Below are 48,421 nucleotides of genomic sequence, written 5' to 3' on the forward strand. Positions count from 1 at the left end.
CAGGATCAGGAAAGCGCGACACGAGGTTGCGCTCGATGAATTGGATCACGTCAATGGCCGCCAAGTATTTATCCAGAACACAGGACCGCAAACGACGACCCTGGTCATACATTGCATCTTCGCAACCGGTGTTGCCGTGACGTTCTGGCTCGATCTCGGTGGCGTGACAGCGCTATCGGATGGGCGATTTCCGGCGCGACAAAGCGCTTCGCTGCCGACCGCAATCTGGATCGGACGCGTCCTGAGCGGCATCGTCGTCGTGCTGTTGTTCGCCGACGCGGTTGCCCAGTTGGTGTCGCTGCCGATGCTGCGCGCCGATGTGGAGGCGATCGGCTTCCCGTTCGCGTTGTCGCCGGTGGTGGGGGCGATCACGATGACCTGCGTCGTCCTCTACGCCAATTCGAGGACCGCATTGCTCGGCGCGATCATGCTGACCGGGTTTCTCGGTGGCGCGATCTGCCTGCACCTGCGGCTCGGCGAGATCGGTTCGCCGCCTCAGATCATCTCGATGATGCTCGGCGTCATGACCTGGGGCGGGCTGTACCTGCGCGAGCCAAGACTGCGCACGCTGCTTCCCCTTCGCGCCTGAACCGCCGCGCGCCCTTTTTTCAACTCGACAACGCCGCCCCTTCGGGTGTCGGCGAAGGACCCGACATGACCATTTCGATGCGCACGCTCCCCGCCCCGTTCGCCCGCGCGGCGACGCTCGACACGACCCGCTTCTACATGGGGGGCCTGATGAGCTTCCTGACCACCGGCACCGAGACCGACGGCGGCCTCGCGCTGATGGAATATCAGGGCAAGCCCGGTAACGAGCCGCCGCCGCATATCCATCTCTGGGAAAACGAGATCGTCTACGTGCTCGACGGCATCATGGAGATGTATTGCGGCGATGCGGTGATGCTCCTCCACCCCGGCGAGATGGCGTTCATCCCGCGCGGCCAGCCGCACGCCTTCTACATTTGCTCGACGCAATTTCGCGCGTTGGCGATCGTCCAGTCGATCGGCGAGCAACCTGTCGGTCTTGATGCGTATTTCATGCAGATGAGCAGCCCCGCTACCAGCATGACGCTGCCGACGGACCCGGTCACCTACCAGATGGAGGATCCGGCGCATGCGGTCGCGGTGGCGGCAGCACACGGCATGCAGATCCTGTCGCCCGACGAAGCGGCGATCGCGCTGCCGCGCTACCCCGGCTTCGGCAATGCCGATCGCGCGCCCCTCGATGCCGCAACGCTGCCCGATGCGGTAGCGCGCCCGGTGCGCAACCAGTCGCTGGCGGTGTTCGGCGCGGTCGCGGGTCTATGGCCGCTCACAGCTATCGACAGAGCATCGTGACGATACGTCTGGATGAGGACGCTACCGCCCGAAAACTCTACGAAGGGCTGACCGATGGCGGTGGCGAACGGTCGCGAACCGCGATCGAACGGGTCCTGCGCGACACTGGTCTGACGATCGACGATCCCCGCCTGCGCGAACTCGACGCGCTGATGCAGGGCTATGCGCAGGCGGTCGACATTCCGTTCGAGGCGATCGCCCCCGCGCTCGCCGGCGCCAACCGGACGTTGCTCAGCCGAGCGCTGACCGGCGACCTGGTGATCCCCGATTTCACCGCCTTCTGCACCGAACTGACGCGGATGTTCGAGGACGTCCGCGACAACCGCGATGGCGAGGTGGCGTCGTACATCCCACAACTCGCACGCGCCGATGCCGATGGCTTCGCGGTGGCGGTGTGCACGATCGACGGACAACGCTTCGCGATCGGAGACACCGCGACGCGCTACTGCGTGCAGTCGACCTGCAAGCCGGTCAACTATGCGATCGCACTCGATCGGCTCGGCGTCGATACGGTCCACCGCCATGTCGGCCGCGAGCCATCCGGGCATTCGTTCAATGCGATCACGCTGAACGCCAGCGGCCTGCCGCATAATCCGATGATCAACGCCGGCGCGATCATGTGCGCGTCGCTCATCGCGCCCGAACTGTCCGCCGCGGACCGGTTCGATACGGTGATGCAGACCTGGAGCGCCCTTGCGGGGGAAAGTTCGGTCGGGTTCGACAACGCGGTCTTCCTGTCGGAGCGCGACACCGCCGACCGCAATTTTGCGCTCGCCTATTTCATGCGCGAGAACGGCGCGTTCCCCGAGGGCACCGATCTCAAGGCGACGCTCGATCTGTATTTCCAGTGCTGTTCGATCACCGTCGATGCGCCGGGCATGGCCACGATCGCCGCGACGTTCGCGAACGGCGGCGTCTGTCCGCTCAGCAACGAACGCGTCTTCACCAGCGACACGACCAAGAACTGCCTGTCGCTGATGGCGTCGTGCGGCCTGTACGACTTCTCCGGCGAGTTCGCGTTCACCGTCGGTTTGCCGGCGAAATCGGGCGTATCGGGTGCGTTGTTCATCACCATACCTGGCGTTTGCGGGATCGCGGTCTGGAGTCCGCGGCTCGATGCGCTGGGCAATTCGGTGCGCGGCATCGAGTTCGCGCGGCGGCTAGCCAAGCGGTTCGCATTCGACGGCCTTGCCGACGCAGGCGAGCAGACCAACCCGCGTCGCCGCACAGCCGAGGCTGCAGTCGATCAGGCAACCTATTTCTGCGCCGCAGCGGCCAAGGGCGACCTGACCGAATTGCGTCGCCTGGTCGCGCGCTCGATCGACGTGAACCTCGCCGATTACGACGGGCGGACGGCGCTTCATCTGGCGGCCAGCGAAGGTCGCGCGGACGTGCTCCGCTACCTCCTGCCGCTCGGCGCGGCGACGGACGTCGTCGATCGGTGGGGCAACACGCCGCTCGACGGCGCGGTCCGCAACGGCGATGCCGCCAGCGTCGCGATCCTGCAGCCACGCACGCCGGACGCCGTGGACCTGCACCCCGGTGGTATTTTCCCACGGGCGCCGATCGAAGCCCTGGCCTATTGATCGTCGACCTGCAGCCAATCTCTGAAAACGTGGGCACGATTGATATCGAACGCCCGCCCCCATGGTCTCCCGCGAAGTCGGGAGCCCTGTCTGCATCCCCGCTTTCTCGCGGAACCATGCTACGCCTCGGCGCGAGATCCGGCCGCCCCTCAAGTGTACGGCCCCATTCGCGCGGCACTTCATATCGGCCTACCAAATCTCATGAGCCATCTAGTCATAGCGACGCTGGGCATTCTGTCGGTGTCGCGATCGAGCGCAGCGCTCCCGCTACCGCCCTCCCGCAAGACGCGCGCGCTGCTCGCCTATCTCGTCCTCGCCACCCGTCCACAGCGACGCGAGCATCTGATCGATCTGTTCTGGGGTGACGGGCCCGACGATCCGCGCGGCGCGCTACGCTGGTCGCTCAGCAAAATTCGCGACCTGATCGACAAGGACCGCGCCAGGGTCGTCGCGGACCGGGAGACCGTGGCGGTCGACACGGGCGGCGTCGCGATTGATATCCACGCAGCGCGATGCGTCGGTCCTGACACGACGGTCGACGAGATCGTCGCCTGTCTCACCGCGTTGCGCCGGCCGCTGCTCGCCGGGATCGACCTGCCCGACAATGCGGTTTTTCAGGCCTGGCTGGTAGCCGAACGCGAGGCCGCAGCGCGGTTGCGACGGACGTTGTTGCAACAGCTCGTCGGAATGATGCCGCTCTCGCTCGAGGACAGGCTGCCCTGGTGTCGGGAATGGTGCGAGGCCGATCCATTCAATGCGGAGGCGGCGGCGCGTCTGCAAACGACGTTGCAGCATATGGGGCGGCTGGCCGATGCGCGGATCGCCGACAGCGATTTCGCCTCCAGATTGCGCGACGCAGGGCTGACGCGGCCCTTGGTCATGCCGTTGGATCCCGCACCCGAGCACCCTCAACCCGTTGCACCGCAGACGACGACAGCAGCCGATGCGCGGACCGATCATATCGTGCTGCAACGGCAAAGCCTGAGCTTCGCCACGGTCGGCGACGGGGTCAGGATCGCCTACGCCTCGGTTGGCGAAGGCCCGCCGCTCGTCAAGGTCCCTAACTGGCTCAACCATCTTGAGCTCGACTGGGACGCGCCGGTCTGGGCACCGCTGTTCCACGACCTCGCGCGCGACCACCGCTTCATTCGCTACGACGGGCGCGGCAACGGCATGTCCGATCGCGACGTCGCCGACATCAGCTTCGACGGCTTCGTGCGCGATCTCGAGGCGGTCGTCGATGCGGCCGGGCTCGATCGCTTTCCGCTACTCGGCATCTCGCAGGGCTCCGCGATCGCGATCGAATATGCCGCCCGGCACCCCGAGCGCGTCAGCCACCTGATCCTGTGGGGCGCTTTCGCGAGCGGTTGGCGCGTGACCGGCACGCCCGACGTCCGCAAGGAACGCGAGGCGATCCTGACGCTTGTCCGTCAGGGCTGGGATCGCTCGGATCCCGCGTACCGCAAGCTCGTGACGTGGAAGTTCATGCCAGGCGCGTCCGCCGTGGAACTCGACTGGTTCGACGATTTCCAGCGCGAGACGGTCGGCGCGCAGAATGCAGTGCGCTTCGCCAATGTGTTCGCGGATATCGACGTGCGCCACCGGCTCGCGGGCGTGACCGCGCCGACTTTGGTGATGCATGGCCGTGGCGACCGCAATATCCCCCTGGCGGTCGGCAGTGCGCTGGCCGCGGCGATTCCCGGTGCCGAGTTCGTGACGCTCGACACCGACAATCACATGCTACTCGGCCGGGAGCCGGCGTCCGCGGCCTTCGTCGCGCATGTCCGCCAGTTCCTTGCCGAAGAACGCGGGGGCATCGATCGCTGACCGCATCTCGGGCGACCGCGCGGCAATCAACAGCGTCGCCGCACGCTCGCCGATGACCACGCACGGTGCCATCGTGTTGCCGGTCGTCACGCGCGGCATGATCGACGCATCCGCGACGCGCAAATTGGCGATGCCATAGACGCGCAGTTCGGCGTCCACGACCGACATCGCATCGCGGCCCATCTTGGCCGTGCCCGACTGATGCCAGACGGTCGATGCGGTATCACGCACGAAAGCTGTCAACGCGGATCGTCTCAGATTGCCCGGCATCGCCTCGCGCTTGACGAACGGGCGCAACGCCGCGCCGTTACCGATATCGCGACACAGTTCGACGCTGCGGACCAGCGCCTCGAGATCGTCGGGATCGGACAACGCGTTCGCCTCGATCCGGACCGGCGACGCGGGCGATGCACCGGTGAGCGTGACACTCCCGCGGCTCTTCGGCCGGACGAGTCCCGGCAGAAGCGACCATGCCGAGGCCGGCGGCGCGTACCGTTCCAACGCATCTTGCGCGACGATCGGCGCCTCGGCCACGAACGTTTGGATATCCGGCGTCGCCAGTTGCGGATCGCTTTTCCAGAAGAAGGTCGCCTCGCCCAGATTGTTGCGCGGGACGATCGGCTCCGGGCTTTCCCAGACGCAGCCCGCGACCATCACGTGATCCTGGAAGTTGCGCCCGACGCCCGGCAAATGCTCGGCTAGCGCGATGCCGTGGCTTTTCAGTTGTGCCACGTCGCCGATACCCGATTGCATCAAGACCTTCGGCGTGTTGATTGCACCGAGCGACAGGATCGTCTCGCAGCGCGCGCGGATCTGCCGCCACCGGCCGTCGACCACGATCTCGACGCCCTTTGCTTCACGACGTTCGATCAGGACACGAGTCACCGTGGCATGCGTCAGCACGGTGAGGTTCGGTCGCGCCATCGCGGGGTACACGTACCGCCGGAACACCGACGATCGCAGCCCGCCGCTGATCGCGAGATTGCAGATCGCGGCACCGCCCGGCCCCTCCATCATCACGCCGTTGGGATCGGCGAACGTCGCGATACCCGCATCGGCAGCGCCGCGAAGCAACGCCCCGGCGAGCGGATGCGGATCCTGCGCGGGCTCGACGTGGAACAGCCCGCCCCGCCCGCGGCGCACCGGATCGGGTGCCCCGCGCCAGTCCTCGATCCGACGATAGATGCCGAGCACGGACTCGTAATTCCAGGCATCATTGCCGGCTTCGTGCGCGAAATAGTCCCAGTCGGTCTGGTGTCCGCGCGACCAGACCATCACGTTGATCGACGATCCGCCGCCCAGTCCCTTGCCCATCGACAACGGCATCGCACGGCCGTTCAGATGCGCGCTCGGTTCCGCGACGAACCCCCAGTCGCGCTCGCTGCCAAGGTTGGTCGGCCAGAGCAACGGCTCGGACACGCTCGGCCCGACGTCATTACCGCCTGCCTCGATCAGCAGCACGGTGACGTCGGGATCGTCTGCCAGCCGCCGCGCCACGACGGACCCCGACGATCCCGCCCCACAGACGATATAGTCATACTCGCCGAGATCGTCGGCACGACGCCCGAGCTGGTTTGCTGCGACACGAACTGCAAACGCGGCATCGGTCTCGCCGTCACGCTTCATGGGAGCAACTCCGCGAAGGGGAGTTTTCGGCAACAGGGGCATGGCCCAAGAGGTAATTCATCGCATTTGCATCCTCGATCGAGGCGCCCAGATATTGGGTACCGCCACGGTCTGTTTGCGCGCGACACCGTGTAGCCGCCGGGGATGGCGGCGTAGAAACAGGTGCCGCAGGCGTGGTTTTCTCGCGTGGTCCCGTCAGATCTTCGCAAGGCTCCCGTCATTGCTTTTCGTGGCAGCGAGCCCGGGCCACAGTTACGGTGGCAGTGGCAGTTTCCACGCGCAGGCCAACGCACGCTTCAACGACGGGCTCGCACAGACAGGCATCAGTCGCAGCGGACCGGCGAGAAAGATGATGGTCTTTCTCCCAACGGCCCCTCTCGGCCATCACGTGTCTTCAGGAAGCCCGATAATGACCAATCTTCGCGGACGCTTGGCAACCGCCGTTGTCGACGACGCGGCCACCGGCGAATTCAAATGCCGCCGCGATATATTCACCGACCCGACCATCTTCGACCTTGAGATGAAGCATATCTTCGAGGGCAACTGGGTCTTCCTGGCGCATGAGAGCCAAATCGCCGAGAACGACGATTATTACACGACCCATATCGGTCGGCAGCCGATCATCATCACGCGTGACAGGACAGGCGTGCTCAACGCCGTCATCAACGCCTGCGCGCACCGCGGCGCGATGCTGTGCCGACGCAAGCACGGCAACAAGGGCAGCTTCACCTGTCAGTTCCACGGCTGGACATTCAGCAACAGGGGCAAGCTGCTCAAAGTTAAGGACGGCAAGACCGGCGACTATCCGGCCGCGTTCGATACTGAAGGCTCGCACGATCTGACCAAGGTCGCACGGTTCGGGAACTACCGCGGCTTCCTGTTCGGGAGCCTCAATCGCGATGTGCTGCCACTCGAGGAGCATCTCGGAACGACACGGGTGATCATCGACCAGATCGTCGACCAGGCCACCGACGGCCTGGAGGTACTGCGAGGGAATTCGTCGTATTTGTACGATGGCAATTGGAAGCTGCAGATCGAGAACGGCGCCGATGGCTATCACGTCAGCGCAGTCCACTGGAACTACGCGGCGACCATGGGCCGCCGCGACTACGAGGCCGGCGGCGTGCGCACGGTCGATGCGAACGGCTGGTCGAAGAGTGTCGGTGGCGTCTACGGCTTCGATCACGGCCATATTCTGCTGTGGACGAACGCACTCAACCCCGAGGTGCGCCCTATGTACGGCCACCGCGACGAGATGGAGGCGCGTCTGGGCAAGGACCGCACCGATCGGATCCTCGGCCAGACCCGCAATCTGTGCGTCTATCCCAACGTCTATCTGATGGACCAGTTCTCCACCCAGATCCGCGTCGTGACACCAGTCATAGGCAACGCCGTTTTCCATACGACCGGCAAGCGCGTTCGCAGCTTGCCGATAACACTGGGGAAGCTCGCATGAGTGCTCGCTGGGGCATCTCGTTTCTCTATACTTTAGAGAAGAGCCGAAGCACCGCAATGTCGGCTATTGCCACCCGTCTTCTCAAAAGCCGCCAGTCCGCTTTCTTCTCCATTCCGGCCATTCAAAGCCGGGCCGGTGTGGCCAGCAGTTAAGCCAGACACCCGCCCCGCTCGAGCTGCAAATTCAGGTTTATGCTACGTATGCAATCACCCGCTTGAGGCCGACAGCGAGCGCAAGGGGGAAAGTCTTCCTTTGCTTTGCTCTGCACAGCGCGCAGGCCGGACTTCCGCTTGTACTGCCAGGGTGTGCCAAATAACGCCCGTTCAGTCGTAAAATCGACCCTAGTCGCACAACCCAATTTCACAACTTCCGGCAGGGTATACCCGGGTTGACGATGAACGTGACCTCTCGCCTTTTCGGGTCGGTGACCGAAAACCTCCGGACTTGGTTTCCGCATAATCGGACAAGGCGACAGGGTTTGTCGCATGTGGCCCGCTTTAATTGAGGCAACGCCGGTCGCCGGATCTGACGGCTGACGACAGTCATGTGTTTTACGACAAGGGCCGGGGCAGTCGGCGCTCAAAGTGGCTGGACTTACTTCGCCCATACCCAGCCGCCAAAGGCGCCCTTGCGCTGACCGATTGCGGACGCTTGTCATGCTTGGCGGTGTCGTTAGCCATGACGATAGCTCCCTACAGTAACAGACCCATCTTGTATTACGTATCATGTGCGGTCCTTTTTCGTTTTCGCAGCTTGGAGTGCGCAGTGCCGTTCCCCGAACCGAGACGTCAGGCTTCCGCGTCCGCAAACGCTTGGCGCAAGACGGGTATCGCGGTGTTTGCGGTCGGCCAGCCTGAGTAGAAAGCGAGGTGCATCACGGTTTCCACCAGTTCCTCCTTCGTCACGCCGTTGGCGAGCGCGCGGGTGACATGGCCGGGCAACTCGTTGTGGCGATAGCCCGCGACGAGAGCGGCGACTGTGACCAGGCTTCGGTCGCGTTTCGACAGGCCGGGCCGTTCCCACACGTCACCGAACAGGACCTGGTCGGACAGGTCGGCGAAGTCGGGTGCGATATCGCCATATGCCTTCTGCGCGGCGGTCTGTTCGCCAGCCATTATGCCGGGCTCCCCTGATAGTCGGCGTCCGAGACCTTCTCGAGCCAGTCGACAGCCTTGCCGTTCTGCATTTCCGCGATCGCGATATGGCTCATCGCGTTATCGGGCGCGGCGCCGTGCCAGTGTTTCTCGCCCGGTGCGAAGTAGACGATGTCGCCCGCCCGGATATCCTCGACAGGTCCGCCCTCGCGCTGGACGCGACCGACACCGAAGGTGACGATGATCGTCTGACCCAGCGGGTGGGTATGCCATGCAGTCCGCGCGCCAGGTTCGAACGTCACGGTCGCACCGCTCAGTGCGCCGCTGCCCTTGAACGGCGCATCGGTACGTACGGTGCCAGTAAAGTAATCGACCGGACCTTTGCCAGAAGGCTGCGATCCGTTGCGGGTGATGTCCATGGTTCACTCTCCGTTTGATATTGCCAATATGGTTGCGCACCACCCATCCGATTAGATGCTGGATGTCGCATGGACCTATCGTTAGGGTTCATGAATGAACCGCGATGACCTGGTCGATCTCAACGCTTTCATGGCCGTTGCAGCGGAACGCAGTTTCACACGCGCAGCCGCCAAGCTCGGCACGTCGCAGTCTGCGCTGAGCCATACGGTCCGCCGTCTCGAAACCAGGCTGGGTGTACGCCTGCTCACCCGGACAACGCGGAGCGTCGCGCCGACCACGGCCGGGGAACGACTGCTGGCAACACTGACGCCGGCATTGGCGATGATCGATACCGAGATCGCGTCACTCAGCGACCTGCGCGACAAGCCACGCGGCTTGATCAGGCTGACGACGTCCGAGCATGCCGCTGAGACCGTATTGTTGCCAGCACTGGCGCCGTTCCTGGCGGAGTTCCCCGATATCCAGGTCGAACTCAGCATCGATTCAGGCCTGACCGATATCGTTACGGATCAGTTCGACGCTGGTGTGCGGCTCGGCGAAGCGCTCGCCAAGGACACGATCGCGGTGCGGATCAGCCCCGATCTGAGAATGGCGGTGGTCGGTTCGCCCGAATATTTCGACCATCATCCCGCGTGTCAGACCCCGCAAAATCTCGCGCAGCACAATTGCATCAATCTGCGGCTTCGGTCCGCAGGTGGCCTCTACGCCTGGGAATTGGAGAAGGGTGACCGCGAGATCCGTGTCCGCGTTGACGGCCAGATGTCGTGCAACAACACGGCTACCATCATTCGGGCGGCGGTGCGCGGCGTAGGTCTCGGCTTCGTTATGGAGAGTTCAGTCGTCGAGCATATTGCGAATGGTAAGCTGGTTCGTATGCTGGAAGATTGGTGTCCGCCCTTCGCTGGATATCACCTCTATTACCCCAGTCGCCGACAGCCATCGGCCGCGTTCGCGCTTCTCGTCGAGGCCTTACGACATCGGCAATGAGCGAGACGAACGTTGCGCAAGGGCGCTAGAACGCACCGCAAACGATCACGCCGAGGGCTCATGCGGTGGGGGCGACTAGCGGCGAGACTAAGGCGATAGCTACGCCCATTCCTAGGACCCGATCCAAGCGTGTCGCATCGGTACCAACGATTGCTTCGATCCCGTTTTCGACGACCTGTACGACGTCTTCAGGCGATGCGATTGCGATCTGCCGAGTGAACCGCGAGCGCACTGTGCCAGCCGATCGAGTGATACCAACGTAACATCATCGCGATCGATGTTGAGGCCGATGGCATAGCCCCCTTCCTGATTTATCCGGAGGCGGGTCGCCGGTTGGCCTCGACCGCCCAAGCGTCGACCGGCATCGATCCCCTGCTCGTTCTCGAACAATCGCCCTACGATGTTAGCAATCGTCGGCGCGGTCAAATTCGTCATCACCGCAATTTCGTTCGCGTGATGTCAGGATTGCGCCGAATGATCTGCGTCACGACGCGCTAATTATAGTCACCTCCACGTTCCAGGTTCGTGCCCGACAGGCTTGGCGCAAGCCTGACAGATCGGTTGCCTGCAGTAACGCTGCCGCTAGTCGCCTTTCCAGAAGCGTTGAAAGTCGAGGGCTTATCCATTCGCGGCGAGGCTCATCGACCTTAATGCGGAAGGAGCCAATGCGGGGGCAAAGGTTTTGAGAAACGTTTCGTGCGGTTTGGCAAGTGCAACGGCGTCACGTATCGAACCCTTCATCCGTTCGAACGCTGCCTCAAGATCTAACAGGGAGAAATGATCCGCCAGCGGATCGTGCGCAGCGGCATCGATGCCAAATCCGGCGTACATGGATAGCCAACTTGGGTCCTGAAACGATTCCCATTCATAGCGCACGAGGTGTCCTCGAGCCTTGAACAATGTCAGCTTGCGCGCCAGCTGCTCGGGCAGCGCGGTGCCTCGACAGCGATCCCACATCGGCTGGCCCTGCCGCCCATTTGCAAAATAATGTAGGACCAGGAAGTCGCGGATACGCGCATATTCGAGGCCAGTAGTCCGATTATACTCATCCGCCAGCGCCGGATCGAAACTCCTATCAGGCAGCAGGGCGAGCAACTTCTCCAGGCCGGTCTGGATGAGGGTGATGCTCGTCGATTCCAGCGGTTCCATAAATCCCGCGGCGAGCCCGAGTGCGACACAGTTCCCTTGCCAGAACGCGGTCCGACGACCGGTACGGAAACGAATCATGTTTGGCTCGGCTAGTGCTTCGCCTTCAAGCCTACCTTTCAACGTCGCAACGGCCTCGTCATCCGAGATGTGGCGGCTCGCATAGACATAGCCGTTGCCAACCCGGTGCTGCAGCGGGATCCTCCACTGCCATCCAGCAGTCAGGGCGGTGCTGCGCGTATACGGGGTAAGCGGTCCTGCTCGTTCGCACGGCATCGCGACCGCGCGATCGCACGGGAGGAGGTTCGTCCAATCCTCGTACGGTACGCCCAGCGCGTCGCCGAGCAATAGCGACCGAAAGCCCGAGCAATCGATGAAGAGGTCGCCAGCGACCGTCTTGCCGCACTGTGTACCGACACTGGAGATAAAACCTGTGGCCTTATCGACGAGAACATCGGTGATCGTGGCGTCGACATGTTCCACGCCCCATTCGCCGGCCTTTTTTGCCAGGAACTTGGCAAACAGGCCTGCGTCGAAATGGACTGCCCAGTCGAAGAATAGGAGGTCATGCACCGGACTGTCGGTTGGTCGCATGAAGAGGTTACGTTCGGCAAGCGCGGTTGCAAGACAGAAGTCGGATAGCGGCGTAGGTTGTCCAGCTGCATTCAGCTTGCGCCAGTAATGGTGGAACGCCACCCCCCGCGATCGCATCCCGTACAAGCCGAAGGGATGGAAGAATCGCTCGCCCTCGCGCTTCCAGTCGACGAACTCGATGCCAAGCTTCACCGTGCCCTGCGCAGCCGCCATGACCTGCTGCTCGGTGACGCCGATCTCTCGAAAGAAATCGCGGATACCGGGAACGGTCGCCTCCCCGACCCCCACCGTGCGGATGTCGCTGGACTCAACGACGGTGATCGTCACGGACTGACGATCGAGCCGGCGCGCGAGGAGCGTCGCCGCCATCCACCCCGCAGTGCCCCCGCCGACGATCACGATCGAGCGCAGAGGCCCCGAGCTGCGCGTTGCTTCTGCTCCATCCGTCACGCTTAATTCCTCATGCCGTGCGCTGTTACGCAAACGCCCGCCACCCCGCAGACGGAATGGCGGGCGCTTACAGTCTCACCCGCAGATCAGAACTTGAAACGCGCGCCCGCCATGAACCGGCGTTCATAGATGTTGTTGTACGCTTTCTCGTCCGGGAAGGTGAGATAGTATTTTTCATACTCGCCGGTCAGGTTCGACCCTTGCGCGTACAGCGTCAGGTTTGGCGTGAAGTCGTAGCTGATCGATGCATCGACGTAGTTCGTCGGCTGCTGATACAGTTCGAGGCCTCGGATGCCGCCGAAATCCTGCTGGACCGCACGCTTCGAACGGTAATTCCAGGCGACGCGAGCTTGGAAGTGATTGTCCTGGTAGAAGCCGGCCAGATTGGTCTGAATCTTCGAATTGTCCTGGAACGGGATCGAGTCTCCCTTCAAATCGACAGCGCCTGAATCGGACGGCGAGTAAGTAATATTCGCATCTATGCCGAAGTTGGAGAGCAGCGTCGGAATGAAGCCGAAATCGTTGAACGACAGCTTGGCACCCGCTTCGACACCCTTGAGCGTACCGCCGTCGCCCTGAACCGGGGTGCTGATCGACACGGTCCGGTTGCGAACCACGCCGTCATTGTCCGGCAAGTCGGTGCGCACGATGTTGCCAGACTGGATGAAGCTGGCGACGTCGATGTAGAAGGCACCCAAGCTCAGCAGGCTGCTGCGCCCGATATAGTATTCGAGCGAGCCTTCGACGTTCGTAGCACGCCAGGGATCCAGCTGCGGATTGCCGTTGGAGCTGCCGCCAGTGACGCGGAACACAGGCGATCCTGGATTGCTCGTGTCGATCGCATAGTTCGGATTGAGTCCACCACCCCACTGGTTGAGATCCAGCAGTGTCATCGTCTTGGAATACGCCAGGCGCAGCTTCAGGTTGTCGGCGAAATTGAACGCCAAGTTGAATGCCGGCAAAAAGTCGGTGAAGCTCCGCTTGGTCTCGACCGTGCCGTTGACCGTATTTGCAACGCCGTAGGGGCGCGGCGAACCGGTCACGAACTGGGTGATGTCGAGTTTGGTGTTGATGACCTTTAGGCCCGCATTGCCGGATACGGGAATGCCGAACACGTCACCCTTGACGTTGAGTTGTGCGTAGCCCGAGATCTGCTTCACGCCGACGTTGAACGAGGCGCCCGGGTTCTGAATCTCGACGTTGCCTGGGTAGAAGCTGTTCTGGAACGCGAGCGCGTTGTCCATGACCTTTGGGTCGAGCACGTAGATCGGCGGCAAGCCGGCACCCGGCAGGTTGAACTGCTTGACCTGCCCGTTGAAGATCGGATCGCTCGCCTTGCGGACAACGCCAGAGGTGTAAGGCCTGAAATTTGCCGTCCCGAACGTGCCTGTACCCGCATAGCAGGACGCATCATTAAGCGGTACGTCGAACGCCTTCCACTTGACCAGGCACCCACCAGGCTGCGACGCCTGCCCCGCATATAGCGGCGCGGCGCGATCGAATTCGAAGTCGTCGACCGACCGCTCGCTGTACCGGCCACCGGCGCTCAGGCTTACATTTTCATTGGCTTCGTACGAAACGTCACCGCGAATGATCTTCAGGTCACCTTTGCGGCGATAGTTACCCTCCGAAGAGGTGGTCTTCATCGTGTAGCTGTCGATGTTGCCGAGCGCCGTCGTCAGCTGCGACGGCAAGGTGAAAACGGGCTGATTACCCGTGAAATCGACCGTCGCTGGCAACGATGCCGATCCGGCGATCGTGTTGACCGCATACCCGCCCGGATTGAACGCGACGTCGCCCGTCGGATAATGACCGATCCCGCCCGGCTGCCACTGCGCGCCGTTCGATGGGCTGAACTGCAGATAGCTCTGGTCGTAGTTCGAATAGGCCTTGCCGTAGACGCCGCGCAGGCTTGCCTTGAACCGGCCGCCATTGTCGTACTTCAGCTCGGCATTGTAGTTCTGCGACTGAGACTTGAACTTGTCATTCTGCGCATACGAGTCGAAATTGCCGAGGTCGTAATTATAGACCTGCGTCGTATTCAGATCATAGTCGCGCGTCACGCCGCCATTGCTAAGCGACACGGTCGAGCCGGTGTTGCGCGACTGGCCTGGCACGAATTCACCGGCCTGCCAGTTGACGTTCTGCATCTGGATGCCAGCGGTGCGATCATTCTCATTCTGGTGCGTGAAGAATGCATCGGCATTCAGCGTCAGGGCGTCGCTGATCTCCCACTGCGCCGAGGCATTGATGCCGATCCGCTCGCGCTGGTTGACCTTGTCCCAGGCGGTGAAACCCTGCGGTACGATGAACGCATCGTTGGCATCGCCGTCGCCGTTCACGTCGCGGCCGGTGCCGACGATCGTACCCTTGGGACGATTTGCCGGTGAGAAGCCGTTGCTAAGGTTGACATCGCCAGTAGGGTTGGCTGCGGTATTGAACTGCTCGTTATGCAGCGCGGCCCCGTAGCCTTCCTGGATCCCGTTGTGGGAGTTCGAAAGATGCAGGTTCGAATAGGCGCCCGATACCAGGAAACCGAACTTCTCCCCCCGGAATCCGAACAAGCCGTTCAGGTTCGGATCGAACTCCTTGGTCTTGTCGCCATAGGCACCCTCGACAGCGGCAGCGACGGTGAAGCCCTTCTTGAGGTCGAACGGACGGCGCGTGCGCAGGTTTACGGTGCCGGTGATACCCGCGTTGAGCAGGTCTGCCGTGCTCGACTTGATGACGTCCGCGCCCGCAAATAGCTGCGACGGGATATCGTTGAAGTTCGGCTGGATGGTCGTGATCGACTGTGCGCCAAGATAGGCCTCGCCGTTGAGCAACGTCGTTACCTGGGGCAGGCCACGAATGTTGATTGCAGCGCCCTCACCGGCATCACGGCGGATCTGCACGCCGGGGATACGCTGGAGCGAGTCCGAGATCGTCACATCGGGCAGTTTGCCGATGTCTTCGGCCGAGATGGAGTCGGTGACCGACGCGGCATCGCGCTTGAGGTTGACCGCGCGCTGCTGCGATCCACGAATGCCGGTGACGACGATGTCCTGCGTTTCAGCAGCCGCGTCGCTCGCGGGCGTGGTCGGGTTCTGAGCTTCGCTCGTCTGATCGGCAGCAGCCGCTGACGGAGATGCGGCCTGATCGGTAGGTGCGTTCTGCAACACCCCCTGGGTCGTTGAAGTTTGCTGGGCGAGTGCGGCACCGCTACTCACCAATGCGGTCACGGAGACCGCGACCATCAACATATTCTTGGAACGTGCACGCAACATTTCGACCGTCTCCCTCAGCACCCGAAATCGCCAGCAACTAGCGAAGGTTTTAGCATACTAAGATCGAGCCGATCGGCGTCTAATCGCCCCACCCTCTCCTGTCTGCCACTCGCAACTTACCGTTGTCTCGACACCCGTGTTCTAGTCGTCCCACGACTGCGGTCAATAACAAAATCAATTTGCGTTTATAACGATCACTGGCATGCTCGGTAGATGATGGCCGAGCAATGGTCACGCCAGCAAAGAGAGGAAGATCGTCTTGCAAAACAGTATCGCTGCTCCGTCTATCAAGGCGCATCCAGCATTTGTACCGGCTTTAGGTATCGATTTTGGTGGCACCAAGATCGAAGCCGTGTTGCTAGGCGCAGACGGTGAGACGCTGTGGCAGCAGCGGGTTCCCAATCCCGGCACGTATGATACCGCGGTAGCCGCAATCCACGAGTTCGTCGTAGCAGCCGACATTGCGGGGGGCACGGCATGTACTGTTGGCATCGGTGCGCCGGGATCGCCGTCACCGCGTACCGGCGTGATGCGAAACAGCAACTCTCTTTACCTGAACGGTCGATCGTTCGCTAAAGACCTCACTTCTGTTCTCGGTCGGCCGGTACGGCTGGTCAACGACGCGAACTGCCTCGCGCTGTCCGAGGCCACAGATGGCGCCGCAACCGGTGCGTGCAGCGTGTTCGCGCTCGTGATCGGTACAGGCGTCGGTGGCGGCATCGTACTCTCGGGGGCGTGTCTCGACGGCGCCCACGGCATCGCCGGCGAAATCGGACACTTACCCTTACCCTGGCCGCGCAGCGACGAACTGTCTCCGCCGCCATGCTGGTGCGGCCTGACGGGGTGTATCGAAAGCTGGGTTTCCGGCACGGGTTTCGCCCGCGCCGCCAGAATAGAACATGGTCTGTCACTCAGCGCGCCCCAGATCGTAGCAGCCGCCCGCGCCGGGGATCCCGCCGCCCAAGCTGCACTGGATGCGTATATCGACCGGCTGGGGCGGGTGCTAGCCATGGTCGCCAACCTGCTGGATCCCGAGGTAGTCGTGTTGGGCGGAGGCATGTCGAACGTTGCCGAAATCTATGCAGAACTTCCCACCATCGTCCGTCGCTATGCCTTCTCAGACCTATGGGAAGGTCGCATCGTACCCGCGCGCTGGGGCGATGCGTCCGGCGTGCGTGGCGCTGCACGACTGTGGACTGGTGACGCCTGACCACCCAAGGTCTGGCAGGACAACCATAAGAACCAACCGGCCGGTAGAATATGGAGCCGGGAACTCAGAAGAGGTCTATCCATACGATCGTTGCCACTAACAGCCGCGCTACTGCTCGGTGCCGCATTCTCTTCCTCGCTAGCCGCACAAGCCGTGGTGCCGACGATGCCGCCGGCGATCGCGAATGCCGGACGCTACAACGTTGCCATCTTGGAAGGCGGGACCGGGATGGAGCGTGATCTGACAGGCGCCGAGGCAGCGGTCCGTTCCAACGCTCCCTGGACGCTGTCCGCTTGGGCTCGCCCAAGCGAAGCCGGCGCGGACGGTTTGCTGCTGGCCATCGGTAAACCGCTTGCGGGGAACGGCGACACCAAGACGTTCATGACCGCGCTCGAAACCATGTTCGGGCCCGGTACCAGCTTCGCCGATTTTTGAGCGCAAGTCGCAGATGATGAACCTCGAGACGCTCAAGGCGATGTACGAAGGCTTTCTCGGTCATTTGTGGACCAAGAATTCGGGTCGACTGCTGTGGATGACGCATCCTGTATGGCCGTCGAACACGTGGCGAATGCTGAACACGCTGCAGAGCGTCGCGCTGACTGGCTCCGTCGTAGCGCAGGCGGTTGACGGCGCGGACAACGTCGTGACGGTGACACTGGCCAATCGAACCGCAGTTCCGGCGCTGAACGCCAAGCTGACGCTGGTCGATGCACAGGGCAAACGCGTCCTGCCCGCATTCTACAGCGACAATTACGTCGCGCTCCTGCCCGGCGAGGAAAAACGCATCGACATCCGCTATCCCAAAGCGACGGGGCAGACGGCGCCCTCGCTGACAAAGCGCTTTAGCTGGGTTTGCGCGCAGTGGGCATTGGCGGCGGACTTAGAGCGTCGGCGATCTGCGCCGTAAACCGGGCATTGCGCATTTCGGACGGCGGCGCGAGCACGCCCAGCGCATGAGACGGCAGATGATTGCCAGCGTCCGGCGCCGCGTTTTCGAACACATAATGGTCGAACCAGCGCCGCCATGCCATGCGCTGGGCCGGCGCGAGATCACGGATTGCGAGGACGGCGTGGCTCAGCGCGCCCATCGGCGAAAGCGCATGCGGCTCGGCCCACCAATAGTTCACCAGCACATTGAACGCGGCAGTTGCCTTCACGCTATGCCACCAGATCGGCGGAATAAAGAGCGCATCCCCGGGATCGAGGTCGGCCATGAGCCCGTGACCCATGGCGTCTGCGAATCTGGGATAGCGTTCGAGGTCGGGGTTCTCGAGATCCACCATGCTGACTGGTGGCCCCGCGATCGTGAAGTGGAACGGGCCGACATAGAGGTTGCCTACCTGTTCGGGTGGAAACAGCGTGAAACGCCTCCGGCCTGCCACGACAACCGCGACGTTGCTCGCCTCGTCGAAATGCGTCGCGACATGCGTGCGATTCCCGACCCAGATCCGCGGCTTGGCACCCGGTAATTCGAACGACAGGGGATTGTCTGCGATCCAGGCAGACAGGTGATCGTCCGCCGCGGCAGCGCCGGCATAAAGCGCGACCGGCTCCGCCTCCCCGCGAAGCGACAGCAGCTTGTCGAGCAGTCCACTGAGCGAGCCGAACCGCTTCTGGAAATTGCAGGCCTGCATCGATGCATCGTAAAAGAACCGACCATCGATCTCCGGCGGACCGATCAGCACCTCGGCCGGACGTCCGCGGTCCATCGCCTTCATGTAATCGACCAGTGCCTCGTCGGACCGGAGCCCTGCTGCAACGGCCGGCCACCGTTTCGCCTGACCGCGCAGTAGGATAGGGCGGTCCCGCGTCGCGATCTCATCGGCGAACCGCGCCGCATCGACCGGGCCGGTTTCATCGACCTTGGCTTGAATTGTCATACCGGCTCTCCTCGCCGCCTTCTAGCGTCGGTTATCTTGAAGCTGAAGGCCGATCGCTGCGTAAATGCGCATTCCATGATTGCCGCATCACGGACGAGCGGCATCGGTTCCAGGTAGACGCGAATGTTGGCAAAATGCCGACTGGTCACGCACTTCCTTGATGATACCCTACAGACAGCCTGTCGCGATAGTCGGCGCCGCAGGTCGGAGACAAGGCCGGTTATGAAGCTGCTGCTATACACCGCCCTTCTCGCTGCCATCGCGACATAGCCAGTGGCGGCACGGCTTAAGCTGCAGCGTCTCTTAGCGACCATAATGTGCTGCAGCGTTATCGGCCGCTGCTCGTCTGGGGTTGGGCGCGTAGGGACGCGAACGTTGCCGTGTCGTTGCATGGCCAACACGTAATGGCAGTCGCCGACCGCCTCGGCCTCTGGGAAGCGCGGTTAAAGCCGCAGCGCAGGCGGACCCTATGTTCTTTGTCGTTGATGCAGGCGCAGCAAAGGGTAAGGTCTAGGCATTGAATGTAATGCTCGGCTACGTTTACTTCGCATCGGGCCAGTCTAGCATGGAGTTCCCGCTGAAGGGTTTTGACGGCGCACCTCTAGGATCAGGCCCCATTGATGTGAAATGTGCGATCTGATCCAGGCTCTGCTAAAAGACCGGCGATGAACGAACTGTATTGCCTGACCTACGTACAGATGGCGCGGCTTGAGCCGCATCTTCCCGCTAGCTAAGGCAATCTGCGGGTTGATGATCGACGGGTTTTGAGCTGCATCGTCTTCGTAAACTGCAACGGGCTGCGTTGATGCGATGCGCCCAAGAAGTACGGACCGCACAAGACGCTCTACAACCGGTGGAAGCAGTGCCGCGAGCGGGAGTATTTGTGCGCATGATGGAAGGACCGGCCGCCCCGAGCGGGACGTCCAAGATGATCATGATCGACGCGGCCTATCTCAAGGCACACCACACGAAATCGAGCCTGCGCGTTAAGGGGATCCCGCGCGGCTCATCGGTCGCACCAAAAGCGGCATGAACACGAAGCTCCACGCCGTTACCGACGCGAACGCTCGCCCGCTGAGCTTCTTCATGACCGCTGGCCAGGTCAGCGATCACACCGGCGCTGCAGCGCTGCTCGACGATTTGCCCGAGGTGCCGTGGATGCTTGCTGACCGTGGTTACGACTCGGAATGGTACAGGGCCGCTTTTCAGGCAAAGGGCACAATACCCTGCGTTCCGGGACGAAAACCCCGGAACGTGCCCATCACATAAAACAAGCGCCGCTACCGAAGTCGCAGCCGCATCGAGATCATGTTTGGCCACCTCATGGACTACCGCCGCGTTGCTACCCGCTACGAGCGATGCCCGACGGCATTCTTGTCCGCCATCGCGCTCGCCGCGAGCCGTAATCTTCTGACTGTTATCAGCCAATCATGAGGCTAGAAACGGGTAGTTGGTCGACACTGCTCCAAGACCGGCAAGCAGGGCACCCAAAGCCAGCAGACGATCATCGCGCTGTCGCCCGGGCGCATCACGGCGATCATGGATCAGCAGCGCGGTCACCCCGATCATAGCGGGCAGGTGCGCCGGTCCTGCAAGATACGGAAGCAGCATCGCGGCCCAGCACGCGCCGATGCAGGCAAACGCGAATGCCGCCCCCTCCACTAGGCCGCCGGCCACCGGCGCGCGGTGGCAGTGACGGAGACACCGTGCCTTGACCGCGCTGCCTTGCCAAGCGACTGCGATGCCCGACGCGATCAGCGCGCCCGCAGGAGGCTGGGCCAGCGCAAGCACGATCGACGCCAGAGCTACCGCCGCGATCGCGGGCATCCAGAGCGCTACATACGCGATGACGAAACCCGCCACCGCGCCACGACCGCCGATCGCAGCGAGCGGACGCAGCAGCAGTGGCAGCATCATCGCGCCCAGCATGATTGCCCAGGACAGCAGCCACTGTGTCGGCGGCGTCAGCCGCATCATCCCATCCACCCTGCTGGGCACGCTGGCCCAGGCGTGTCCTGTGGGCCCGCACAGCGCTGGCAGAATCGGCATTCGCCCGGCTAGCAGCAACATCCCCCAGGCGACCAGGCTGATGCCGAGCAGCAACCAGTTCCTGGGCAAAGCGATCCGCGCGATCAATTCCACGGCGGCATCGGACGGTTCCGGGTCTCAGCCAGTCCTACCCCGACGGACGGTTTGGGTTTGTCTCGCGTGGCGCGTTGCACGTTCTCGCCGACCTGCTCGCCCGACAGCAGACGGGCCAATTCCCGCGTCTCGTCATGCCCATTAGAGAGGGTGCCGCCGGTCAGCCGGTCGCGGTCACGCGCAAAGCACCTGTGACCGCCCGCCACATCGATCCGATCATAGGCCTGCGAGCATTTTCCAAACGACCAGTGCGTCGTCGCCCGGAAGCCGTCGAGCAGCACGGCTCCGGCGAACGACAGCGCGCCTTCGCATACTGAACGGGCGTGGCGGGCGTTCGCGGATCGCGCGATCGGCAAGTCGAGACATGTCCGGTTTTCGCCCCGCGAAGGACGCCTGGGCGCATAGGGGGCGCCGCTTGGCGTCCACACCGCGTCGTACTGCCGGCTCACGACATCAGTGCAGCTTCGCTTCACGCCAGACTCAAAGAAATTGTTGAAGCGGTGGAGGCGGGGCCCCGCTGGGACGAGGTCGACGGGATGGCGGCCCAGTCGAACATGTCGATACGCCCGACGAAATCGAGCATGTCGACCTTGCCAAGGGCCGGCGACGGGACCGCCGTCATCGCATCACCTGCTGTGAGGGTACGGCCGTACGGCGTTGCCAGAACGGCGTGGTCCACGGCGCGGCGGCGTAGTGCGCGCGAACTGCGGGAAGATAGCCGGTGCGCGCGCCCGCGACGATCGTGGCGTAGCGCAGTCGTGCTCGGTCCCCATGCCCGTCCAGCACGTCCGACGCGGCGTAGGCGGCCAGAATACCGGAGCGCAGCGCATGGACGATACCGCGCGACGACAGCGGGTCGGCTGCGAACAGCGTATCGCCCGCCGCGACCCAACGGTCGCCGATGGCGGGATCGATCGTCACGGTCCCGGCGGGAGCGACCAGCGCGGTGGTCTCGTGCGCGCTGCACGGCAACAACGGCGCGATGAGGCGGGTGCCCCTAAGCGCGCGATACCAGGCATCGGGATCGCGCAAGCCACTATCGGGGTCGGCCAAGCAGGCGACCACACGGGTATCACCCGGCAAGTCGACGCTGTACCACCAGCCCTCGGGCCGCGCCTCGATCGTCATGCGGTTGTCGCCCGGCGCGGCGTCGAAGAAGCGCAGATAGGCGGCGAGCTGGTCGTGCACTGTCAGCCGCGCGCCGAACGTGCGCGCGAGCCGCCAGCTGCGTCCGGTCGCCCAGATCACCATGCGCGCCTCGACGTCGCCGTCGCAGGTTACGAGTCGCCAACCGTTCCCGATCCGCATCGCCGATCGGACCGCGCAGCCGCGGTGCACCGCCGCACCGGCCGCCGCCGCCGTTTCGCTCAGCAGCGCGTCGAATCGCTGGCGGTCGAGCTGCCAGCCGGCGCCCTGTGCGGAGAAGACGCTGTGCCGTTCGTCGGGCGCCTCGTCGTCCCATGCTGACACGATCCCGCGGTTGGGGAGAAAGTCGGCGGCCAGGAACGCGGGCCAAGCCCCGATCTGGCGCAGCAGGCTCTGCGCCACCGCGGGCAGCATCTCGCCGGGCTTCGCCCGGTCTTGTCGCGCGCCGTCGAGCAGCACCACACGCAGGGATGGCGCATGCGTGCGCAGTGTCGCGGCCGCGGCGGCGCCGGCCGGGCCGCCGCCCACGACCGCGATGTCAGCTTGCGCGAACGGCATAGAACGACGCCACGACGCCCGCTGGGTGCAGACCACCGCCGCCGCCGGAATGCGGGACCGTGCGCGTCACCGACCCGACGATCGCCGGCACCTCCAACCGGTCGGTGCTGTTCGGCCACGTCGGCACCAGCCAGCCGATGTAGTCGTAGATCCACTGCTCACCGTCGACCACGCCCTTGCCCTGGAAGCGGACCTGCATCGGCGATCCATAGCCAAAACCGCCGCGCAGATCGAGCGACCAGCCCGGGCCGCCGATCGTGCCGGACAGTTCGGTCGCGGAGGCTTCGGCAAGCTGAACCGTGCCTTCGCCGAACAGCAGGTCGTTCGCTGCCTTGCCAAGATCGGGATCGTTGTTGAAGCTGCGATAACTCCAGTTGCCGACGAACGGATTGGTCGCGGTCATTCGCCTGTATCCTCCACGCAGATGTATTTGAAACTGGGTGACGGCGCATCGATGTACTCGCCGACATTGCGGACCACGAAGCCGAGCCTGCGCCATTCGGTGACCATCTTGAGGTCGCCGGCATAAGTCTGCGGGATACCGCGCGCCCAGGTACGCAGTTGCGGGTTTCCGCCGCCCGCGACAGGGTAGAATACCTGCATGGGACGGTGCGCCGGCCACCATAGCGTATCCCAGACGCGCTGCTCCTTCGCCATCAGCGTATCGCCGACGGTGTCGGGTTCGAGGACGTTCCATTCTTCGTAGGTGACGTTGATCGTCTGCGTCGAGCATTCGTTGAAATCGGCCTGCCACGGCAGCCCGGAGAGCTTGGTCAGGTCGCCGGGTTGCAGACCGGTCTTGTAGTTGCTCTTCAATGACAGATCGTCCGCGATGTAGGCGATGTAGCCATACTCACCGATCCCCGCGCCCCACCGGTTGGCGTTCTCCTGCGCTGCAGTCAGCGAGAAGTTGTACCAGGCCGGATCGGCCTTGATGCGGTACGGCGAGTGCCAGATCGCCGGATTGCGGATGATCCACGTCACTTCGCCACCGGGGCAGAACGCGCCGCCCAGAAGGTTGCTCAGCACGCCGCGATCGAGCCCGCGGCCGCCGGGCAAATTCCAGTCCTTGTACGGCTGCCACGGATCGATCGGAGCCGCGAAACCGGCCTCGGCTTCGTCGATGAACATGCCGTCGGCCCATTGCCGAAGCAGGAACAACTGCGTGTCGGTCAGACGCAGGAATTTGCTCACCGTGCCGTTGGTGATAGGGTTGTCGCCGGCGAGCAGCGGCATCAGCGGCAGATGATAGGTGCGCGTCGCCGGGTTCGCTTCGAGCTGGAACAGGTTCTCCTCACCCGGCTTGCGGAGCAGATCGAACAGATACTGGCGACCGGATCGGCCGGGATCGGACATCGCGTCCGCCGCCGCCTTGTCGAGCGCGCGGTCGAAGAGCTGCCCCGACCGATAGTCGAATGCGATCCGCTCTATCGACGCGGCGATCGGCTCGTCGGGATCGGGGGCGCGGCCGGGAAATTCTGGTTCCTGCCGCGATGTCGGCCGCGCCAGCATCAGGGTGGGCGGCGGGGCAGTGGCAGCGGCGATGCGATCGATCACCGTGGCCACCGCGGAATCGAACGCGTCCTTCGCCTCGGCATAGGCAGGATCGGGCCACGTCTCCTGATCGGAGGCCAGTGCGCGCCAGCGCACCGCGAACGCGGATGGCGTCTCGCCCGGATCCGGCGGACAGACGGCGGCGGCGAAGACGGTGGCGGCGGCCTTCAGCGCCGCGCCGGTCTCGCCCACCAGATCCTCGTCCGCCGCCCCCGGCACGCGCGTCGCGTCGAGCAGCATCAGGCTCGGCTCGACCGCGGCTTCGATCAGCCGGCCGCCGACCTGATCGGCCATTGCCTGCGCCTGCTTGCGCGCGAGCAGACGAGGGGCGGTTTTGGGCGGGAGACACAGACGATCGGGATCGAACGATCCCCGCGTAGACTGGCTGTGCGGGAAGTTCGATTGCTGCAGGATGTTGCTGAAGTAGGAGAATTCGTCCGCACGGAACAGGATCGGCCAGACGTCGCGCCAGAACCACGGCCGATAGGCCGGATTCCACTGCACTGGGCCGGCCTTCCAGTGGAGCAGCGCAGCCGTATCCGTGGGATCGACCCTTTCCCTGGCGCCGAACGTGCCGGCGGTCCCGTACATGTCGGTGCGATGGGCGAAGTCGCGGATCGCCATGTCCTCGACCACGTCGTCGAGCGTGATCATGTCGAGCACTTCCGGAGCGTAGCGTGGATAGCCGACCAGCACCCAGGCGGGATATTCGACGTCGATATAACGCATTGCTTCGACGCGCTCTTCCATCATCACCAGCCTCGCCATCACCGGGCCGTCGGAGATGTCGTCGAACCAGCCGTCACTGTTCGCGTAGCTGTCGATCCGCGGATGCCCGAAGCCGCTCAGGAATGATCCGCTGTTACCATGTCCGCCGAGCACCAGCAGGCGCCCGTGGTCGTCGGTCATCATCTCGCCGAGCGTATCGATGTCGTTGGGCGACATGCCCGTGGGCGGAAAATTGACCGCATAGGCCGGATTGCCGTCGCGCGAGAACTGCGCGCGGCGCTTGGCCGTGGCGTCGACCGCCTGCGGTCCGGCATCGATGATGAGCTTCTGTCGGGCGACGGGATCGGTGATCGCGGCATTGCGCAGCGGCGCGTCCTTGGGGTAGCCGACTTCGCCGCGCAGTCCATCGAAGGTGAACCACGCCGCCTTCTTGTTGGCGAGCTGCACGCGCCATTGGATGTCGACCAGCTTGCCGCGATTGCCGCCGCCGTTGATCGGATCGCCGACCTTCAGCGGCCGGCCGTCGGGATGGTCCTCGTCGTAAGCGAAGATCTGAAAACGCGCTGCCTGGCGCTTGATCCGCCCCTTCTCGTCCTTGAAATGCCTGATCGGCGCATCGCCTTCCACCGCGTTGCCGTCGTTGTCGCACGCGATGGGACGCTGCGCGGGCTTCTCGGGAGAGATGCAGAAATCGTCCGGACTGTCGCCGAGGCGCGCGATGCCGACAGCTGGGTGGATGCGGTACACCGATGGCTCGGTCATGTTTTTATCCCCCGGGCGGCCAGGCCGCCGATCAATCGAGAAAGTTGAGCGAGACGCCGTCGAGGCGAAGCAATTCGCGGTCTTCTTCGTACGACGCGCCGATCACCACCATGCTGACGGTCAGGCCGACGGCGCCGCCGGCGATCAGCCGCCGCGCCGCCCGCGTCACGTCGATCCGATGGTTGCGCGGCGTGTTCATGCTGCGCCCGCGCAGGTCGAACTTGCGCGCATCCGCCGGTGGCAGTTCGCAGTGTCCGGGCCCGCCATAGCATTCGCCATGCCCGAACACCGCCGCATAGCCCGCATAGCCCTCGACCTCGAGCGGCGTACTGGCATCGGCATCGGGCGTGTTGAGGAACACGCGGATGAAGCACGATCGCGGCAACTGCGGCACGCGGTGCAATCGCACCTCGACCGAGCGGAAGCGCTTGGCGGCATCGGGCACGGCGATCGGCGCGGAGACGAAGCGGCCGATCGGATTGGTCAGCCCGACCGGCACGATGCTGCCGCCACGCACGTATTCGTAGCCGAAGCGATGCATGTCGAGCGTATCGCGCACGGCATAGCTCCACGGCGTCAGCGCGGAGTCGAGATCGGCGGGAACGCCGTCGGGATGCGCCTGCTGCCACCGCCACCACAGCCGATCGATGTTGGCATGGATCGGCCAGAAGATGGGATCGTAGGACGCGGTGAGGTTGGAGAACATGTCGCCGTACTTCGGCTCCGAATACAGATCGTCGCGCTTGTGGAAACGCCGCCCGGCCACCGCCACCGCCTTGTTCCGGTCCTCGGGCGCCGTGGCCACGTAGGCGGGGTTCATGCCGCCGGACCATATGTGCATCGTGTTGTGCGGGTTCTGGTCAATGAAGCCGAAACTGTCGTCGTACAGGCTGCCCCCGCCGAAATCGCGGAACGTGCGCAGGCTCATGATCTCGTCGATGTCGGCCTGCGTAGGATAGTGATAGTGGATTTTGCTGTTGATCGTGCCGCTGCCGAACTGGCTCGAATAGCGCAGCGGATACCAGAGGGCGTTGGCCTCCAGCAGCGCGTCGATCAGTCGCTTGCGATGGTCGCCGGTGGCATACTCCTTGCCGCACGCATCGGTCACCGCCGCGTAGATCTGGCTGGGATTTGCCCATAGCTTGCCGACGAGCGCGTTGGCTCCCGCCGGAAATCCGTGATCGCGCAGCGAACGCACCGACGCTTCGGTCAGGGTCCCCTTGAACGCGTCGGGCAGGATCGCTCCGTTGGCCGGATCATCGGGCTTGTAGCATTCGGCGGGAAAATCCCACCAGGGCACCGTCACTTCGGGGCAGAAGTCCTGCAACGCCTGCTCGAACTCATAGAGGTAGACGCGGTGCCAAGGCAGGAAGCGCTCCCAGCCATGCTGGCAGTGATTCTGGTGGACCAGCGCGAGGTTGTTGTAGCTGCGTTTGTCCCCGACCCATTTGTTGAGCTTGTAGAGTTCGCGAAAGGCGCAGCGCAGCCGCTCCTTCTGCGCATCGCTTAACGCATCGACGTCCATGCGCTGGCGCAGTTCGCCCTTCGCATGGCGCCACGCTGCGGGATCGGTCGCCAGCCCGAACGTCGGGCCGGCCAGCCCGCCGACCTCGACTCGCGTTTCGGCGACGATGTCGATCTCGCCGGCAAGCGCGCTCGATGCGATCACGCCGCCGGGACAGCCCTCATCGATCCACGCCGCGATGCGATCGATATCCTCGTCGGCGACCACAGTGCCGCCCCATGGCAGGCGCGGGAACTGCGTGCCGTCGAACGGCGTTTCCCCGCGCAGCCCGCGTATTAGGTTCGATCCCGCGCCGCGTTCGCCCGCGTAGCTCTTCCCGCAGCAGCTCGTCGTGACCGCAGGTATCAGCGGCAGGTCGAACAGCTTCGACGCGCGGAAGGCGTCGAGCGACAGGCCCGCGAGATTTCCCCCCGCCGCATCCAAGATCGCCTTCACGTCCGCATGAATGAACGGCGCGTCGGCCCGCGCGGCCGCCGTTTCGGCCTCACCGATGACCATCGTGGCCGCCCATGTTCATGCCCATCGCCTGGTTCTGCGTGACATCACCCACCTGGTCCGGCAGCACCACCGCGACGTTCTGCATCATGCCTTGGTCCTCATGGTCGAGGATATGGCAGTGGAGCACGAATTCGCCGATGTAGCGTTCGTACCGGGTACGTATCCGGATCGTGTACAATCCGGAAAAATCGGCCGGTGCGTTCGTATTGGGCAGCAGGCTCTTGATCCACAACGTGTCCTTCCACACGCCTTTCAGCCCGCGATACTGCGGATCGATCGGCGCACCGCCGGCGTCGTCGATGGCGTCGGGCGCGCTTACGTCCTTGCCGTTGGGATCGATGATCGAGACGATCTGGAACGGATTGACGTGGATGTGGAACGGGTGGCTGACGAAGTGCGACTGCAGCGTCCATTCCTGGGCCTTGCCCAGCGGTAGCCTACGGTCCAGCCGGGCTGGATCATAGGGTCGCGCGTCGGCGGTCTTCAGCGTGTTGCCGACCTCGAACTTCGCCGGGCCGCCGGTCGTGTCGATGAAGAAGGTAAGTTCCTGCGTGCCGTTGCCCGCGACTTCGGCATCGGTAACGTCGGGATGCGGCACGAAGCTGGAGAAGGCCACCCCCGCCTTCAGATCGGCAACGACCTTGGGCTGGATGTCCGCAGGCATGTGTGTCTCGGCGAGCGCGATCAGACGGTCTTGCACGTAGGTCTTGACGTTCCCGACGGCGGTGCCCGAGGCCACGTCGACCAGTCCGAGCAGTCGCGGCCCGATGTTCAGCCCGTTTACCGCACCCGCCTCGGGTGCATTCGCATCGATGACGCAATATTTGCCGGCGTCCGGGAACACGACCAGCGCGTCGAAGCGGTAACCCGGCTGGAACGTCGCCAGCGTGGTCTGCTGCGCCGACGACATCGTCAACCCGTCCGCTGCGACCAGGGTGTAGGGCATCGGGGTGGTGCCGCAGGTCTGCTTGATGAACGCTGCGTCGGTGCCCGCCCGGACTAGCGTTCTGGCCCCCGTCTTCAGCCGCCCGTTGCGCACCTTGAAGAACTGTAGGCTGATCGTATCGCGAACCCCGGCGTGGATCATCCGCCATCGCTCGATCCTGCCCTGCGTGGCGACGATCGTCGGCTGGTTCGGGTCGAAGACCTCACCGTTGATCGAGGTATAGCGCCCCGATGCTGGCCAAGTGCCAGGTCCGAACTGGTCATAGCCCTCGATCCCGCCGATATCGCCCGGACTGCAAATGTAACGGCCGTTGACGTCCTGCTTGATCGAGCCGAGCTTGCCCATTCCGGTAGGCGCGGTCCGGCAGGCGTACTGGATCTGCTGCATCACCAGCACCCGTTCCGGCACGTCGCCAACCGGGATCAGCGTGTCGAGATCGCCCTGCGCCGTCGCGGTGGGCAGCCTGCTGCCGCGGACGATCAGCGCACCGGCCATCCCGCTCGATACCTGCAACGCGGTCGAACCATGACGGTGCGTGTGGTACCAGAACGTTCCGGATGGGTGATCCGACGGAATGTTGTACTCATAGGTGAACTTCGTCTGCGGATTGATCGACAACAGCACGTTGTCGCCATTGCCCGACGGGTTCACCCACAGGCCATGCGTGTGCAGATTGGTGCCGTTGAAGCAGTGCGGCTTGTCGTGCGGCACATCCTTCGCCTCACAACCAGCATCGCCAGGCTGCGGGCCGGCGGGAAGCTGATTGTCGAGCGTGACGCGGATCGTGTCGCCGGGGATCGCCTCGAACGTGGGCGAGACATAGGGCCGGGCCGGATCGACGGCGCGGCCGTTGTAGCTTCGCAGATGGACCTTGTCGTAGCCGCCGGTAGAGGGATTGTAGATCTGGCTGTCGGTATACTGGATCTTGAGATCGAAGACCTTGTCGCCACGCTCCGGCAGATGTTTGGGTGCGGTCTTCTGGGTGGTCTGGGCTGTGTCCTGCAATCCGGACGGCGTGGCCGTCAGCATCTGAGGCGCGTCCGGCGCGTTCTGGTCCGCAAGCACCGGTGGATTGACGACTTGCGCGGCAAGCGGCGACGCCAACGTCATGCCAAGTCCGGTGCATAAGATCGCCGTTGCCCTGTGCAACGGATCGCGGATCCTGTTCTGGTCCATATGCTATCCCCCCGAACAAAGACTGGCACAGAAAAACTGCGTCCGCCAAAGCTTCATGTAGAATTCACGTATCACTTGTTTGTATAATTCATTGTAAATTCTAGACCATTATGAACCATAATCAGTAATCATATTGGCCAGGCGAGGTTGTTATACATTGATAACCTAATATATGCCGATGATTTCGCTGGCTTTTTGTCGTGATCGCGTTCTATTTGAACGATTTTAATATTCGCTATATTATTAATTCGACCACGGCAAAGAGTTTTCAGTGAGTTGCCCGAGGGTGTTTACGGACCGTGTCGCTCTGGTCAAATTATCGACTCGGCCTTAACGCGGCATCCGTTCGCTCCTGACCTAGACGCACACCTCGCCGGTAATGAAGCGCTCGCCCTTGCACGACCCCGAGTTACTTTTGCAGTATACATGGCTCAGGATCGACGAACTTCTGGCAGAAAGAGCGGATTGATAGTCTGGAGTTGGGCTCATTTTGCACACTGATTGGCATCTTGTCTGAGTGGCAAAACCTGACAGTGAAACGGCGGTCTATCCTATTGAGGTTTATGACCTCTTGCGAACTTGCCTGATTTCGTTAGCGAGACCGGTGAGCCATGTCGGACAGGCGATTATGCATGGGGAGAGCAGTTCGCGCCCGATGGCGTGGTACCCGCCAACATATGGCATGGCCCCTTTCCATGAAGCCTTTCCCTATACCACTCCGGTAAGGGTATTCGGAGCGAACGGCTTCGGCCTCCACAACATGACTGGGAATTTTTGGGAGCCTATCTCGGATGCTTTCGAACCAGCGAGACCGATTAGGCAATGGTGTACGACAGCGAGCGGTCCGGCAAATGCATTGCCGCGCGCGACGACCAAGGGCGGAGCGCACCTGTGCGCAGAAAGCTATTGTCCGCGGCATCGCCCTTTCGCTCGTCAAGCGACGACCGGGGCCACATCTCACATCGGCTTTCGGCTTGAGTCATACCTTTGAGCGACCTTCATAAGGTCAAGTGAAATGCAAAATGGGGACATCGACCCAGTAGCGGACATTCGCGCCCCTGCCACTGCCCCCCCCAACGACGGCCGCTCATTCATCTCCGCGCCATGACCGCTTTCAATGACTGATTTTGCGACATGAACGTCGCAATCCTTGGAGAACGAGGGTCAGGCCCCGTTGATGTGAGAGGCGCGATCTGATTGAGGCTCCGCAAGGACACCCGGGATGAGCGACCTGTATTGGCTGACCGATGAGCAGATGGCGCGCTTGCAGCCGTGTTTTCCGAAGAGACACGGCAAGCCTCGGGTCGATGATCGGCAGTGTTGAGCGGCATCGTTTTCGTCAATCGCAATGAGCTACGGTCGCGGGACGCGCCCAGCGCTTATGGACCGCACAAGACGCTGTGCAACCGGTGGAAGCGATGGAGTGAAGGGGGTGTGTTGCTGCGCATGATGAAGGGCTTGGCTGCTGCGGACGCCTAGCCCAAGACCATCACGATCGATGCGACCTACCTGACGGTGCACCGCACGGCGCCGAGCCTGCGGGCAAAAAAGGCGATTTCGGGCGCCTGATTGGCCGTACAGAAGGCACCATGAATACCAAGCTGCACACAGTCACCGATGCGAACGGGTGACCGCCCAGCTCCTTCATAGCCACCGGGCAGGTCAGCGACTATACTGGTGCGGCCGCGCTGCTGGACGACCTGCCAAAGGCACAATGGCTGCTCGGCGATCGTGGCCATGACGCCGATTGGTTTAGGGGTGCTCTGCAAGCCACGGGCATCCAACCATGCATCCTAGGCCGGGAATCGCGGCTCGAACCCGTCAGATACGACGAGTGCCGCTACAGGCGCCGCAGCCGCATCGAGATCATGTTCGGGCGTCTAAAGGACTGGTGCCGCGTCGCCACCCGCTACGACCGTCAACGAACCGCCATTTTCTCTGCCGTCGCCCGCGCTGCCACCGCCATCTTCTGGCTATGACCAATGAGTCCTGACCCTAAGCGTCGATCGCGCGATCTGAGCAGCGGCCGGCCGTGTCTGGGGATGGTCGATCCCCAAATGGCACGGCTGGTGTAACGGCGCGGGCTCGCCAGTCAGCCCGCGCCGATAAAGACCTAAGTGGCTGCCGTCTCGATCGCTGTCGTCAGTCCCTCAGGATTGATCAGCGCGGGCAGATTTCCGGTATCGACCCTGAGCGTAAGCCGAACGCGACCAGCGGCGATCATCGCATCCTGGAATGCCTGATCCCGCAACGTCTTGATGTACACGCGATCTCCCTTGTCGAACTGGCTTGCGTTAGGTGGCGGGCGTACCGAGCGGTACAAGTGGCTAGTCGGCCGAACTGGCGGCAACCAAAGCCTGCTGTTCGACAGTGCCGTCCTGCGCGAACAGCGCTGTACCGGCTGCGTCGAGCCTCATCACGCCGGCCGCGGAATCGACGTGCAGGTGGGGCACCACCAGGCTGCCAGCGTCGGTCTTGGCCATATCCAGCAGCGATACGCCATCACGGGGAAGGAATGCGGCAACGTAGACGAGGGTCTTGATGCGTTCGGGAATTGTTTCGGCGACGTTGGAGATGGTGATGCCTCCAAAGCTGTGGCCGACGAGCACGACCGGGTTCCGCTCCGCGCCGATCGCCGTGATGACGGTATCCCGGTAGAGCGCCACCGGTCACAGGCGCATTTTTGAGCTTCCGAAAAGCGTCCCGACGCTCTTCCAAAGATTTTCGTCTGAAGATCGAGCATAAGATAGGCACCTTTTGGTTTCTATGACACTTTCTAGTAAGCTCTTGTCATCAATTTCAGCACCCCAATATCCCATTTGGCAACAGAAGGTATTGTGACATGAATATGAAGATTATCGGCGTGGCGCGCGGATTACCTGTAAACCTTCATTAGCTCTGCCCTGAGTTTAGGACGAGTATCGATAGGATCGATCTATTACGGATAGATCAGAACGATCCTAGTTTTTAGCGCCGTTTCCACTGTATGCGGCGCCCGAATTTAAGATTATCATTGCTGACATACCAGCATTACAATGACTTAGAACGGCTTGATTGTTTTCGCTCTCGCCGATGCAGTCTCGTGTAAGCGAGCTTCCCCTCGCCGATGCTAGTGTCGCCGGGGCGAGAGACTTGATTACCGATGGATTACGGATGTGGAGCCAACTTTGACATGAGCCCGTGACAGATGCGCATCCACCGCCACGTACCTCTTGAGACTGAATACGATGCGCGAGCAGTCGCACGGTACGAAAGGAAATTTTCGCCTGAAGTGAAGCCGGGTTTGTCGAAGCAACTCGTAGAGCGTCCGCATATTTGTGGGAATAAAGTTAACGCAGCCAACTGAATGATAGGGCCTCAGCCATGGGTTCTCGTAACTACGGACCCTACGCTTCGCCGAAGCTCTGCTCTACAATTACGACCATTGGAGCGCCCTGCCTCTCAAGAATTGCTTGCAGACTCCCTCGACCGCAATTTCTCGCTTATGCCGTCGTACAATTTCGCATACCTCTGTATCGACAATTATTATGCATTTGAAACTTCGCATGCCACCGGATTTCGGATATTGGATTAGATTATGCCCAAGTAATAAACCGCAACCTGAGCTTTAAGTTTGGCTCAGTTTGCCTTCGAAGGATGCAAGCATACATGGAGTTCGTTGAGAAATCCGTTTCGTTAATTGACGCGAACGTTAGCGATGACGAAGCAGTACGCTTATTTAACGCATCGCTTCCACTCGGCCTCAAGTTGATGAACGCTAGATTCCTTTCTGCCTCAAGTGAGCACGGCAATCTGACGATAAGCTATGATCTCGACAAGGAGTTCAATAACGTGGCAGGCTTCATTTGCGGAGGCTATCTGGCAAATGCTCTTGACCAAGCGATGTCTTACGCCATGTCGTTTGTCACCGGAGGCGATGCCGCGCCCACCTTGGAGATGAAGGTCAGCTTCATTGCCGCTGCTCGGCCGGGTCGATTGATCGCAACGGGCAGCGTTGTGAAAGCCGGGAAGACCGTTGGTTTCGCCGAGGGATCTCTCCGCGATGAGCGTGGGAAGCTGATTGCAAACGCATCGGCCACAGTTCAGCGTATCACTTTGGAGCAGCTTACTAGGGCCGGGACTCATTGAACCATTTGTAGATGTTCGCGAGCTATTCGCTGCTGCCCAACTTCGGCCGTGCGTTCATATCGCTGCAAACGCAGCAGGAGAGGCGGACCTTCGCTCCCAGTAGGCCATTCTCTCAGCAAGGGCGGGGTTGAGAGCACCCCTTGATCGCTTTCCCGGCTGGCCTCATTCTGCTGTCCGATGGATGTAGCGGGCCTTGACCTGAACTTGTTGAAGGCGTTCGATGCCCTGTACGCGGAGCGCCACGTCACACGTGCTGGACAGCGCATGCGTCTGAGCCAGTCTCCCATGAGCGGTGCGCTTACCCGACTGCGCGAGGTGTTCGACGACGAATGGTTCGTACGGTCGCCGACGGGAATGCAGCCGACACCGCGGGCCGACGATCTCGCAGGCCCGATTTCGTCTTCGCTCCACCTCATGCGATCGGTCCTGCAAGGCGATGCTTCGATCCGGCGTCGGCCGATCACATCGGCGCGATCGCGATGACCGACTACGCTGCGTTCGTCCTTCTGCCCCCCCCCCCTGTTGGCACGACTAGCAATTGAGGCGTCTCGTTTCGAGGTGCAGATCCGTAGCATTTTCGGCAAGGACGAAGTCGCCGACCTCCTCGACAGTGGCGAGGCAAGCCTTGCACTTAGCGTTCCCGTCGACACTTCGGCACGCATCATGACACGCCCGCTGCTTCGGGAAGTTTTCGCCTGCATCGCGCGGCCGGGCATCCAGCCTTTGAAAAAATACCGACGTCGAGGCGTTCGCGGCGCCCCCCCCCCCATCTCCCGGTATCGCCAGAGGGGGATCGCACAGGCTGGTGGACCGTAAGCTCGCCGCGCTTGGGTTGACACGCCGCGTAGTGCTGAGCCTGCCGCAGTTTCTGGTCGCCCCGTTCGTCGTCGCCGATACCGATCTGATCGCGACGCTCGCCGCGCGGGTCGCCCAGCGGTTCGCTGCGGCGAATTTGGCCATCGTCGTCCATGAGCCGCCGATCACGATGTCCGACTTTTCGCTGGCGATGATGTAGCATCGCCGGGTGGATGATCACCCGGCGACAGTATGGCTGCGCGACTGTATTGCCGGGATCACCGCGTCGACCTGACGTCATCGGCCAAACCGATGACGCCGTATCATTTCTCGCGATTTCACGCAGGCCCGCCGTTCGGCTGTACGTCTTGGCACAGAGGTAATGAGGTGCTGACATGCGTGTATTGGTAACGGGTGCTATGGGATTGATCGGCGGAGCGGTCGCACGTCTATTGGCGGCGGCGGGGCATGACGTGGTCGGGCTTGCGCGGTCGAACGCGAGCGCGGCCAAGCTGACCTACATGGGCTATCAAGCGACCTAAGGTGATCTGGAGGATGCAGATAGCATCGCCAACGCGGTCCAAAGCGTCGACGCTGTCGTTCACGCCGCATTCCGCTCTGCGTGAAGCTGACGGCATCGGGGCGCCTCAATGCCGAGCCGAGCCGAAGTCGGAGGCGCCGCCCCGTCTAGAGGCCAAGCGGCACCTGCTAATCGGGTCCGTTCGGCGGGACAATGCCGCGTGGCGTGGCTTGGCTACCCGCGGCGCGTCACAGCGCGGACCCGCCGACTCCCAAGCCATGGAAACCGAAGCACGTAAGCGCTCGCTCCGTATGATTATTTTACTAGCTTATCAGCCTGGTACCGCCGCGACGATACCTCGCGGGAAGACTCACAAGTGGACGTTCACGCCTCTATCCTCGCCTCCCAACTTCGGACGCGGGTTCATCTGGGCGATATGACCGGTTCGGTTTCGATACCCGGCTATCTGCTCGTGAATGTTGTGACGTAGAGTGACACAGACTTTGGCGGGATATCGGCTTCAAACCGATCAATGCAGCACTGGCCTAACGATCGGCCCTGGCTCGGATGACGTGGAAGCCCAGCAGTCCTATCGGGACAACGAGACCGACAATACTTGAAAATACAAGTGTCGTAGTGCCTTCGGGAACGCTTGAGGCAAACATCCCCCCCTAGAACGCCAGCCCCGCGATAAGCCATAAAAGAGCAATTCGCTTCATTGCGCACGCAACTTAGATGGCCTCAATGCTTCAGCCAATCGTCGGGAACAAGTCCGCTTACGGCAAGTACGACCTGTCCTACGGCTTCCGGCCAGCCACACTTGCAGACTGAGGTGCTGACCTTCTAGCTCACAACTGACCAGTTTCGCGGTTGATGTTCAGACCGGTACGATTGTGGCCATCGCGACCGCGAGGAGATAGCGCGCCCCCTTATCCGATCCAATGTCCGAACGACCACGGCGCTTTCGCAGAGTCGTTAAACCGCGTATAATCTGGTTACGCCCTGACACAGGGAGGATAATTCCTGTGAGCTATGCCAGTACGACCGATGTAATTATTGGCTGAACGTAGCTACCCTGCCCCTTTGTACGGCGGGAAGACGCGAACTCGTCAGTCGCCGCGTCGTCTGTATTGCGGGGCCTTGCCTCGAATTGGAGTGAAGCTATGCGCGTCCCGCCTGTTTTCGTTCTTCTCCTCGGCATATGTTCAAATCCGGCGGTTGCCGGCGCGCAGACTGCGCCCGTTCCTGCCCGATCGTCCACTGCGTATCATGTCTACGTGACCAACGAGGGTTCGGGCGATATCAGCGTCCTCGATCCCGTCACGTTGACCGAAGTGCGGCGGATTTCGATCGGCAAGCGGCCCCGCGGGCTCGTGGCAAGTCCGGATGGGCGGAAATTGTATGTCGCGGTCAGCGGATCGCCAGCCGCCGGGCCAGGGGTCGACGAGTCTAAACTGCCCGCGCCCGATCGCGGCGCCGACGGTATTGCGGTCATCGATCTCGCTACGTCGAAGGTCGAGCGGACGCTGCGCGGTATCTCCGATCCGGAGCAGATCGCGATCAGCCCCGACGGTACACGGTTGTATGTCGCGAGCGAGGATACCGGGCGGCTGATCACGATCGGTACCGACGGCACGATTCTCCAGTCGATCGCGGTCGGCGGCGAGCCCGAGGGACTTGCCGTGTCGCCGGACGGCGCGATCGTGCTGGCGACGTCGGAGGAGGATCACACGGTGACCGTGCTTACCAAGCGTCCGCTGGTCGTCTCGAAGCGGATCGTGGTGGGCGAACGCCCGCGTAACGCGACCTTCGTTGGCCCGCGGCGTGCGGTCGTGCCGGGCGAGTTCGACGCAACGCTGAGCGTGGTCGACGTGGTTGCAGGCACGCGGGTCAAGACGATCACGCTGGCCAAGAGCGATCGTCCAATGGGTGTCGTGCGGCTCGACGATCATCAGGTACTGGTGACGACCGGGCGAGGCGGACGGGTCGTGCGGGTCGATATCGATGCGGCGGCGACCAAGGCGGTCACAGGCTCGGTTGCGGTCGGCCCCCGCCCCTGGGGGCTGGCGCTTTCAGACGATCGGTTGCGTGCATTTACCGCTAACGGACCGTCGGACGATGTGACCGTCGTGGATCCGGTGACGATGACGGTGCTCGGCCGGGTCAAGGTCGGGACGGGTCCCTGGGGTGTGATCGCCGTGCCCCGCGCGCGGTGACGCACTTCTGCTTCACCCCTGCCAGCGGGAGATGACACCTAAAGTGACCCAGCGGGAGGACACGGAACGCAGATCGTGGCTTGCCATTCCTCCGTCTGGCAAGCGCCAGCCTCCCCCCTCGGCGGGGGAGGATCGGGTTGGGGAGCTACGGTGCCAGGCGTCGCTTCAGTAGATCGATGAACAGCCGCACCCTTGATGGAAGATGATGGCGGTCGGCATAAACCGCCCAGACCGGTTCCTCGGGCGGCTCGTATTGCTCGAGCAACGGCACCAACGCACCCGATACGATGTGTTGGCGAACGTAGAATTCGGGTAACTGGCACAGCCCGAAGCCGGCGATCGCAGCCTGAGCGATCGCGAAACCGCTGTTGCAGCGCATCCGGCCGCGCGGGCGAATATCGACGGGCTTACCGTCTCGCGTGAAATGCCAGACTTCGTTCGACCCGATCAAGCACTCGTGGGTCGCGAGTTGCGACAGATCGAGCGGCCGCCCCGCGCGCATCAGATAACTCGGCGAACCGCAGACCCGCAGCGTGCGCGAATTGACGCGGACGCCGACAAGGCTCGAATCCGACAACCGCCCCGTCCGGATCGCGATATCATACCCCTCGGAGACCAGGTCGACGACGCGATTGCTGAGATCGACCGTCGCATCGACGGTAGGGTGCGCCTGGAGGAACTCGCGGACCAGCGGCGCGATGTACCGCTCGCCCAGCGCGATCGAGCAGGTGATCCGCAACACGCCGGTCGGCACGCCGCGCTCGTCGACGATCGCCAGCGCGGCGTCGCGGTCCTCGATCAGCGCCCGACACCGGAGCGCGAACGCGTCGCCAATATCCGTCGCCTTGATCGTCCGCGTGGTTCGGTGGAACAGCCGGACCTTCAACCGATCCTCTAGTGCCGCGACCGCCCGACTGACGTGCGAGGGTGACACCCCCAGCGCTACCGCGGCCGCCGTGAAGCCACCGCGATCATACACCGCGACGAACTCGTCGATCCCGTCCCAGCCCGACATAGACTATATCTCACCAGCAATAATGAAATGCCATCCTGCCTATTATCGCAGTTCACGCAACGGTCTATTGTGTCTTCAACAAGAGGTCCTGACCATGAAGACACGTGCCGCGGTAGCGTTCGAGGCGAAACGTCCGCTCGAAATCGTCGAACTCGATCTGGAAGGTCCGCAGCCCGGCGAAGTGCTTGTCGAAATCATGGCGACCGGGATCTGCCACACCGATGCATACACGCTCGACGGCTTCGACAGCGAAGGGCTATTCCCCTCGGTGCTCGGGCATGAGGGTGCGGGCATCGTCCGCGAAATCGGCGCGGGGGTTACCAGCGTCGCGGTCGGTGATCACGTCATCCCGCTGTACACGCCGGAATGCCGCACCTGCCCGTCCTGTCTCAACCCCAAGACCAACCTGTGCACGAGGATCCGCGCGACGCAGGGCAAGGGGCTGATGCCCGACGGCACGACCCGGTTCAGCTACAAGGGCCAACCGATCTTCCATTACATGGGCTGTTCGACCTTTTCGAACTTCACGGTGCTGCCGGAGATCGCGGTGGCGAAGATCCGTCCCGACGCGCCGTTCCAGACGTCGTGCTACATCGGCTGCGGCGTGACCACCGGAGTCGGTGCGGTCGTCTACACGGCGAAGGTAGAGCCGGGATCGACGGTGATCGTCTTCGGGCTTGGCGGCATTGGCCTGAACGTCGTGCAGGGCGCCAAGATGGTCGGCGCCAGCCGGATCGTCGGCGTCGACCTCAACGACGACAAGGAAGCCTGGGGCCGACAGTTCGGCATGACCGACTTCGTCAATCCCCGGAAGGTCGAGGGTGATTTCGTCCAGCATCTGATCGCGCTGACGGGCGGCGGCGCAGACTATACGTTCGACTGCACCGGCAACACCGACGTGATGCGCCAGGCACTGGAGGCATGCCATCGCGGTTGGGGCGTGTCGGTCGTGATCGGCGTCGCTGAATCGGGTAAGGAAATCTCGACGCGGCCGTTCCAACTCGTCACGGGCCGAACCTGGAAGGGGTCGGCGTTCGGCGGGGCGCGGGGGCGCACCGACGTGCCGACGATCGTCGACTGGTACATGGCTGGCCAGATTCAGATCGACCCGATGATCACCCATATTCTCAAGCTCGAAGAGATCAACAAGGGGTTCGATCTGATGCATGCGGGCCAGTCGATCCGTAGCGTGGTCGTCTACTGAAACGCGATCTACCGAAACGCGATCTCCCGAACGGACGTCTACCACCGTCAACCAAAGGAACTGAAGCATGTCGATATTCTCGCACGTCGCTCTCGGCACCAACGATCTCGCCAAGGCGCAGAAATTCTACGACGCGGTCCTCGCGCCATTCGGGATCACGCAGAAGGGTCCTTATGGTGACAACGGTACGCTGTACGGCAAGGACTCGCCTGAGTTCATCATTACCAAACCGGGCAATGGCGAACCCGCCACCCATGCGAATGGCGGCACGATCGCGTTTCTCGCGCCCGATCGCGCCTCGGTTCGCGCCTTCTATGAGGCCGCGCTGGAAAATGGCGGGACGCAGGAATTCGCCCCCGGCCCCCGCAGCTTCACGCCGACCGCCTACGCGGCCTATGTCCGCGATCCCGACGGCAACAAGCTGACCGCCTACAGCTTCAAGGACGAATAGAGTATATGAGCCTCGAGACGATATCGACGGTGCGATCGCATGGCGGCACGCAGGGCGTATACCAGCATGCATCGTCAGAAACGGGCACGCCTATGACGTTCAGCGTGTTCGTACCGGATCACTTGCCGGGCACGCGGTTGCCCGTGCTGTGGTATCTCTCGGGGCTCACCTGCACGCAGGCAAACGTCACTGAAAAAGGTGAATTTCGCCAGGCGTGCAGCGAACGCGGAATCGTCCTGGTCGCGCCGGACACATCGCCGCGCGGCGACGGCGTACCTGACGACGCCGAGGGCGCGTATGATTTCGGGCTCGGCGCCGGCTTTTACGTCGACGCGACCGAAGCGCCGTTTGCGGCGAATTACCGCATGTTCAGCTATGTTGCGGACGAACTGCCTGCGCTGATCGCCGCCGAGTTTCCGGTCGATCCGCAGCGCCAGTCGATCACCGGCCATTCGATGGGTGGCCATGGTGCGCTGATTCTAGCGCTGTCGCGGCCCGATCAGTTCAAGTCCGTTTCCGCTTTCTCACCGATCGTTGCCCCCAGCGAAGTGCCGTGGGGCCAGAAGGCGTTGACCGGGTACCTTGGTACGGACTGCGATACGTGGCGTAGATACGATGCCGTTGCACTTGTCGAAGACGGTGCGCGGGTGCCGGCGATCCTCATCGATCAGGGCACGGCGGATCAGTTTCTGGCGGAGCAATTGCAGCCGGAGCGATTGGTCGCGGCGTGCGACGCGGCAGGTATCCCTGTCGAACTACGGATGCAGGCCGGCTATGATCACAGCTATTACTTTATCTCGACGTTCCTCGCCGACCACGTTCGCTGGCACGCCGATCGATTAATGTGAACTAGGTCGGAGCCAGTGGTCCAAGGCCTAGAACGTCGCGCGCAGGCCAGCCATCCAGCGCCTCGGCGCGCCCGGTCCCAGGCTGCGCGGGTCGCTGGCGCCGGGCGCTTCCACCAGGTCCACCTCGGTGGTTTCGCCGAACGCACCAAACGTCGCGATATCCTTGTCGAACAGGTTCGAGATCGAGGCGAACAATGTGAGCGGCCCGCTGAGTGCAACGCTGCCGCGGACTGCAAAGACGGCGAATGCGCGGGTAGACGGTTGGACATTGCCCTCATCGCCGACCAGGACCTGCCCGCTCTGCGCCTGCATGTCCCCGCCGAGCGAAAACCCGCGGCCGGTATAATCGATCGTGATCACACCGCGATGCTGCGGTATCCCGGGAAGCCGATCGCCCGGACGTACCGCGATCTGTCCGTCGCCATCGGCGGACGGATTATCGGGACTGGCGAGTATCAGCGGCGTGCGGAAGGTCGCATCGGTCAGCGCGTATCCGGCATGGAACAGCCAATCCCCGCGACGGGCGGAAAGGTCGACCTCCACCCCCTGCCGCCGCGTCGCGCCGACATTCTGGAAATAGGCGCGGCCGCGGATCGCGGAGGCGATGAACTGGATGTCGTCGTGGTTGTTCGCGCGGTATCCCGAAAGGCTCCATTGCAGACGCCAACCGGAAAGTCCGGTGTTCCCAGACAGCCCCGCCTCCCAGGTCTTGGCAACGACCTGTCGAAGCGGTGGATCGGCAACGAAGAAATTGGTGAGGCTGCACGGCGCAGTTTCATCTGCGCAGGAGAGTTCGGCGGGTGTCGGGTTGCGGTTCGTCTCGGCATAGCCCGCGCGCACCGAAACCGCGTCCGTTACCGCATAATCGAACTCAATGCCGGGGTTTAGCCGGCTGAAGCGGTGCCGCCCGTCGAGCACGGTACCGATCCGGTCATCGAGCAGGATCCGCGCGTCGTTCCACCGCAACCCAATTTCGGCCTTCAGCCCGCGCAGCAGCGGTAGCGTATCGGCAAGGAACACCCCGGAGTAGCGGGTCCGCGCCTTGAGAGAGACCGGTGCGATCGCGCCATCGGGTTGAGTGACGATCGTTCCCAGCCCGTCGACGCTGCGTTCGTCGGTCAGTTGCCCGAGTTCCGTGCTCGATCGAAACTCGGTCCTGCTACGATCGTGGCTGACGCCGATCGTCAGCACGTTCTCGCCCGCAGGCACCGCGCGGCGATCGGTCATCTGCACCAATAGCCCCGCGGTGTTGGTCCGCGTGCTGCTGCGGTTCAGCACGCCGTAACTGCCGTTTTCGAGGGTTTCGGCGACCGCGTTTCCGTCCGCGCCGATCAACCGGGTGGCGTCGCCGCTGGCGGTCTCAAGGCAAAGTAGCCCGGCATCATCGTCGTCGTCGCAGCCCTCGATATCGGCAGCATCGCCGTTCAGCGTCGCCTGCCGCAGCCGCTGGAAATACACGCTCGCCTCGATCCGTGTGGTATCGCCGAGGGCAGCCCATGGGTGTGCGCTGACTCGGGCGTAGCGGTTGCGTGTGTTGTCAGGATGCGTGAACACCGCGCGGCGGCTCACCGCCAGCAATTCGACGGGGGACGTGCCGTTACCCGTCAGGTTCGTGTCCGCGCCGATCGCCTTTATATGCAGGCCTGCACGCGCTGCATCCCAGCCGATATCCGCAAAGCCGTTATACAGCGTCGACGGCGAGAAGAGCCGCCAGCCACCGTCGTGATTTTCGGACACCGCGATATAGGCACTGGCATGCTCGCCTGCCCAGCCGGCTTCGACATTGGCTTCCGCGCGTCCGTAGCGCCCGCCGGCGCCGCTCACCCTCAGCCCCGGCGCGGTACGCCCGGTCTTCGTGGCGAAGATGACTGCGCCGCCGAGCGCGTTGAGGCCGTAGACCGGGTTGGCGGATTTGATCGTCACCGTCTCGATCGCCGCCGCAGGCAGGAGATCGAAGTCGACCGTGTCACCGAACGATTGGTTGAAGCGCGCGCCGTCGAGATACGTCGCCAACCCTTGCGCGGTGCCCTGCAACGGCGACGCGGTGAAGCCGCGATATACCAGATTGGGCTGCCACGGGTTGTTCTGCGCATCCGATAGCGACAAGCCAGGCAAGTTGCGGGCAAGGCTCGCGAGCACGTCGGGCGTGCCGATGCGATTGATGTCCGACGCGGTCAGGATAGCCGCCTCGTCCTCATCGATCTCGCCGCCGGGCGCCGTCACGACGATCGCCGGGAGAGTTGCCGGCGCCATATCGGAAGCATCTGCCGGTACAGGTTGCGACGCCAGCATGTTTTGGGCCGACGCTTCCCTTACCGCGAGTGATCCACCCGACAGGATCGAAGCCGCTGTAAAGACCTTGGTAATGGCGATACGCATCCGGCCTTCAACTCCAATGCTGGATCGAACGAATAATTTGAATGTACCGATTTACTGAGCTGGTTCGATCGTATCGGACAAATCCCGGAATATCGAGGAAAAGGATTGATGCAGAATTGCAAAACTGAATTAATTGAAGATCGGGTATAAAACCCGGTTTTGTGCTGATTTGCTCTATGTTGGTGTTCCGCGCTGTCCTAAGCATAGCCGGTCAGGTCGAAAGACTCAGCCTCCCCAGGGCAGTTCGATCGTACCATGGCACAATCAAGCCACCCCAATAATGGGGGGCCTGCCGGAATGGGCACCGCGCTCCGATCGGTCGGCATGCGTCCGCAACGAGACGCTGGCATCATGTGGAGTGGATGACCGATGACCAGGCGATTTCTCCTAGCGGCCACGATCGCAAGCGGCGGCACCCTGTTCGCCGGCGGCGCCACGGTGTCCGGCCAGACTATGCCAACGCCGGTTCCCGCCGCCGAAGTCTTTTCGAAGGCCAGTCTCGGACGGGCCATCGCACCACCAACGCCCGAAGCGGGGCGCACGTCGGCCAATATCGCAAATGCGCCGAAGGACGACGGCGAATGGCGGATGCCGTCGAAGAATTACGCATCGACGCGCTATTCGGCAATGACCGAGATCACTGCCGCCAACATCGCACAACTGAAGCCGACCTTCACCTTCCCGCTCGAAGTGGCAAAGGGCCAGGAGGCGGCACCGATCGTCGCGAACGGCGTGATGTACGTCGTCACGGCGTTTCCCAACATCGTTTATGCGTTCGACCTGAAGGGCGCGAAACCAAAGCTTAAATGGAGCTATATCCCGGACGTGAAGCCCGCCGCACAGGGCGTGGCGTGTTGCGATGTGGTCAACCGAGGGGGCACGTTCAGCAACGGGCGCTACATCTTCAACACGCTCGACGGCCAGACGATCGCGCTGAACGCCGCGACGGGCAAGGTCGCGTGGAAGACTCAACTGGGCAACGTCAACACGGGCGAGACGATGACAATGGCCCCGCTGGTCGCGCAAGGCCGGGTCTATGTCGGTAATTCGGGCGGCGAGATGGGCGTCCGCGGCTGGATGATCGCGCTCGACGAGAAGACCGGCAAACAGGTCTGGAAGGCATTCGGCACGGGGCCCGACAAGGACGTGCTGATTGGACCGTCGTTCAAACCCTTCTATGCCTCCGATCGCGGCAAGGATCTCGGCGTCTCGACTTGGCCGACCGACGCGTGGAAGATCGGCGGCGCGACCGGCTGGGGATGGTTCACCTTCGATCCCGAGCTCAACCAACTCTATGGGGGCACCGGCAATCCCGGCCCCTGGAATGCCGAACAACGGCCGGGCGACAATAAATGGACCTCGGGCATCTTTGCGCGCAACCCCGCCACGGGCGCCGCCAAATGGTATTACGGACTCTCGCCGCACGACCAGCACGACTATGACGGCGTCAACGAGCAGATCCTCCTCGACATGCCGTTTGGCGGCAAGATGCGGAAGGTCTTGGTTCGCCCCGATCGCAACGGCTATCTCTATGTGATCGACCGGATCACCGGCCAGGTGCTGTCGGCGGACGCGTTCGGCCCAATCAATTCGAGCAAGGGCGTCGACCTGAAGACCGGCCGTCTCGTGGTCAATCCCGACAAGGAGACGAAACCCGGCAAGACCGTCACCAACATCTGCCCGACCGCATCCGGCGCGAAGGACTGGAACCCCAGTTCGTTCAGCCCGCGCACCGGGCTGCTCTACATCCCGCACGAGAATTTGTGCATGGATTGGAAGAGCATGCAGGTGAATTACATTTCCGGCACGCCCTATGTTGGCGCCGAACTGCACATGAAACCGGGCCCTGGCGGCTATCGCGGCCAGCTTTCCGCTTGGGATCCGGTGCGGCGCAAGCCTGCCTGGACGATCCAGGAGAAATTCCCGATCTGGTCGGCGACCGTGACCACCGCGAGCGACATCGTTTTCTACGGAACGATGGAGGGTTGGTTCAAGGGTGTCGACGCGCGTACCGGCAAGGAACTCTGGCGGTTCAAGACCGACAGCGGGATCGTCAGTCAGCCGATCAGCTATCGCGGTCCCGACGGACATCAGTACATCGCCGTGCTGTCAGGCGTCGGCGGATGGGCAGGCGCCGTGGTGTCGGGCCCGGTCGACCCGCGCGACGGCACCGCCGCGCTCGGCATGGTCAACGCGATGTCCGATCTTCCCAAGCACACCAAGGCTGGAGGGACCCTGTATGTCTTCTCGCTTCCTCGCTAAGACAGCCGGCATCTCGGCGGCGTTGCTGCTCGCAGGTTGCGGGTCGCCGTCGACCGAAACCGCCAACGCGTCCGCATCCAACGCTGCCATCGGCAATACGGCAGGCGCGTCCGTCGCCAAGGCTGCGACCGGCCCGATCGATCCCCGCGTCCGGCCATATCTCAATAACCAGCAGGTCGTGCTGGAGGGTATGGCGCTGTACAAGGCGCACAATTGCAGCGGCTGCCATTCGAACGGTGGCGGCGGCATGGGGCCGGGGTTCCTCGACACCGAATGGATCTATGGCGGCCGCCTCGAAGATATCCATGCCACTTTGGTCGAAGGACGCCCTGCCGGCATGCCGTCGTGGAAGGGCAAGCTGACCGATGACCAGATGTGGAAGATCGCGGCGTATGTCCGTTCGATGTCGCTGCCCGAAACGCTGGCGGCTGCGAAGAACAACACCCCGTCGCAGTCGCCCGCGCCTGTTCCGGAGTCGGTGGAATTCGAATGATGTCATTGCTCGCGCTGCTGATGGCATCGGGATTGTCCACCGCCAGCCCCCTCCCCTCTCAAGCCCAATCGCCACCACAGGCGACGGCGCGTCGCACACTCGTCGTGTGCGCCGATCCCAACAACCTGCCCTTCTCGAACAAGGCCGGCGAAGGGTTTGAGAACAAGATCGCCGCGCTGGTAGCGAAGGACCTGAACGCCGACGTCAGCTATGTCTGGTGGGCGCAGCGGCGCGGCTATGTCCGTAGTACGCTGAACGAGGAGAAATGCGATCTCTGGCCCGGCGTCGCGACCGGGGTCGACATGGTCGCGACGACGCGGCCCTATTATCGATCGAGCTACGTCTTCCTCAGCAAGGCCGATCGTCCGCTCGGCGCGCTTTCGTTCGACGATCCACGGCTCGCCAAGTCGACTGTCGGAATCCAGATGGTCGGCGACGACGCGATGAATACGCCGCCGGCGCACGCGATGGCACGCCGCGGCATGACGCAGAACGTCCGTGGCTTCATGCTGTACGGCGACTATGCCAAGCCCAACCCGCCTGCTGCGATCATCGATGCGGTGGCGGCGGGCACGATCGACGTCGGTGTCGTCTGGGGTCCACTGGCAGGCTATTTCGCTGCGCGCGCCAAAACGCCGCTGCGGATCGAACAGGTCACGCCAGTAAACGACGACGGTCAATGGCCAATGGTCTTCGACATTTCGATGGGGGTCCGCCGCAAGGACAAGGTGTTGCTTGGCGAGGTCGACGCGGTACTCGCGCGCGAAAGTCCCGAAATCGCGCGCATCCTGAAAAGCTACGGCGTGCCGATCGCTACGCCGGTTCAGCAGACCATGTCATCGACGAGGGCCGAAACCCCGTCCTGATATCCCGCAATCATCCCCAGGAGTACCGACATGCGTAACTACCTCATCGCCGGCATTGCCATGGCCGCAACTTTCGCCACGACGCCTGCATTCGCCAAGGACGTGATCGTCCAGATGAAGAACCAAGGCGCGGCCGGCGCGATGGTGTTCGAGCCCGCCTTCATCCAGGCTATGCCCGGCGACACCGTCAAGTTCGTCCCCACCGACAAGAGCCACAGCGCGCAAACCATTGCGGCGATGTTGCCTGCGGGCGTCGCGCCGGTGATCGGCAAGCCAAACCAGGAGATGTCGATCAAGGTCGACAAGCCCGGTATCTACGGCATCGAGTGCAAGCCGCATACGTCGATGGGGATGGTCGCGCTGATCCAGGTCGGCAAGGGTCCCTCAGCCAATTTGGGCGCCGCCCGCACCGTGAAACTCCCCCCCCTCGCCGCCAAGCGCATGACGCCGTTGCTCGCCAAGGCCCGCTGAGAACTCGGAACCATTATGATATGCCAATGTTAGGAATTAACCAGATACCGACCGCTCGCTGTGTCGTTTTAGCGAACAAAGCATCGTGCGTTCCCAAATACCCTTCATGAGGAAATGCGTATTTTGCGTCATCAGACCATTTTCATATTTATCTTCGCTATGAGAAAATGACCTAATCGATCGAATATCATTTTTAATTATATCGACATCGATCAAATCGATTTTGCAAAAAAAATGATGCATACTAGTAACTTAGAATTTTACCTTATCATCAAAAATAGCAGCTTCGCCGAGTAAACCAACCGCCTCCATCACGCACAGTGTGCCGAACGCTCCGCAACGGAGTCCAAGTTGGCCAAGATCAACAAGGGTAAGGCAGACATCGTCGATGCCATCGAAAACGGACGCTACAGCGAAACGCTCATGGACCGCCTTTTCGACCTTGAATCTGAGGAGAAGATGTTCAAGGCGGCAATGGCGGACGCCCATGCCGACACACCCGACATTCACCCTAACATCGCCGGGATACTACGCCATGAAGGTCGAGCGGCTGCCAGAGGCACTGAAAACAGCCCGGCATACCGCGACGAAGCCGCAGACGCCATCCGCGGGCTTATCAAGCGGGTAACACGAACGCCCGGCGCGAAGCGCGGCGAAGTGCATATGACGCTCCAAGGGGAGTTTGGCGCCATCTTCGAATGGCTGAGCGGGCGGGAAAGGAAATAGGCCAGAAACGACCACAGCCCCGTGGCTTTCGCTACGAGGCTTGGAGTGTCGTCGAAGATGGTTGCGGGGACAGGATTTGAACCTGTGACCTTCAGGTTATGAGCCTGACGAGCTACCGGGCTGCTCCACCC

General features: G+C 62.5%; 41 protein-coding genes and 3 pseudogenes. 26 read left to right on the forward strand and 18 right to left on the reverse strand.

The window, feature by feature from the left end; translation table 11 throughout:
* Positions 1 to 136 precede the first annotated feature (136 nt).
* The 4 genes from IFR23_RS09495 to IFR23_RS09510 all read left to right on the forward strand — a co-directional run bounded on the left by IFR23_RS09495 (position 137) and on the right by IFR23_RS09510 (position 4,751).
* A complete protein-coding gene (locus IFR23_RS09495) occupies positions 137 to 589 on the forward strand; it encodes a DoxX family protein (protein WP_197978359.1) in 453 nt (150 codons plus the stop codon).
* A gap of 65 nt (positions 590 to 654) precedes the next feature.
* Positions 655 to 1,338, forward strand: coding sequence for a cupin domain-containing protein (locus tag IFR23_RS09500; RefSeq protein ID WP_192975648.1), 684 nt, complete (start codon positions 655 to 657; stop codon positions 1,336 to 1,338).
* On the forward strand, positions 1,335 to 2,924 hold the full coding sequence (gene glsA, locus IFR23_RS09505; RefSeq protein WP_192975649.1) for a glutaminase A: 1,590 nt from the start codon (positions 1,335 to 1,337) through the stop codon (positions 2,922 to 2,924). The genes IFR23_RS09500 and glsA overlap by 4 nt, the downstream gene beginning before the upstream one ends.
* A gap of 201 nt (positions 2,925 to 3,125) precedes the next feature.
* Entirely contained in the window at positions 3,126 to 4,751 is a 1,626-nt protein-coding gene (locus IFR23_RS09510; RefSeq protein ID WP_192975650.1) for an alpha/beta hydrolase, read from the forward strand.
* On the opposite strand, the gene IFR23_RS09515 is transcribed toward IFR23_RS09510, so the two are convergent.
* On the reverse strand, positions 4,665 to 6,377 hold the full coding sequence (locus IFR23_RS09515) for a GMC family oxidoreductase (RefSeq protein ID WP_192975651.1): 1,713 nt from the start codon (positions 6,375 to 6,377) through the stop codon (positions 4,665 to 4,667). The genes IFR23_RS09510 and IFR23_RS09515 overlap by 87 nt on opposite strands.
* A 409-nt stretch (positions 6,378 to 6,786) precedes the next feature.
* On the opposite strand from IFR23_RS09515, the pseudogene IFR23_RS09520 reads away from it, so the two are divergent.
* Positions 6,787 to 7,758: pseudogene (locus tag IFR23_RS09520) on the forward strand (Rieske 2Fe-2S domain-containing protein); the annotation flags it as partial.
* Between the two features lie 71 nt (positions 7,759 to 7,829).
* Positions 7,830 to 7,985: a hypothetical protein gene (locus tag IFR23_RS09525; protein ID WP_192975652.1), complete on the forward strand. Its 156-nt coding sequence runs from the start codon at positions 7,830 to 7,832 to the stop codon at positions 7,983 to 7,985.
* 636 nt (positions 7,986 to 8,621) lie between these two features.
* On the opposite strand, the gene IFR23_RS09530 is transcribed toward IFR23_RS09525, so the two are convergent.
* Together IFR23_RS09530 and IFR23_RS09535 are read right to left on the reverse strand one after the other, a co-directional pair.
* On the reverse strand, positions 8,622 to 8,948 hold the full coding sequence (locus IFR23_RS09530) for a carboxymuconolactone decarboxylase family protein (protein WP_192975653.1): 327 nt from the start codon (positions 8,946 to 8,948) through the stop codon (positions 8,622 to 8,624).
* A complete protein-coding gene (locus IFR23_RS09535; RefSeq protein WP_192975654.1) occupies positions 8,948 to 9,346 on the reverse strand; it encodes a (R)-mandelonitrile lyase in 399 nt (132 codons plus the stop codon). Before IFR23_RS09535 ends, IFR23_RS09530 begins: the two co-directional genes overlap by 1 nt.
* 94 nt (positions 9,347 to 9,440) lie before the next feature.
* On the opposite strand from IFR23_RS09535, the gene IFR23_RS09540 reads away from it, so the two are divergent.
* The gene (locus IFR23_RS09540) at positions 9,441 to 10,334 is read left to right on the forward strand and encodes a LysR family transcriptional regulator (protein WP_192975655.1); all 894 of its coding nucleotides are present in this window, start codon (positions 9,441 to 9,443) and stop codon (positions 10,332 to 10,334) included.
* Between the two features lie 618 nt (positions 10,335 to 10,952).
* Here IFR23_RS09540 and IFR23_RS09545 read toward each other — a convergent pair.
* Both IFR23_RS09545 and IFR23_RS09550 read right to left on the reverse strand, forming a co-directional pair.
* Complete coding sequence (locus tag IFR23_RS09545; RefSeq protein ID WP_342344919.1) at positions 10,953 to 12,524, reverse strand: tryptophan halogenase family protein; 1,572 nt, start codon at positions 12,522 to 12,524, stop codon at positions 10,953 to 10,955.
* 86 nt (positions 12,525 to 12,610) lie between these two features.
* Entirely contained in the window at positions 12,611 to 15,685 is a 3,075-nt protein-coding gene (locus IFR23_RS09550) for a TonB-dependent receptor (protein WP_342344921.1), read from the reverse strand.
* A 364-nt stretch (positions 15,686 to 16,049) separates the two neighbouring features.
* Between IFR23_RS09550 and IFR23_RS09555 the strand changes: the two genes are divergently transcribed.
* The 3 genes from IFR23_RS09555 (at position 16,050) to IFR23_RS20185 (ending at position 17,907) form a co-directional block, all read left to right on the forward strand.
* Complete coding sequence (locus IFR23_RS09555; RefSeq protein WP_197978360.1) at positions 16,050 to 17,000, forward strand: ROK family protein; 951 nt, start codon at positions 16,050 to 16,052, stop codon at positions 16,998 to 17,000.
* Between the two features lie 153 nt (positions 17,001 to 17,153).
* Positions 17,154 to 17,435: a hypothetical protein gene (locus IFR23_RS20180; RefSeq protein ID WP_244655549.1), complete on the forward strand. Its 282-nt coding sequence runs from the start codon at positions 17,154 to 17,156 to the stop codon at positions 17,433 to 17,435.
* 13 nt (positions 17,436 to 17,448) lie between these two features.
* Positions 17,449 to 17,907, forward strand: coding sequence for a glycoside hydrolase family 2 protein (locus IFR23_RS20185; protein ID WP_244655550.1), 459 nt, complete (start codon positions 17,449 to 17,451; stop codon positions 17,905 to 17,907).
* Here IFR23_RS20185 and IFR23_RS09565 read toward each other — a convergent pair.
* A complete protein-coding gene (locus IFR23_RS09565) occupies positions 17,843 to 18,880 on the reverse strand; it encodes a cupin-like domain-containing protein (RefSeq protein WP_192975656.1) in 1,038 nt (345 codons plus the stop codon). The genes IFR23_RS20185 and IFR23_RS09565 overlap by 65 nt on opposite strands.
* A 665-nt stretch (positions 18,881 to 19,545) precedes the next feature.
* On the opposite strand from IFR23_RS09565, the pseudogene IFR23_RS09570 reads away from it, so the two are divergent.
* A pseudogene (locus IFR23_RS09570) lies at positions 19,546 to 20,314 on the forward strand (IS5 family transposase).
* Here IFR23_RS09570 and IFR23_RS09575 read toward each other — a convergent pair.
* The 8 genes from IFR23_RS09575 to IFR23_RS09610 form a co-directional block, all read right to left on the reverse strand.
* Positions 20,309 to 21,022 (reverse strand): copper chaperone, encoded by a 714-nt coding sequence (locus IFR23_RS09575; protein ID WP_192975657.1) that lies wholly within the window; start codon positions 21,020 to 21,022, stop codon positions 20,309 to 20,311. The pseudogene IFR23_RS09570 and the gene IFR23_RS09575 overlap by 6 nt on opposite strands.
* Positions 21,013 to 21,378 (reverse strand): hypothetical protein, encoded by a 366-nt coding sequence (locus IFR23_RS09580; protein ID WP_192975658.1) that lies wholly within the window; start codon positions 21,376 to 21,378, stop codon positions 21,013 to 21,015. The genes IFR23_RS09575 and IFR23_RS09580 overlap by 10 nt, the downstream gene beginning before the upstream one ends.
* A 113-nt stretch (positions 21,379 to 21,491) precedes the next feature.
* Positions 21,492 to 21,644: a hypothetical protein gene (locus IFR23_RS09585; RefSeq protein ID WP_192975659.1), complete on the reverse strand. Its 153-nt coding sequence runs from the start codon at positions 21,642 to 21,644 to the stop codon at positions 21,492 to 21,494.
* On the reverse strand, positions 21,641 to 22,726 hold the full coding sequence (locus tag IFR23_RS09590; protein ID WP_192975660.1) for an NAD(P)/FAD-dependent oxidoreductase: 1,086 nt from the start codon (positions 22,724 to 22,726) through the stop codon (positions 21,641 to 21,643). Before IFR23_RS09590 ends, IFR23_RS09585 begins: the two co-directional genes overlap by 4 nt.
* Positions 22,707 to 23,129 (reverse strand): hypothetical protein, encoded by a 423-nt coding sequence (locus IFR23_RS09595; protein WP_192975661.1) that lies wholly within the window; start codon positions 23,127 to 23,129, stop codon positions 22,707 to 22,709. Before IFR23_RS09595 ends, IFR23_RS09590 begins: the two co-directional genes overlap by 20 nt.
* A complete protein-coding gene (locus IFR23_RS09600; RefSeq protein WP_192975662.1) occupies positions 23,126 to 25,771 on the reverse strand; it encodes a LodA/GoxA family CTQ-dependent oxidase in 2,646 nt (881 codons plus the stop codon). Before IFR23_RS09600 ends, IFR23_RS09595 begins: the two co-directional genes overlap by 4 nt.
* Positions 25,772 to 25,802: 31 nt before the next feature.
* On the reverse strand, positions 25,803 to 27,794 hold the full coding sequence (locus tag IFR23_RS09605; RefSeq protein ID WP_192975663.1) for a tyrosinase family protein: 1,992 nt from the start codon (positions 27,792 to 27,794) through the stop codon (positions 25,803 to 25,805).
* Positions 27,781 to 29,850, reverse strand: a complete 2,070-nt coding sequence (locus tag IFR23_RS09610; RefSeq protein WP_244655551.1) for a multicopper oxidase family protein — start codon at positions 29,848 to 29,850, stop codon at positions 27,781 to 27,783. The genes IFR23_RS09605 and IFR23_RS09610 overlap by 14 nt, the downstream gene beginning before the upstream one ends.
* Positions 29,851 to 30,598: 748 nt before the next feature.
* On the opposite strand from IFR23_RS09610, the gene IFR23_RS20605 reads away from it, so the two are divergent.
* Positions 30,599 to 30,907 carry an SUMF1/EgtB/PvdO family nonheme iron enzyme gene (locus IFR23_RS20605; protein WP_446740902.1) on the forward strand — a complete coding sequence of 103 codons (309 nt, stop codon included), beginning with the start codon at positions 30,599 to 30,601 and terminating at the stop codon, positions 30,905 to 30,907.
* Between the two features lie 231 nt (positions 30,908 to 31,138).
* A pseudogene (locus IFR23_RS09620) lies at positions 31,139 to 31,895 on the forward strand (IS5 family transposase).
* A gap of 134 nt (positions 31,896 to 32,029) precedes the next feature.
* Here the strand turns inward: IFR23_RS09620 and IFR23_RS20010 are convergent.
* Both IFR23_RS20010 and IFR23_RS20015 read right to left on the reverse strand, forming a co-directional pair.
* Positions 32,030 to 32,182, reverse strand: a complete 153-nt coding sequence (locus tag IFR23_RS20010) for a hypothetical protein (protein WP_197978361.1) — start codon at positions 32,180 to 32,182, stop codon at positions 32,030 to 32,032.
* Between the two features lie 61 nt (positions 32,183 to 32,243).
* Positions 32,244 to 32,582, reverse strand: coding sequence for an alpha/beta fold hydrolase (locus IFR23_RS20015; protein WP_342344920.1), 339 nt, complete (start codon positions 32,580 to 32,582; stop codon positions 32,244 to 32,246).
* A gap of 982 nt (positions 32,583 to 33,564) precedes the next feature.
* Between IFR23_RS20015 and IFR23_RS09630 the strand changes: the two genes are divergently transcribed.
* The 5 genes from IFR23_RS09630 (at position 33,565) to IFR23_RS09650 (ending at position 37,575) form a co-directional block, all read left to right on the forward strand.
* Positions 33,565 to 34,044: a PaaI family thioesterase gene (locus IFR23_RS09630; RefSeq protein ID WP_192975665.1), complete on the forward strand. Its 480-nt coding sequence runs from the start codon at positions 33,565 to 33,567 to the stop codon at positions 34,042 to 34,044.
* 177 nt (positions 34,045 to 34,221) lie between these two features.
* Positions 34,222 to 34,527 carry a LysR family transcriptional regulator gene (locus IFR23_RS20610; protein WP_192975666.1) on the forward strand — a complete coding sequence of 102 codons (306 nt, stop codon included), beginning with the start codon at positions 34,222 to 34,224 and terminating at the stop codon, positions 34,525 to 34,527.
* Positions 34,528 to 34,849: 322 nt separating this feature from the next.
* Positions 34,850 to 35,059: a hypothetical protein gene (locus IFR23_RS09640; protein ID WP_192975667.1), complete on the forward strand. Its 210-nt coding sequence runs from the start codon at positions 34,850 to 34,852 to the stop codon at positions 35,057 to 35,059.
* Between the two features lie 175 nt (positions 35,060 to 35,234).
* Positions 35,235 to 35,381, forward strand: a complete 147-nt coding sequence (locus tag IFR23_RS09645) for an NAD-dependent epimerase/dehydratase family protein (protein ID WP_192975668.1) — start codon at positions 35,235 to 35,237, stop codon at positions 35,379 to 35,381.
* Between the two features lie 1,141 nt (positions 35,382 to 36,522).
* A complete protein-coding gene (locus IFR23_RS09650) occupies positions 36,523 to 37,575 on the forward strand; it encodes a YVTN family beta-propeller repeat protein (protein WP_244655552.1) in 1,053 nt (350 codons plus the stop codon).
* A gap of 145 nt (positions 37,576 to 37,720) precedes the next feature.
* On the opposite strand, the gene IFR23_RS09655 is transcribed toward IFR23_RS09650, so the two are convergent.
* A complete protein-coding gene (locus tag IFR23_RS09655; protein ID WP_192975670.1) occupies positions 37,721 to 38,590 on the reverse strand; it encodes a LysR family transcriptional regulator in 870 nt (289 codons plus the stop codon).
* A 94-nt stretch (positions 38,591 to 38,684) separates the two neighbouring features.
* Between IFR23_RS09655 and IFR23_RS09660 the strand changes: the two genes are divergently transcribed.
* From IFR23_RS09660 to fghA, 3 genes are all read left to right on the forward strand, one after another.
* Entirely contained in the window at positions 38,685 to 39,794 is a 1,110-nt protein-coding gene (locus IFR23_RS09660; protein WP_192975671.1) for an S-(hydroxymethyl)glutathione dehydrogenase/class III alcohol dehydrogenase, read from the forward strand.
* A 67-nt stretch (positions 39,795 to 39,861) separates the two neighbouring features.
* Positions 39,862 to 40,245, forward strand: coding sequence for a VOC family protein (locus tag IFR23_RS09665; protein ID WP_192975672.1), 384 nt, complete (start codon positions 39,862 to 39,864; stop codon positions 40,243 to 40,245).
* A 5-nt stretch (positions 40,246 to 40,250) separates the two neighbouring features.
* Positions 40,251 to 41,093 carry an S-formylglutathione hydrolase gene (fghA, locus tag IFR23_RS09670; RefSeq protein ID WP_192975673.1) on the forward strand — a complete coding sequence of 281 codons (843 nt, stop codon included), beginning with the start codon at positions 40,251 to 40,253 and terminating at the stop codon, positions 41,091 to 41,093.
* 27 nt (positions 41,094 to 41,120) lie between these two features.
* Here the strand turns inward: fghA and IFR23_RS09675 are convergent, their stop codons facing one another.
* Complete coding sequence (locus tag IFR23_RS09675; protein WP_192975674.1) at positions 41,121 to 43,346, reverse strand: TonB-dependent receptor; 2,226 nt, start codon at positions 43,344 to 43,346, stop codon at positions 41,121 to 41,123.
* Positions 43,347 to 43,841: 495 nt separating this feature from the next.
* Between IFR23_RS09675 and IFR23_RS09680 the strand changes: the two genes are divergently transcribed.
* From IFR23_RS09680 to IFR23_RS09700, 5 genes are all read left to right on the forward strand, one after another.
* A complete protein-coding gene (locus IFR23_RS09680; protein ID WP_197978362.1) occupies positions 43,842 to 45,734 on the forward strand; it encodes a PQQ-dependent dehydrogenase, methanol/ethanol family in 1,893 nt (630 codons plus the stop codon).
* Positions 45,712 to 46,227, forward strand: coding sequence for a c-type cytochrome (locus IFR23_RS20020; protein WP_197978363.1), 516 nt, complete (start codon positions 45,712 to 45,714; stop codon positions 46,225 to 46,227). The genes IFR23_RS09680 and IFR23_RS20020 overlap by 23 nt, the downstream gene beginning before the upstream one ends.
* The gene (locus tag IFR23_RS09690; RefSeq protein WP_192975675.1) at positions 46,224 to 47,093 is read left to right on the forward strand and encodes a quinoprotein dehydrogenase-associated putative ABC transporter substrate-binding protein; all 870 of its coding nucleotides are present in this window, start codon (positions 46,224 to 46,226) and stop codon (positions 47,091 to 47,093) included. Before IFR23_RS20020 ends, IFR23_RS09690 begins: the two co-directional genes overlap by 4 nt.
* Positions 47,094 to 47,123: 30 nt before the next feature.
* Positions 47,124 to 47,564: a pseudoazurin gene (locus tag IFR23_RS09695; protein WP_192975676.1), complete on the forward strand. Its 441-nt coding sequence runs from the start codon at positions 47,124 to 47,126 to the stop codon at positions 47,562 to 47,564.
* Positions 47,565 to 47,915: 351 nt separating this feature from the next.
* Positions 47,916 to 48,290, forward strand: coding sequence for a hypothetical protein (locus IFR23_RS09700; protein ID WP_192975677.1), 375 nt, complete (start codon positions 47,916 to 47,918; stop codon positions 48,288 to 48,290).
* Positions 48,291 to 48,421 lie beyond the last annotated feature (131 nt).

The organism is Sphingomonas sp. CFBP 13603 (assembly GCF_014892665.1).
GTDB lineage: Bacteria > Pseudomonadota > Alphaproteobacteria > Sphingomonadales > Sphingomonadaceae > Sphingomonas.

Coding starts and splice junctions, on each gene's coding strand:
- IFR23_RS09695 (WP_192975676.1), top strand. CDS start 47,124: ATGCGTAACTACCTCATCGCCGGCATTGCCATGGCCGCAACTTTCGCC.
- IFR23_RS09540 (WP_192975655.1), top strand. CDS start 9,441: ATGAACCGCGATGACCTGGTCGATCTCAACGCTTTCATGGCCGTTGCA.
- IFR23_RS09510 (WP_192975650.1), top strand. CDS start 3,126: ATGAGCCATCTAGTCATAGCGACGCTGGGCATTCTGTCGGTGTCGCGA.
- IFR23_RS09665 (WP_192975672.1), top strand. CDS start 39,862: ATGTCGATATTCTCGCACGTCGCTCTCGGCACCAACGATCTCGCCAAG.
- IFR23_RS20610 (WP_192975666.1), top strand. CDS start 34,222: ATGGATGTAGCGGGCCTTGACCTGAACTTGTTGAAGGCGTTCGATGCC.
- IFR23_RS09515 (WP_192975651.1), bottom strand. CDS start 6,377: ATGAAGCGTGACGGCGAGACCGATGCCGCGTTTGCAGTTCGTGTCGCA.
- IFR23_RS09530 (WP_192975653.1), bottom strand. CDS start 8,948: ATGGCTGGCGAACAGACCGCCGCGCAGAAGGCATATGGCGATATCGCA.
- IFR23_RS09595 (WP_192975661.1), bottom strand. CDS start 23,129: ATGACCGCGACCAATCCGTTCGTCGGCAACTGGAGTTATCGCAGCTTC.
- IFR23_RS09525 (WP_192975652.1), top strand. CDS start 7,830: ATGAGTGCTCGCTGGGGCATCTCGTTTCTCTATACTTTAGAGAAGAGC.
- IFR23_RS09655 (WP_192975670.1), bottom strand. CDS start 38,590: ATGTCGGGCTGGGACGGGATCGACGAGTTCGTCGCGGTGTATGATCGC.
- IFR23_RS09565 (WP_192975656.1), bottom strand. CDS start 18,880: ATGACAATTCAAGCCAAGGTCGATGAAACCGGCCCGGTCGATGCGGCG.
- IFR23_RS09660 (WP_192975671.1), top strand. CDS start 38,685: ATGAAGACACGTGCCGCGGTAGCGTTCGAGGCGAAACGTCCGCTCGAA.
- IFR23_RS09645 (WP_192975668.1), top strand. CDS start 35,235: ATGCGTGTATTGGTAACGGGTGCTATGGGATTGATCGGCGGAGCGGTC.
- IFR23_RS09630 (WP_192975665.1), top strand. CDS start 33,565: ATGGAGTTCGTTGAGAAATCCGTTTCGTTAATTGACGCGAACGTTAGC.
- IFR23_RS09535 (WP_192975654.1), bottom strand. CDS start 9,346: ATGGACATCACCCGCAACGGATCGCAGCCTTCTGGCAAAGGTCCGGTC.
- fghA (WP_192975673.1), top strand. CDS start 40,251: ATGAGCCTCGAGACGATATCGACGGTGCGATCGCATGGCGGCACGCAG.
- IFR23_RS09500 (WP_192975648.1), top strand. CDS start 655: ATGACCATTTCGATGCGCACGCTCCCCGCCCCGTTCGCCCGCGCGGCG.
- IFR23_RS09675 (WP_192975674.1), bottom strand. CDS start 43,346: ATGGCGCCGGCAACTCTCCCGGCGATCGTCGTGACGGCGCCCGGCGGC.
- IFR23_RS20185 (WP_244655550.1), top strand. CDS start 17,449: ATGATGAACCTCGAGACGCTCAAGGCGATGTACGAAGGCTTTCTCGGT.
- IFR23_RS09650 (WP_244655552.1), top strand. CDS start 36,523: ATGCGCGTCCCGCCTGTTTTCGTTCTTCTCCTCGGCATATGTTCAAAT.
- IFR23_RS09600 (WP_192975662.1), bottom strand. CDS start 25,771: ATGACCGAGCCATCGGTGTACCGCATCCACCCAGCTGTCGGCATCGCG.
- IFR23_RS09585 (WP_192975659.1), bottom strand. CDS start 21,644: ATGACGGCGGTCCCGTCGCCGGCCCTTGGCAAGGTCGACATGCTCGAT.
- IFR23_RS09680 (WP_197978362.1), top strand. CDS start 43,842: ATGACCAGGCGATTTCTCCTAGCGGCCACGATCGCAAGCGGCGGCACC.
- IFR23_RS20020 (WP_197978363.1), top strand. CDS start 45,712: ATGTCTTCTCGCTTCCTCGCTAAGACAGCCGGCATCTCGGCGGCGTTG.
- IFR23_RS09605 (WP_192975663.1), bottom strand. CDS start 27,794: ATGGTCATCGGTGAGGCCGAAACGGCGGCCGCGCGGGCCGACGCGCCG.
- IFR23_RS09690 (WP_192975675.1), top strand. CDS start 46,224: ATGATGTCATTGCTCGCGCTGCTGATGGCATCGGGATTGTCCACCGCC.
- IFR23_RS09590 (WP_192975660.1), bottom strand. CDS start 22,726: ATGCCGTTCGCGCAAGCTGACATCGCGGTCGTGGGCGGCGGCCCGGCC.
- IFR23_RS09610 (WP_244655551.1), bottom strand. CDS start 29,850: ATGACGTTGGCGTCGCCGCTTGCCGCGCAAGTCGTCAATCCACCGGTG.
- IFR23_RS20605 (WP_446740902.1), top strand. CDS start 30,599: ATGGCCCCTTTCCATGAAGCCTTTCCCTATACCACTCCGGTAAGGGTA.